The sequence below is a fragment of the Paenibacillus barengoltzii NBRC 101215 genome (genome assembly GCF_004000745.1).
GTDB lineage: Bacteria > Bacillota > Bacilli > Paenibacillales > Paenibacillaceae > Fontibacillus > Fontibacillus barengoltzii.
The window spans coordinates 1-47,839 of the sequence record NZ_BILV01000036.1 but is presented as its reverse complement, the minus strand read 5'-3'; the positions used below and the strand labels follow the sequence as shown (position 1 = coordinate 47,839).

The window sequence follows — 47,839 nt, the reverse complement described above, 5'->3', positions numbered from 1 at the left end:
TGCCGCTGCTGGCGCCTGCGCCGCCGGCGCTACGCTGGTCGCTGCTGCTGCAGGCGCTGGGCGCCCCGGGCGAGGCGGCTTCCCCGCTGCTCAAAAGCTGGACGTTCCCGAACCGGACCGCCCAAGAGGCGGCTGGGATCGTCCGCTTTGATGAAGCGTGGGAAGCCATCCTGGCCGAGGCGCCAGGCGAGCGCGAGCAGCGGCGCGGCTGGATCGGCCTGCAGGTCGCGTTTGGCCGCGAGACCGCCGCGTGGTGGCTGCACCGCCAGCAGGCGGTGGTGCAAGCGGCCATAGGCGACGATGCGAAGCGGCAGGCCGACCAGGCGATATTGGCACGGGCGGCGGCATGGCACCGCGAGGTGCAAGTACATACGCTGAAGGAGCTCGCCATCAGCGGCGGCGACGTGCTGCAAGCGGCCGGCCGCAAAGGCGGCCCTTGGCTTAGCGAACGGCTAAAGCAACTGTTGATCGCGGTTGCCGCAGGTGAGCTGCCCAACGACCGGGCAACGCTCCTGAAACATGTGGAAACGGTGGTGAAGAATGATGGAAGCAAACCGATTGCTTGACATGCTGCTGGAGCATCCGGGGCAATATATATCTGGCGAGGAGCTGAGCCGCCGGCTGTCGATCAGCCGGACGGCAGTATGGAAGCAAATCGCCAAGCTGCGTGAAGAAGGTTACGAATTTGAATCCGCTCCTCGCAGGGGGTACCGGTTGACTCGGCAGCCTGACAAGCTAAGCCATGCCGGCTTGCTGCATGCCCTCCAGGGGGCGCAGATGTTTGGCAAACGGCTGAAGCTGCTGGACAGCACGCCCTCCACGCAGGAAGAAGTCCGCAGGTTGGCGGAGGAAGGCGCGCCTCATGGTACGCTTGTGCTTGCCGAAGAGCAGACGGCAGGGCGCGGGCGCCAAGGGCGCCGCTGGTATTCACCGCCGGGCAAAGGCGTATGGATGAGCCTGCTGCTGCGTCCCGATCGCCAACCGCTGTCGATTGCACCGCAGTTGACTTTGCTGACCGCTGTAGCGGTTTGCCGCGCGATACGGAAAGTCACGGGTGTGGATGTCGGCATCAAATGGCCAAACGATATTTTAGCCCGCGGCCGGAAGCTGTGCGGCATTATCGTGGAGTCTGCGGCCGAGGATGAGCTGATCCGGTACGCCGTCGCCGGGATTGGCATTGATGTCAATCTGGCAGCCTCCGACATTCCGCCGGAGCTGGAAGCCATCGCGACCTCGTTATTGATCGAAAGCGGGCAGCGGATTGATCGGACAAGCTTGATCGGCGCAGTAGTCAAGGAGCTGGAGCAGCTTTATGCGCTATATATCCAGGAAGGGTTTGCGCCCATCGGCCACTTGTGGGAGGCGCTGTCTGTCACGTTGGGGCGGGAGATCATCGTGCATACGCCAAACGGGGTACTCCAAGGCACGGCAACCGGATTGGATTCGAGCGGCGCATTGCTCTTAATGGATCAGAATGGCCAACATTTCACGATTTTCTCTGGAGAAGTACAACTTGGCGGATGAAAAAATTAACGTAATTTGTTATACTGAGCACAGGAGGCGGTATCGGCATCGTCCTGAACTGCACTCCGGGTGCTTGTCGGAGGTATGAATGTGGTGAAAGTTCAAACCGTCGGCCGACGTTTTGAATGACCACAAATCAAGTTGCGTTGGATTCTGCTCTGAGCCGAAAGAGGACCGAGACAGAAGAACGAGGATGATAACTCACTCTTCTTTGGACTTCGGACCTTTTTAGTGCCAAACTAAAAGGTTTTTTTGTTGTGCGCGTTTTTGGAGGACTCGCACAAAGCCAAACCGAAGGAGATGGATCACATGGCAGGGAAACAAGCTTTAAACATTGTCAAAATGAAAAAAATGAAGCAAGACGGCATTCCGCTCGCGATGATTACCGCCTACGACTATCCGTCGGCTCAACTGGCTGAGGAAGCGGGGGCGGATTTGCTGCTGGTCGGTGACTCGCTGGGCAACGTTGTTCTGGGGTACGATTCGACGATCCCGGTCACATTGGACGATATGGTATATCATAGTCGTTCCGTTGCGCGCGGGGCGCAGCACACCTTCATCGTGGTGGATATGCCGTTTATGACATATCACGGAAGTATTGACGAAACGTTGCGGAACGTTCGCCGTTTAATGCAAGAGGGGCATGCCCACGCCGTCAAAATGGAAGGCGGCGCGGAGATCGCTCCTGCTGTTCAAGCCATCGTGCAAGCCGGGGTACCGGTGCTGGGACACATCGGATTGACGCCTCAATCCGTGAACCAGATTGGCGGTTACCGGGTGCAGGGCAAAGACGCGGCCGATGCCAAGCGGCTCATGGAGGATGCCAAGGCGTTGGAATGCGCCGGTGCCTTCGGGGTTGTGCTGGAGTTGGTCACGGAGGAAGTGGCAACGGCCATCTCCCGCGAATTGAGTATTCCGACCATCGGCATTGGCGCGGGACGCGGTTGTGACGGCCAAGTGCTCGTGTATCATGACGTGTTGAAATATACGGCAGATTACCGGGATAAACGGTTTGTCAAAACCTACGCCGATATCGGCGCACAGATCCGCCAGGGGATTCTAGAATATGTAACGGATGTCAAAAATCGCTCGTTCCCGGCAGAAGAGCATGTTTTCCGCGCGGACCAAGGCGTGCAGGAATCGCTGGGAACTTTGTATGGTAAAGGAAAGGTGGAAGTCCGGTCATGAAGACCTTTGAGAAGATTGTCCCGCTCCGTGAACAGTTGAAGGATGCGCGGTTCACAGCAGCGAAAGAAGGAAAGCAAATCAAAGTTGCGCTCGTGCCAACGATGGGATATTTGCACGAGGGGCATGCCAGCTTGCTGCGCAAAGCACGGGCGGAGAACGATCTGGTGGTGCTGAGCATCTTCGTGAACCCGATCCAGTTCGGGCCGAACGAGGATTTTGAGCGCTACCCCCGCGATCCGGAGAAAGACCTGGCCTTAGCCGAGCGTGAAGGTGTGGATTTCGTCTTTTTGCCCACTGTAGAAGAAATGTATCCTGAGCCAACCCGTACTCACATTAAGGTCGACGGTTTGACTGACGTGCTGTGCGGTGCTTCCCGGCCGGGCCATTTCGACGGGGTCACTACCGTTGTAGGCAAGTTGTTTCATATCGTGCAGCCGGACCGTGCTTATTTCGGGCAAAAAGATGCCCAACAGGTGGCGGTCATTACGCGGATGGTAGAGGATTTGAACTTTGATATCGAAGTGATTCCTTGTCCAATCGTGCGGGAAGCTGATGGATTGGCACTTAGCTCCCGAAATGTATACTTGAGTCCGGAAGAACGGCAGGCAGCGCTTGTTTTATCCCGCAGTCTTGAGGATGCAAGGGCTAAGGCAGAGGGGCAAACTCCTGTTACCGCAGGGGAGCTGCGGGAGGAAATCCGCGAGAAGATCAGCGCTGAACCGCTGGCGAATATCGATTATGTGGAAGTTTCGGATTTTCCGGAATTGTCGCCTTTGGCAGAGGATGAACGTGTTGATGCAGCCGGCCGCCAAAAAGGGGTGTTGATCGCCGTTGCCGTCAAATTTGGAACAACGCGGTTGATCGACAACGTAATTTTAACGAAAAGGGTGAACCCGTAATGTATAGAACGATGATGAAATCGAAAATTCACCGTGCCACCGTGACGGAAGCGAACCTGAACTACGTGGGCAGCATTACTATAGATGAGGATCTGATGGAGGCTGTCGATCTGTTGGAGAACGAGCAGGTTCAAATCGTCAACAACAATAACGGCGCCCGCCTGGAAACGTACGTGATTCCTGGACCTCGCGGCAGCGGCGTGATTTGCTTGAATGGTGCAGCAGCGCGACTGGTGCAACCTGGTGATAATGTCATCATTATTTCTTATGCTCTAATGTCACCGGAAGAAGTCCGCAGCCACAAGCCAACCGTCGTGTTCGTTGACGAAAACAACAAGCCGGTGGAAAAGGCGCATCAAGAACTCCACGCCATGATCCGCTAAATCGGTTGTTTAATAAGGCACCTTCGGCGTAACGAAGGAGCCATAGAAGGAGGGCTCGGCATTTTTGCCGGGCCCTTGGTGTGTTTAAATATGGTGTGTCCGCGTTACACTATACTGATGTCACCGAAATGTATATGATTTTTCGAGTACATTGGGCTGTGAGCAACAACAACCACCGCAATGTACTTGATTTTTCGCACATAATCTGACTGTAGTTCGCAATCCCTCGCCAATATACATGATTTTTCATATAGAATTAGGCGAAATGCCCGGGAAACGCCTAAATGTACATGAAATTTCGAGTACATTCCGCCCCAAGAGGGCAAAAACACCGCATTGTACATGAAATTTCGAGTACATTGGGGTGTAAGCCGCAACAACCGCTGAAATGTACTTGATTTTTCACATACAATTCCACATACAATTCCACATGACCCCCAGAGATCCATCCATCAAAAAGTGTAATTCCTCCCTGCCGGAATGAAATCGTCCCGCGAAACAAAAAATGTACGTAAGGCTCGGACTGATTTCATTTTCGTTAGGGGGGATGCGAATGATGTTTCAGCATGTGTTTGCGGAAATGAATGAGATGTTGGACGAAATCACGAGGAAATACCCCTTGGCTGGCCAAGCCCAGAAGCAGGAACTTGCGAAAAAGTGGAACCTGCTTCAGCATATGAGTGACGGCATTATCGAGGAATGGTTGAGCTTTGAGGAGAAAATGGGATATTTACGCCATGCGTTCCGAAGTCTGGAGTCCAGAGAAATTCCCGATCTTCCTGAATTGGATGACCCCGCCTTTGTGAAAGGTCAAGGATATTACAAGCTGCTGATGTTTCCCCAGGCTTCTGCCCAATTCGAGCAGGTGGTGAAGCAATTTACGGACAGCATGTTAGCCCGGACCTATCTGGGGATGTGCCATCTGCACCTCGAGCAATATGACAAAGCCGCCAAGCATTTCTGGATCGTGCTGGAAAAGGCTGCAAATAAGCGGCTGCGTTCTATTATCTACAACGCGCTGGGGTGTATTGAGGCGCACAAGGGCGTATTTGACAAGGCAAAAGAGTACTTCAAGTTGGCTCACCACCATGATCCGTCCTTACCCGAGCCGTTGGCCAATTTGGAGGCCTGTGCGAACAGTACAGGGAAACTCCATTACGGTCCCGAGTTGACGTCGTTATTGTAGGATTTATCGCTCATTGACTTGGAAATTCACGCACTTATTACGGCATGTTTTGGAAGCGATGCGAACCCCCGCTTACGGCGGCGCATCGCTTGTTTTATTTTGTGATTTTTATTACAGATATGGTTTGTATTAATTTTCAAATTGGCTATCTTCTGTTATGCTGTAAAGAGACTGGAATGAAGGGACATCTAATTGCAATGAAATATGCTGTGCTTGATTTTGAAACGACGGGTAACCAGTCCTCTGATGAAATCATTCAAGTGGGACTTGCCATTATAGAGCCGGATCGATCAATTTCTCAGGTGTATCGTTCCTTCGTTAAGCCGGGCGTACCGATTCCTCCGCTTATTACGGGGTTAACGGGCATTACCGAAGAGGATGTGAAGGATGCGCCAGAGCTGGACGAAGTGATGGTGGAGATGGTTCCACTACTTAACGACGTCGTGTTGGTTGGGCACAATGTAGCGTTTGATTTTAACTACCTGCAGAGCGCCTTGGACAAGACGGGGTATTTGCCGTTTACAGGACGGATTCTGGATACGATGGATTTCCTGAAAATTCTGTTCCCTTCACTGACTTCCTACCAGCTAGGGATGGTGGCGGCGGAGTTTGAGGTGGAGCATGAGCGTCCGCACCAGGCGGACAGTGACGCATTGGCGACAGCGCTGATTTTCCTCAAATGCTTGGAGGAATGTGACCGATTGCCGCTATTGACTTTACAGCGTTTGGCAGATCTGTTTGCCGGTGAGGACAGCGATCTCGGGTGGTTTTTTGATGCCATGGTGCAGGAAAAAGAGCGGGAAGCTTTGCCAAGCGAAGACGGCTATGTCTACTACCGCCAATTCGCCTTGCAGGTGGAAGATTGGCTCGACATCGAAGCGCCAAGGGACAGCACGGAACGTAATCCGCTGGAGAACGTGACCTTCGAGCAGTTTATGGAGCAGGTCCGAGAACGGCTGCGGGAACGATTGCCGCAGTACGAGGAACGGGAAGCTCAGAACATGATGCTACACGAGGTCATGCGAGCTTTTGAGGAAGATAAGCACCTGCTCGTTGAGGCTGGAACTGGGACGGGCAAATCCTTGGGATATCTGCTGCCGGCCATTTACCACAGCGTCAAGAATGAAGAGAAGGTCATGGTGAGCACGCACACGATCAACCTGCAGGAACAGCTTAGAGAGCGCGATGTGCCGTTGTTGACGGAGGTCGTGCCTTTTCCGTTTCGTGCAGCCGTTTTTAAAGGTAGGCAGCATTATTTGTGCTTGCGCAAATTTGAACATAAAATAAATAGAAAAGACTTCTCTACACCTAAAGAAGAGGTGATGACGGCCGCGCAAATGGTCGTATGGCTGACCCAAACAGAAAGCGGCGATGACGAAGAGCTGAATCTCGGCAATCGCGGCGGTGATTTTTGGGAGACAGTGGCCAGTGAGTCGGAATCCTGCTTGGGCCGCTCCTGTCCTTGGTTCCGCAAATGCTTCTATCATCGCGCAAAACACGAAGCCGGTGTCGCGGACGTGGTGATTACGAACCACTCCAAGCTGTTTACAGACATCCAGGCGGGGCATCAGCTGCTGCCGGGCTACGAGCGATTAGTAATCGATGAAGCGCATCATTTAGAGGATGTGGCCGGCAAGCATTTGGGGATTCATATGAAGTATTTTACGGTTGTGCATACGCTGACCCGGCTGTATAAAGACAGCAAGACGGGGCAATTGGCCAACCTCCGCAGCACGCTCGAAGCGTCAGCCGCAGAGAAATCCTCGGATTGGTGTTCGGTCATCGACGGAATCTTCCCTACGCTGGTGGATGTGAAGGAGAGCTGGGACAAGCTCAGCGAGTTGCTGTTCAGCTTAATGCCTGACCGCAGTGACGCCGCCCCTGGTGATCCTGGACAGTTCGTGTACCGGTTGCTGCCGAATCGCAAGCCCAAGGATTGGGAGACGTTGACCGCGCTAGAGAATCAAATTTATGTAGGTCTCGGCGACGTGCTTCGGAAAGGGGAGCGCCTTCTGTCCGAAATCCGAGAAGAGCAGGACGATTATGCAGCGGAGAGCTTGATCACCGATATTAGCGGGTTGTTTAAAGATTTAGCCGGAGAACGGGAAGCGCTTCGCTTCTTCATGAAGCTAGAGAGCGAGGATACCGTCTATTGGATGGAAGCGAACGGGAACTTCCGCAGCCGGTCGCTGCAAATGTATGCGGTGCCGATTGACGTCAGCGCTCAGTTGAAGCAATTTTTCTTCGATCGGAAGAAGAGCGTCGTCATGACGTCTGCGACTTTATCTGTAGATAAATCGTTCCAATATATGATTGAGCAGCTTGGCTTGACGGAGGCAGCGGAAGAGGATCGGCTGATCACCGCGATGCTGCCATCGCCGTTTAATTACCGTGATCAGGCGTTGCTGGTGATTCCGCGCGATTTTCCAAGTGTGAAAGGCAGCGTGGGGGATGATCATTTCATTAACACGCTGGTACAATCGCTGGCGGATGCCGCGGTGGCGACACAGGGGCGCATGCTAGTGCTGTTTACATCGTACAAGATGCTCAGGCAGGTGTATGACCCGCTGAAAGAACGGCTTGCAGCGGAAGGCATCACGGTGATCGGGCAAGGGATGGACAGCGGCAGCCGCACCAAGCTGACCCGGCGCTTCCAAGGGAACAGCGCATCGGTGCTGCTCGGGACAAGCAGCTTCTGGGAAGGGGTGGATATCCCTGGCGAGGCGCTGACCAGTTTAGCAATTGTACGCTTGCCGTTCCAGCCGCCAAACCATCCGCTGGTGGAAGCGAAGAGCGAACGTCTGCAGCGGGAGAAGAAGAATCCATTCATGAAGCTGTCTGTCCCGCAGGCGGTCATTCGCTTTAAGCAAGGGTTCGGACGACTTGTCCGTTCGTCGCAGGATCGCGGCATCGTGATCGTTTATGATACCCGGATCCTGGAATCATATTATGGAAAATATTTCTTATACTCATTGCCAGGACCGAAGATGGAGCATATGCCATTAACTCAAATGGTGCCGCGTATCTCGGAATGGTTAAATCCCGAAGCCTAAGCCGCTTCATAGATCGTAATGGAGAATAGGGGGAACAATGCATGAAGTCAGATAAAATTTCGGACGCTGTCGTCCGCAGACTGCCGGTTTACCTGCGTTTTTTAAATGAACTCAGCCGCCGTGAGGTGCCAACGGTGTCCTCCCAGGAGCTTGGACAGAAGCTGGATCTTAATCCGGCGCAAATCCGTAAGGATTTAGCTTATTTCGGCGATTTTGGCCGGAAGGGGATCGGCTACGATGTCGCTTATTTGATTGAGAAAATTCAACAAATTTTAAATCTGGACCAACAGATTAACGTCGCGCTGGTGGGCGCCGGGAATCTGGGCCAAGCCCTTTCGAATTATAATGCGTATTTGAAGGATAATATGAAGATTGTTGCGGTGTTCGACGCTTCGCCGGCGAAAATTGGTAAGCAGATCAACAACATTACGATTCAGCCGATCGAAGAGCTGGCGGAAACTGTTCGGGCGAAAAATATCCGCATTGGCATCATCACCGTACCGGATACAGAAGCCCAACGGGTGGCGGACGAGCTGGTGGCCGCCGGAATCGGTGCGATTCTGAACTTCGCGCCAACGATTCTGAAGGTTCCGCCGGAAGTTCGGATTCATGCGGCTGATTTCACCACAGATTTGCTGAGCTTGGCTTACTACTTGGAAAACGGAAAGGAAACAAGCAACGTATGAGTCGGAAATGGTTAATTAAGAACGGGACGTTTGCCGTTTTAGATGCGGATCGTCCTGTGGTTCACGGATATATGCTCGTTGAGGGCGATACGATCAGCTATATTGGGGAAGAGCGCCCGGAAGGCGTGGAAGGCGCCGAGACTTTGGACGGCAAAGGGTTGTTATTCTTGCCGGGCCTGATCAATACCCATGGCCATGCGGCGATGTCGCTGCTGCGCGGTTACGGAGATGACATGGTGCTGCAAACCTGGCTGCAGGAGAAAATGTGGCCAATGGAAGCCAAATTTACGGCAGCGGATGTGTATGCCGGTACGGCATTGTCCGTGTTGGAAATGCTCAAGGGCGGCACGACGACGTTCCTGGATATGTACGATCATATGGACGAAGTGGCCAAAGTCGTGGAGGAATCAGGCATTCGCGCCGTGCTGATGCGCGGGGCCATCGGTTTGTGCTCCCCGGAAGAGCAAGATCAGAAGCTCAAGGAAGCGATCGCGTTTGCGCAGAACTGGCACGGCAAGGCAGAAGGACGCATCACCACGATGATGTCACCGCATGCACCGTACACCTGCCCGCCGGCTTTCATCGAGAAATTTGTGCAAGCTGCCCATGATCTCGATTTGCCAATGCATACGCATATGTCGGAGACGCGCGCCGAGGTAGAGCAGAACGTGAACGATTACGGCGTCCGTCCGGTAGAGCATTTGTTGAAGCTGGGGATGTTCTCCCGCCCAACCCTGCTTGCCCATGCGGTGCATTTGACCGACGAGGAAATCGATATCTTGGCAGCCCACGGAGTTACAATTTCGCATAACCCGGGCAGTAACTTGAAGCTGGCTAGCGGTGTCGCCCGCGTACCTGAACTCTTGAAGAAAGGCGTAGTGGTATCGCTGGGGACCGACGGTCCGGCGAGCAACAATAACCTGGATATGCTGGAGGAGATTCGTTTGGCTGCGCTGATCCATAAAGGCGTATCCGGCGATCCAACGGCGGTTCCGGCACTGGAAGCCTTGAAGATGGGAACGGAATACGGTGCAAAATCAGTCTTCTTGCAAAATACAGGCAAGCTGGCTGCAGGCATGAAGGCAGATATTATCGCCTTGAACACGGAGCAAGCCCATTTCCTGCCGAGAACAGATTATATCTCCCATACCGTTTACTCCGCTGGGGCCAAGGACGTGGAGCATGTCTGGGTGAACGGCAAGCAGGTTGTCAAACACGGGGCTTGCTTGACGCTGGATGAGGAACGTATCCGCTACGAGGCGCAGGCGGCGTTTGAGGGACTGCTGGCACGATAATGAGCGGCGCGCGGTTTCCAGAAGGAGGCTGCTTGCATAGGAAGGGAAAGGAAGAGAAGCTTGAGGAAGCGAACGAAATGGATCCTGCTGTCCCTTGTGATCCTGTTGATCGTGCTCCTGGGTCTCCACCGGTTTTATCTATACATTCATGAGGATACGTGGGAAGCCGAAAGAGCCGCCATTCAGCAGGCAAAGCAAGAGACAGATCTCGTCCGGGGCGACAAAGTTTGGAAGTCGGTATGGGATGAAGTCATCTGGGTCGTACAAGGTGAAGATGCCTCCGGTCGTCAGATGATGGTCTGGCTGCGGGAAGGACATGATCCGGAGATACGCCTGCTGGCTGATGGTAAGTCCGAGAACCAAATGCGAGCGATCATCAAACAATCATTGCCAGGGATCCGAGTGGTTCGGCTGCTTCCAGGCATTTACAATAATCAACTGGTGTGGCAGCTGTTCTATAAGGAGAAGGACCACCATTACTACCGGTTTTTCAGTTTCACGACCGGCGAAGCTTTGCCGGAAGTGTTCACCCTGCCGAATCGTTGACGGGGAGTCTACGAATGAATCATATCTAACGGTTTCGTTGTTTAGGCGAAGAGCCTGAATGGCGGAACCGTTTTTTATGTTTGGCTTGAGAAATTGTAGCATTTCGGGTTAGAACTACTAGACTTTATTTTTAAATATATTCACACATTCCTTCGAATTTATATATACGATGTGATATACTGTTACTTGTAGTTTTGATATACGTGAATATATACAATATAGTAGATTATTTATATAGATAAGGGGGACATCTCGTGAAACTGCGTATTGGACCAATTGCTGCAAGCATTGCTATTTCCGCCCTTGTTTTATTTGGTGGATGGTTCTTATATCGGCAGTGGGCGATTGAGCGTCCGCTGGAGAATATTGTGAAGAGTGTAGATGGGGTTAATCATGTCGATATGAATGTGAAGGCGGATGAGCTGGAACTGAAGCTGAATTTGAAGCCCGGGACGGATTTGGGTGAATTGGTTCGGCACATCGAAAAGAACGGGGAGAAGCAAATCGGCAGCCGTACATTGAAGCTGAATATCGAGGATCATTCCTCGCCGGAGCTTGACCAGTTGTGGGAAAATGCGATGTTTACTGTCGCTCAGGCCATGGAAAATAAGCAATATACCCAAATTACGGCTGCGCTGAAACAGATGGAGCAGGAGAACAGCAAGCTGCAGGCTACGGCGGAAATGGATGAGAAAAACGTGTACATCACCTTAACAGACGGACAATACAGCAAATTTATTATTTTGCCGCGTACGCCGGAACGGATGGGGGTGTGGCCAAATGCGTAAATGGATCATTGAAGCTGCGCTTGGCTTTATACTTGTACTCATTGTCTTTTTGGCGGTCATTGGCGTGAACATCATTCCACTCGTTACAGCTATCGTGTTATTCGGTGCGGTATTTGCCATGCTCAAAATGCGCGGCGGCATTACGATTGGAGCCGCCCAGGAACGGAAACGCAAGAAGCGCGGACCCGCGAAGCTGACCTTCGAGCAGATTGGCGGTCAGGAGAGCGCCAAGCAGGAGCTTTGCGAAGCGCTGGATTTCATGGTGCGCCATGAGGAAATCAGCAAGTTTGGCATCCGGCCGATTAAAGGGATATTGCTGACCGGTCCTCCTGGAACCGGCAAAACTTTGCTTGCTAAAGCAGCGGCGCATTATACAAACGCGGTGTTTGTGGCCGCTTCCGGCAGTGAGTTTGTAGAAATGTATGTTGGCGTGGGGGCTAGCCGGATTCGTGATCTGTTTAAAGAAGCGAGAACCCGCGCGGCCAAGGAAAACAAGGAAAACGCGATTATTTTCATTGATGAAATCGAGGTCATCGGCGGTAAACGTGAAGGCGGACAGCAGCGGGAATACGATCAAACGCTCAACCAGTTGCTTACGGAAATGGACGGCATTTATACGTCCGACTCGCCGCGGATTTTGCTGATTGCTGCAACCAACCGCAAGGAGATGCTGGACAGTGCGCTGCTGCGGCCGGGCCGTTTTGACCGACATATACAAGTGGATTTGCCGGACAAGAAGGGACGCCGCCATATCCTCGAACTGCATGCCGCGAATAAACCGCTGCGGGAGGACGTCGACTTGGACAAAATCGCCGAGGAATCGTTCGGCTTCTCCGGCGCTCAGCTGGAAAGCGTAATGAATGAAGCGGCAATCTATGCGATGCGGGATGGCGTGGATCAAATCACCCAGGAACATCTGTCAGTCGCGATCGATAAAGTGCTGATGGGTGAGCAGACCGATCGTCAGGCAGCAGAGGAAGAGAAACGTCGCGTTGCTATCCACGAATTGGGCCATGCGATTGCTGCAGAGGTTGTTGCTCCGGGTAGCGTCAGTCAGGTTGCTCTAAGTCCGCGCGGAAGAGCGCTGGGTTATGTCCGGCACAATCCGCAGGACGAGAAGTACTTGTATACGAAATCGTACCTGGAAGGTCAAATCATGATCGCCTTGGCAGGGGCTGCCGCAGAAGAAATTTATTATGGCGGTCGCAGCACCGGATCAAGTAACGATTTCGAGCAGGCGTTAAAAATCGTGCATACGATGATGACGTCGGGGTTAACTGAGCTGGGGATCGTGAATATGGATATGGTGACAACTGAGGTGCTGATGAACGAAAATACTCGAATTTTGGAGGGTCTTGCGGCCAGAACGAAGCAGTTATTGGAACAGCATTCGGCAGTATTTGACAAATCCCTAGAAATTTTGTTAAAAGAAGAACGCCTTTCCGGCGAGCAATTTCGTTGTCAATTTCGTGACAGCGTCCATTTACCGGCATAAATCATGGTGCCGGTTATTTTTTTTTACTTTTTCTTCGTGCTAAGATATTATTATATGTTGGGTGTTAAAAGATGTATGTTTCGACATCTGGAAAACCATATTATGTACAGATGATGAAAGGATGGAGCGAGAGGACCATGAATTACAAACGAATTGGTGTCATCGGCGGCGGCACAATGGGTCAAGGCATCAGTGAAATGCTGGCTGCTAAAGGACTGGACGTGTTGCTCGTGGAGGAGACAGCCGATAAATTGGATCATGCCTATAACATGATCGAGACGAGTCTGGATAAACAACTTGAGAAATGGGCAATTACAAAAGCGGAGAAGAAACTGATCTTATCCCGTATTCATAAAGTTACACACTTTGCCGAACTCGGTACCTGCGATATGGTGATCGAGACCATTTCGGAAGATTTGGATGCAAAAAAAGAGGTATTTAAGCAACTGGACCAAGTTTGTCCAAGCAACATTATTTTAGCAAGTAATACCTCCACGCTGAGTTTGACCGAGATTGCCGGCGGAACGAAATATCCGGAGCGCGTCATCGGCATGCACTTTATTTATCCTGTTGCTAAAATCAACCTGGTAGAAATCATTCGCGGTCTGAAAACTTCGGATACGACGTTTGAAGAAACGAAGCGGTTTGTTGAAGAAGTCGTTGAGAAACGCGGCATCATGGTATATGAATCTCCGGGCTTTGTCACATCCCGGATTATTTGCGTTATGATCAATGAAGCGTTGCATGTATTGGGTGAAGGCGTTGCTTCTGCGGAAGAAATCGATGAAGCGATGCGCATGGGTTACCAATTCCAATACGGACCGCTGGAGATGGCCGACCGCTTTGGTCTGGATTCGGTGCTGGCCGCTTTGGAACGGATGTTCCGTGAATTTGGCGAGTTGAAATACCGTCCTTCTTTCGTGCTCAAGAAAATGGTCCGCGCCGGCAATTTGGGTGTTAAAACGGGCGAAGGATTCTTTAAATACGATAAGGACGGTGACCGGCTGTGAAAGTGTTAGTAATTAATGCAGGAAGCTCCTCTTTGAAATATCAGCTGTACGATATGACCGATGAAACCGTATTGGCTAAAGGTCTGGTTGAACGGATTGGCATGGATTCCTCGATCCTGACTCACAAACCGACGGGCAAAGAAGAAGTGACGGAAGTCAGCGAAATTCTGGAGCATACGACGGCGATCCGTAAAGTGCTTGAGAAATTGACCGACAAAGAGCATGGCGTTCTGTCCTCGGTTGACGAGATTCAAGCGGTAGGTCACCGCGTCGTGCATGGCGGCGAAACATTTAAAGGCTCCGCCCTCGTTACGCCGGAAGTGAAAGCTGAAATCCGCCGCTTGTTTGATCTGGCGCCGCTTCACAACCCGCCGGCAATCATGGGGATTAATGCGGCTGAAGCGAACATGCCAGGCGTTCCTAACGTAGTGGCTTTTGATACAGCCTTCCATCAAACAATGGAAGAGAAAGTGTATTTGTACCCGATTCCGAAGGTGCTGTATAAGAAGCATCGCATCCGCCGTTATGGCGCACACGGTACCTCGCACCAATATGTCAGCCGTGTAGCTGCGGAATTTTTGAACCGTCCGATTGAAGAACTGAAGATTATCACTTGCCACATCGGTAACGGGGCTAGCTTGACTGCGGTGAAAGGCGGAGTATCGGTGGATACTTCCATGGGTCTGACGCCTTTGGAAGGCTTGATGATGGGTACGCGCAGCGGTGACTTGGATCCAACGGTCGTTACCTTTGTCATGAATAAGGAAGAGCTGTCCATCAGCGAAGTGAACTCGATGCTGAACAAGCACAGCGGTCTGCTGGCGATTTCCGGAAGCAGCAGCGACATGCGGGATATTACCGATGGTTGGGAAGCTGGTAAACCGAATGAAACGCTCGCTTTTGAAATGTATGAATATCGCCTGCGTAAATACATCGGTGCATATGCTGCGGCCATGAACGGGGTTGACGTCATCGTCTTTACGGCTGGCGTGGGCGAGAACTCGGCGATCGTCCGTGAGAAAACCTGTGAAAACCTCAGCTACTTGGGCGTCGAACTGGACAAGGAACTGAACAAAGTTCGTTCTGGGGAACCGCGCCGGATCTCGACTCCGAACTCTAAGGTCGAAGTTTTGGTGATCCCGACCAACGAAGAGCTGATGATTGCTCGCGATACGTTGCAGATCGTGCAGGAATCGAAGTAAAATACGGCGAATTTAAACCTGTGGGTTTTTAAATATCGTTTTCGTTAGAGGAGAGATATAAGCATGGCGGTCAAAACTGTGATTCGTCAAGTGAATGAGCATGTCGGGGAACAGGTCGTCATCGGCAGTTGGCTCAATAACAAACGTTCCAGCGGTAAAATTCAATTTTTACAGCTTCGGGACGGGACCGGCTACATCCAAGCAGTTGTAGTGAAGAACGAGGTATCTGAGGAAACCTGGAACAAAGCCAAAAGCTTGACCCAAGAATCCTCGATGTACGTGACGGGCGTTATTCGCGAGGAGCCGCGAAGCAAGTCCGGTTATGAAATGACGGTTACCGACATCGAAATCATCCAATTGACCGAAAACTATCCGATTACGCCCAAAGAACACGGGGTTGATTTCTTGATGGACCATCGTCACCTGTGGCTTCGTTCCTCGAAGCAGCGGGCGATTATGGTCATTCGGGCTGAAATTATTCGCGCCGTGCAAGAGTTTTTCGATCAAAACGGGTTTACACTGGTGGATCCGCCAATCCTGACGCCAACCTCGGCGGAAGGAACGACGAACCTGTTCCATACGAAATATTTTGAGGAAGACGCTTATCTGACACAAAGCGGCCAGCTTTATATGGAAGCTGCTGCGATGGCGTTGGGGAAAGTGTACTCCTTCGGACCAACGTTCCGTGCTGAGAAATCCAAGACGCGCCGCCATTTGATCGAGTTCTGGATGATCGAGCCGGAAATGGCTTTCACCGATCATGAGGAAAGCTTGAAGGTGCAAGAGAATTTCATCACGCATGTGGTGCAATCGGTATTGAAAAATTGCCGAGCCGAGCTGGAAGCTGTAGGCCGCGACGTGTCCAAGCTGGAAGGCATCCAAGCGCCGTTCCCGCGGATCACGTATGATGAGGCGATTGAATACCTGCATACGCAAGGTTTTGATATTCCTTGGGGCGAAGACTTCGGAGCACCGCACGAAACGGCGATTGCCGAACGTTACGACAAGCCGGTGTTTATCACCCATTATCCAGCGGGAATCAAGGCGTTCTATATGAAGCCGGATCCGAATCGTCCAGAGGTCGTACTCTGCGCCGATATGATTGCTCCGGAAGGCTACGGGGAAATTATCGGCGGTTCGCAACGGATTGACGATCCGGAACTGATGGAGGAACGCTTCAAGGAGCATAACCTGTCGCCGGAAACGTACCAATGGTACCTGGATCTGCGAAAATACGGCTCGGTTCCTCACTCCGGCTTCGGCCTCGGATTGGAACGGACTGTTGCTTGGATTTGCGGTCTGGATCACGTACGCGAGACGATTCCGTTCCCGCGGATGCTGTACCGGTTGTATCCATAAGGCTACTGAAAGGTGAGCTTAATCTATGGCCATGAATGAAGGCAACAACGCTTGGGCGAAGGGCATGGCTCTCGGGATGGAGGCGGGGATGGTGAACATCCCTTACCCGCTGCTTGCCCATTACCGGAAGCTCCGTTTAAGCGATACAGAAGCGATGTTGCTGATCCAGTTACTGGCTTTCCAGCAAATCGAGCGTAACGATTTCCCGTCGATTGAGCAGCTGGAATCACGGATGGACATGGCACCCGGAACGCTTGCCCCGGTCATTCGCGGTTTATTGAAGGAAGGCTGGATCAGCATCGACGAGACGGTTGATGAAGCAACCGGCATCCATTCGGAGCATTATAATTTGCATGGTATGTACAAGCGGCTGGGCGAGTGGCTGGCTGCGCAGCCATCGGCCGCGTTCGGCCGCAAACCGGAAGATTCTGCTCCTGAAGTTCGTGAGGAGCCGGAACGGAACTTATTTGTTATCTTTGAAAAAGAATTTGCCCGTCCGCTTTCGCCGATGGAATGCGAGACGATCTCCAGCTGGGTGGACCAAGACCGTTATCCAGAAGAGCTGATCCGATTGGCGCTGAAGGAAGCGGTATTTGCCGGAAAGGTCCATTTCCGGTACATTGACCGGATCTTGCTGGAATGGAGCCGCAACCGCGTGCGTACAGCGGAGGACGTCAAAGCTTATACGCAACGCTTCCGCAGCGGGATGCGATAAGTCAATAAAATAAAAAGAGTGCCTCTCAATGGAAGAGGCACTCTTTTTTGTGTAAGATCGTACTTAGCCTTGGATCACCGCAATCACAAAGATCACCCAACCCGCGAGGAAACTGACGCCGCCTAACGGCGTAATGGCGCCTAGTTTGCGGATGCCGGTCAAGCTCAAGGCATACAGGCTGCCGGAGAATAGAATGATACCGGCAAGCAGGAACCAGCCGGCGAGGACGATGAGCGATTCGCTCTCGAGTTGTGCTGAGGTAAGACCCAGCAGAAGGAGTCCGATTCCGTGGGCAATATGGTATTGGATGCCCGTTTGATACGTTTTTTGCCGATCTTCGGTTAAGCGGTCTTTGAGGGCGTGCGCGCCGAAGGCGCCGAGCCCAACCGCAAGAAACATCAGAATTCCACCCAAAGTAAGCAGTAAGGTCATGCTAGATGAACACCTCCCTCCAAATCTTACCGATTCCCCATGGGCTCGTCAATCCAAGTAAAAAAAGCAGCGCGTTCGTTAAGAACCGCGCTGCCAAATATTTGAATGGGGAGGTAGAGTTATTCAATTTCCTTACTTTGCCGGGAGCTCAATTTGGCCATACCCGACGGTCGTAAACCAGTTCTTCACGGTATCGAAGTCCTTCGAGAAGGACAAGCAGAGCAGCAAGAGAATGCGAGCATGGGCGGCGTTCAGGTTGTCACCGGCGATAATCCCTTCACCGCTGGAATAGTTGCTGCCTGATCCGGTCCGGGTCGTTGTGACGAACACAACGCCTTTCTCGATGGCGGCTTTACGCTCTTCGGTCATTGCCTTGGAGATCCCGCCTGCTCCGGTGCCAGCCGTAACGATGCCTTTGGCTCCGTTGGCGACAAATCCGCTGATTGCACCAGCACCGGCATCTTGATAGGAGTAGGCGATTTCGACCTTCGCCAAGTCCTTTTTGCTGATTTTGCTCAGATCAAACGGTGTTGCCCAATCTGCAGCCGATTTTAGAGCACGGAACGGTGCGCGGTAAACGCGGATCGTTTTTTCGTCGATATAACCAAGTGCTCCAATTTCCGGCGTTACGAACGTATCGGTCCGATAGGAGTTCGTTTTCGTAACCTCACGGGCGGCATGGAACTCGTCGTTCAGCATGACGACGGTGCCGAAATATTTCGTCTTTCCGCTCGCCGCCAACTTAATAGCGTTATAAAGGTTAGCTGGCGCATCCGTCCCGATGACCGTCCAAGGTCGCATGGAACCTGTAACAACGACCGGTTTGGGGCTGCGCACGGTCAAATCCAGGAAGTAGGCGATTTCTTCCATCGTATCCGTACCGGTTGTTACCACAACCCCGTCTTGGGTTTTGAGGGCTTCGTCAACTTTCAAGGAAAGATCGTATAATTGCTCAATCGTATAGGCGCTGGAGCCAGAGTTGCCGAATTGATATGTAGAGACATCGGCGATTTGGTCTTTATTGGGGAGGGAGGCTACGAGATCGGCAATTGGCAGCGAGCCGGCTCGATAGGTTTGGAAGCTCGTTTCATCCGTGGATTGCCCGGCAAGTGTGCCGCCGGTGGCGATGACCTGCACTTTCGGCAGTTTCTTGACAACTTCGGTCGCGGTAACGGTACCTGTCACCGTTTCGGCTGCAGAAGCTGGCGCGAGATATAAATTGGGGAGCAGTGCAGTCACGGCGAGGCCGGTAACTAATAAGGTCTTTAAACTTCGGGATGTCCACTTCTTCATTCCATCAACCTCCAAGATGTTATTAAGTTAACGTTATGTAATAAAAACTGCCACAACGGTTGTTAACTTGAGAGAAATTATAGTTTGATGTCATGTATATTGACAAACAGGTTAAATGGCGAATAAAGCGCTTAAACCTTTAGTTATCAAGCTATAACGATTTGTAGAACGATTTTTAAGTCAGTTTTAAAATATTTAAATAGTTGAATTTAATGTAAACATTTATGACATAAACAATTTTTTGGGTAGTTTTGTAGCACTTTTGCGGGTTCAAACGTTTTTTCAATTAGTATGCAGGGGCAGGGCGGACAACCGTCGTCAATATGATGGGAGGAGGGGAGAGTTATTGATGAAAGATCGTTTGTTCTAAGATTTCAGAAGGGAGATCACAGCGTCTTTCCTTGGTTGATCCAGGAATATGGGACCTATGTGTATCGAGTAGCCTACTCGGTGCTGCATGATGCCAAGGAAGCGGAGGATGCTGCCCAGGAAACCTTCCTGCAAATCTATAAATCTCTCCCGGAGTATCGCTCACAAGGTCTTAAAACCTGGTTGACCCGGATCGCCGTTAACAAGTCGATTGACATCAAGCGGAAGCGGGACCGGCGCAAGGAAGAGCATTGGGACCCGGCGGATCTGGACCTGCACGCAACGGATTCGGATGAAGGTAATCTGTTTGGTTTACTCCATGCTGAGCGGACTGTGGAGGTCCGTCGAAGAATTGCCGCGCTTCCGGCGGGGCATCGTCAGATCGTTACGAAATTTTATCTGGAAGGCAAAAGTCATGATCAAATCGCCGCAGAGTTAGGTGTAGCGGTGAAAACAATAGAATCGAAGCTATACCGGGCGAGGGCTTATATTCGTGAGCACTGGTCAAGGGAGGAATGGGGATGAGCCAACATAAGCCAGAGGATTTAGCGCTATGGCGCAGTTATATTAGCGGCGAACTGGATGCGAACACGGAGTCACGCTTGGAAGCCTTACTGCAAGGGGATGAGGCGGCCTTTGCTGGTTATGCGGCTGTACTATCCTCCGTGGAACGCGAGCTTCCGGGACCGATAGATGAGGCAGCCTATCGGCAATCGATCATAGAGAAGCTTCCGCGTGCTAGGGAGACGAAGGCGCGAACCGGCAGCCGCAGAGCCTGGAGTCGTCATCCGCTGCTGCACTATGTAATCGCGGCAACTTTGACCGCATTGCTGCTGGGAAGCGGTGTTTTTGATCATATCGCGTTAAAAAGCAATCAACTGATCCAACGTCCGAACTCATCCTCTCTGAGCGAGCGGATGATGAAGGCAACAACCAGCTGGCTTGACAGCTGGCAACGATAACAAATTCATTTTCTATAGGAATGGTATGAAGCGATGATAGAGGAAAGGAAGAAAGCATATGCCGTATGAGCGAAATCGACTGTTAGCTTTACTGTTAAATTTTATCCCTGGTCTGGGACATCTCTATTGGGGCAAAAAAGGAAGAGGGATCACCTATCCGATCCTGTTTTTTGGCGGAATTTTGTTTGGATTGGTTGTAGCAATGGCTGCGGACAGCGGGGAGATGGCCATGTTCACCTTGGTCGCGTCCATTATTCTCTGGTTGATCTCGATGTTTGACCTGTTGATCACGATGCTTCGCGAATCGCCGGAGGAACGGGCTTACCGGGAGCATGTTCGTCAGATGACCGGCGAAGGAAGAGAGTCGGAGAAATTCTTTACCATCTTGCTGTCGTTTGTACCCGGTCTGGGTCATTTTCAACTTGGACTTATGCAGCGCGGGCTTTCGTTTTTGATCGCCTTTTTTGGCTTGATCACGATGATGTTTTTTGTATCTGGCCTTACACATGATTCCGTGTTTCTGCTGTTCCTTGGTCTGCTGCCGATCATTTGGCTGTACAGCATGTTCGATGCGGTGCAGCTCGTGCACCGGAAATTAGCGGGCGAGCCGTTGGTTGACCGAACCCCCTTTGACGACTGGGAAGCCGGAAGAATAGAAGGTCGGCGCAGCAAAGTGCTGGCGACATTGTTATCCGCATTTCCCGGGGCAGGTCAAATGTACCTCGGGTTGCAGAAACGCGGCCTGCAAATGATGGTCCTGTTCCTGGGCAGCTTCTATATCATTGATGTGTTTCGGTTATCGGTGTTTTTGTTCATCCTCCCGATCATCTGGTTTTATTGTTTCTTCGACGGCCTGCAGCAGACGAGCCGCTACGGAATTTTACCTATGGAGGATCAACCGCTGCTGGAAACCCGCGGTGAATACCAGCATTGGCTGGGCATTGCGTTGATTCTGCTAGGAATTTATTTCGTGGGGATGGAACTGATCATTCCAGTACTAGATGCTAATTTCCCCGAGCTTCATATCTACTATCGAATTGAAAAATACCTCCGTCCGACGATCGTCGCCGTCTTGCTGATCGGCGGGGGAATCAAGCTGCTTGCCCGGCCGAAACGGCGGGATGTGTTCTGGAGCGACGAGGAAATCTAACACATTGATGCGGTTAAGAGAGGTGACAGCTTCACGGCTAAGCCTCTCTATTTTATTTCTGGGGGGATTATTTGCTACAATGCAGGGAGTGGGATTGCTAGAAAAGGAGAAACACGATGTTCAAAATCTTTATTGTGGAAGATGACAAGCCGCTTGTGGAGCTGCTGGAGCAATATTTACAACGGTTTGGCTACGAAACGTTGGCGGCCTCGGACTTCAGTGAAGTGAAAACCGAGTTTGAGCGCTACGCTCCGCATCTTGTGCTGCTGGACGTCAACCTGCCGAAATACGACGGCTACTATTGGTGTCGCCAGATCCGCAACTTATCGACCTGTCCAATCGTGTTCTTGTCGGCGCGTGAAGGAAAGATGGATCAGGTGATGGCCTTGGAAAATGGAGCTGACGATTATATCACCAAACCGTTTGATTACGATATCGTGATTGCCAAAATCAAAAGCCAGCTGCGCCGCGCCTATGGAACTTATGCCGGGAGTGGAGATGACCGTACGGTAACGGTCGCCGGGCTGCGGTTGGACCGGGACCGCCTGTCCCTCAGCTTGCGGGATCAACGAATTGAGCTGAGCTTAACCGAGGTTAAAATTTTGGACGAGTTGATGAGTAAAATCGAGCAGGTGGTCAGCCGGGACCGACTGCTGGAGAAGATTTGGGATGACCAGGCGTTTGTCGACGATAATACGCTTAACGTTTACGTGACTCGGGTGCGAAAGAAGCTGTCCGCTCTCGGGATTGATAATGCGCTGCAAACTGTTCGAGGTCAAGGTTATCGGCTCGTGCCTCTTTGGGGGGAGTGAGCCCATGCGTTTATTTTGGCGGGATCAACGTCCGTATATTATCGTGTATTTGCTGCAACTCGCTGTATTGACTTTGGTGTACTGGCTTGACGGTTACCGCCATGCGGCGATCAGTGTATACGGGGCGCTCCTGAGCACGTGCATCTTGGCTATCTTTCTCATCGTCCGTTATTGGACCAACCGCTCGTTCTACCGCTTGCTGGAGCAGATGCCCGATTCGCTGCGCTCCTTTGCCGAAATGAAGCCGGGCTCGCCGCTGGCCGACTCCCTGCAGCGCTTCTTGAAGGCGCAATATCGTCTGTACTTGCAGGAAATCGGCGAGCAGCAGAGCAAGATCGAGGGGCATCGCCATTTTATCAATCAATGGGTGCATCAAATGAAAACGCCGTTGTCCGTCATCCATCTGATGGTGCAGCATGAAGATGACACTCAGTCTGTGGCAATTGCCGATGAGCTGGATCGGTTGCGCAAAGGATTGGAAATGGTGCTTTATACAGCTCGGTTGGATACGTTTGAGCATGATTTTGTGGCCGAAACACTCGATTTGGCGGTCTTGGTACGTTCCGTGACGTCAGCCCAGAAAAGATTGTTCATCCGGCGTAAGGTTTATCCCATGATCGAAATTCCTGAGGGACTTCAGGTTACTACGGATGAGAAATGGCTGTCATTCGTGCTGACGCAGCTGATCACTAATGCTGTGAAATATACCGTGAAGGAACGGGCGAATCTGTATTTCCACGGCTTTGTACGCGGACGTGAGACGGTGCTGGAGATTGAGGATGAAGGCATAGGGATTCCAGCCAGTGATCTGCCGCGGGTATTCGACGCTTATTTTACGGGAGACAACGGTCGGAGCTTTCCGGAATCCACCGGGATGGGGTTGTACTTAGCGAAGGAAATCTGTACGAAGCTAGGGCATCGTCTGGAGCTGGAATCGCAGTACGGTGCAGGGACGACCGTGCGGATTATCTTTCAACCGAACCCGTAAAGCTTACAAGGGAGTAAGGTAACTGTAAGGTTAAGCGATGGAGCGCAGGCTGACAGCTTTCCTATAATCGAGATAGATGGACTGAATAAGAAGGAGCGCTAGATCAGCATGGCGGTATTGGAAGTATCGGCGTTAACGAAAATCTATGAAGGGAAAATTGCGACCAAAGCCTTGGATGGTGTAAGTTTCCGAATCCAGGAAGGAGAGTTCGTTGGCATCATGGGGCCGTCCGGCAGCGGCAAAACAACGCTGCTTAATGTTATCGCCACCATCGACGAACCCACTTCGGGGACGGTTACTTTGCAGGGGCAGGACCCGCAACGGATGAATCGGGAGCAGACGGCGTTGTTCCGGAGGCGGGAGCTGGGGTTTATTTTTCAGCATTTCAACCTGCTGGACACGCTGACGGTGGAGGAGAACATCGTATTGCCCTTAACGTTGGATGGGGTTTCTGTCCCGGTCATGAAAGCCAAGGCGCTAGAGATGGCGCGGCGACTTGGGATCGAGGGAATCCTGTCCAAATATGCTTATGAACTGTCGGGCGGGCAAATGCAGCGGACAGCGATTGCCCGCGCGATGATCCATCAGCCTTCGCTGATCTTGGCCGATGAGCCGACAGGCAACCTGGACTCGAAGGCTTCCCGAGATGTGATGGAGGCGTTCGCTGCCATGAATGAATCGCATCGGGCGACGATTCTGATGGTCACACATGATGCGCTGGCGGCGAGTTATTGCCATCGGGTCATTTTCATCAAAGATGGGAAGCTGTACAACGAAATGTATCGCGGGGACAATCGGCAGGCCTTCTTCCAGAAAATCATCGACATGATGTCGCTGCTGGGAGGGGACAGTCATGACCTTTCGTCAATTCGCCTATAACAATGTCCTGCGGAACAAACGAACGTACGCTGCTTATTTTCTGAGTAGCGCGTTTTCGGTAATGATCTTTTTCGTCTGCGCTTTGTTTCTGTTTCATCCCGGCCTTCAGCAAGAAGTGATGTATCGTTCAGCTGTGTTAGTGCTCTGGTCCGCCGAAGTGATCATGTACGTGTTTGTATTCTTCTTCGTGATTTACTCCGTGGGGTCATTTCTACGCTCGCGCAAGCGCGAGTTTGGGATCTTGCTGCTGCACGGCATGACCGAGAAGCAATTGCGCAACCTCGTCTTCCTGGAGCATCTATTGATTGGTGCAGGGGCGCTGGTGTGTGGAATTGGCGGGGGACTTCTGCTGGCCAAGCTGTTTCTGATGGCAGGCTCCAATCTGCTCGGTGTTCCACAGCTATCCTTTCATGTGCCTTGGCAAGGTTTGTTGCTGACATTAGGGGCGTTCTCGCTGTTGTTTCTGATCATTTCGCTTTGTACGACCATGCTGCTGGGTTCGCACCGGTTGATTGAGTTGTTCCAGGCCGAGATGAAGCCCGCCTCTCCGCCGCAGGCTTCCCTGATTTTATCGTTGCTGGGGGCAGGGTTGCTTGGTATCAGCTATGGGCTGGCGGCTACAGCTACGGCGTCCAACGTGCTGACCCGTATGCTGCCGGTGACAGCGATGACGATAGCGGGTACGTATTTCTTCTACACGCAGCTAAGTGTGTTTCTGATTCAACGGATCAAACGGCAACTCGATTATTATTGGAATAAAACAAACTTGATTACCGTATCCAGTCTCGCTTACCGAATGAAAGAGAATGCCCGGATGTTCTTTCTTGTGACGATCATTTCGACAGTCACGTTCTGTGCGGTAGGCGCCTTCGCCTCGGTCAATCGGCTCGCGGATCAATTTGAACAGGATTATCCGGTGGACATCGCCTATGTGGCCAAAGGAGATAGCGAAGCAGAGGATGAGCATCTGGAGGCGATTCGAAGTGAGCTTGGGTCACGCGGAATTGCGTACCGTACACTAAGCCTGCCTATCATTCTCGCGGAAGTGGTATCTTCAAGCTCTTCCAACACGCTGGATCGGCTGCCGCTGATCTCGTTCACGGATTATAAACGGTTGCTGGAGGCGGCGGGGATCGCAGTGTCCGAGAGTTCGCCGAAAGACGGAGAGGCGCTACTGCTGCTTGGTTCGGAGCGGGAGAGACCGCAACTCCTGCAGCGCAAGCCGGTCTCCTACACCTTTGCGGGTGCACCGGAGCTTACGGTCCACGAGATCGGCATTAGTCAGCATGTCGCCCTGCCCGAGAATCTAACACCTACGACTGGCGATGATCGGGAGGGTTCGTTTTCCGGGCTGGTGGTCAGCGATCCCTTGCTGGAGCGGCTTAAGGCGGCTTCGGCAGAGGAGGGCGAAGGGTTGGGGATGGACCGGTTTACCGGGTTTTACGTGGATGCTCTGGAATCTACCCGCGGCCTGGCGGCGGAGCTGACCGACAACGGGAGAGTCAGCTACGAGTCGGACCGGCCTTACGCCATGACCGTCAGCGGCACCTTGGCGGAAGTGCAGCGCACAACGTACCGAGCCTTGCTGTTTTTCGCTTTACTGGTGGGCACTGTCTTTTTTATCGCAGCGGGGAGCTTTCTGTATTTTCGGTTGTACAGTGATTTGGCATATGATCGGCGGCAGTATGGGGCGTTGTCGAAGCTGGGCCTCACGGATAAAGAACTTGCGCGAATCATTACTCGCCAGGTTGGGGTGTTGTTCTTCGTGCCGATCGCGCTGGCCATCGTCCATAGCCTGTTTGCGTTTAAGGCCATGCAAAGCTTGTTTAACTTTTCGGTCGCTTGGCAAACCGTGTTGATCTTGGCTAGCTTTTTGCTGGTGCAAGTCGTTTACTTCTTCTTTATTCAGGCCCGTTACTTACGCAACGTCAAAAAAGCGATTCGCTAAATACGGGAGGTACAACGTGGAGAACTGGATTACAGACTTTATGGAGAGGTTTGGCTATTTTGGCGTCTTCCTGCTGATTGCCTTGGAAAACGTATTTCCCCCGATTCCGTCGGAAGTAATCTTAACCTTTGGTGGCTTTATGACCACCTATACGAGCTTAACACCGTCAGGGGTGATCGTCTTCTCGACGCTTGGTTCGGTGTTTGGCGCCGTGATCTTGTATGGGATCGGGTATTTGGTGAACGTTGACCGATTGGAAGGGTGGATCGATCGTTACGGTCGGTTCCTGCGCCTGAAAAAAGAAGATGTCCGCCGCGCGGATGCCTGGTTTGATCGATATGGCTATTGGACGGTACTGTTCTGCCGGATGGTTCCGCTGATTCGCAGCTTGATCTCGATTCCGGCCGGCATGTCGAAAATGAAATTTGGCCTGTTCCTGCTGTTTACCACGATCGGGACGCTGATTTGGAACGTGGCGCTCGTCTTGCTTGGAGCGGCGGTAGGAGGTTCCTGGGCAGAGATCGTCGCCTTTATGGACGTGTATTCTAACATCGCCTATGCTATGATCGCTTTAGGAGTATTGTTGGTGGGCTTCCTCTGGCTGCGTCGGAGAAAGAAGGAGCTTCGCGACAACATCAAAACAGAGAGATAAGGAGAAACCTACGAAATGAACTTGTTGGAACTCATGAAAGCTATTATTCTTGGCCTGGTGGAGGGACTTACGGAGTTTGCGCCGGTGTCCTCCACGGGACATATGATCATTGTGGATGATATGTGGCTGAAAACCGAGGAGCTGCTCGGTTCAAAGTATGTGGCGAACACGTTTAAAGTCGTGATCCAACTCGGCTCGATTTTGGCGGTCTTGGTCGTGTTCCGCAACCGATTTATCGATTTGCTGGGGCTGTCGCGCTGGATGCCGAAGGCCAAAGGGGAAGCGGCCAGACAGAGCGGACCGCGGTTGAAGCTGATGCAGGTGATCGTAGGGTTGATTCCTGCCGGGATTCTTGGTGTGTTATTTGAGGATTTTATTGATGAGCATCTATTCTCCACCGCAACCGTGTTAATTGGCCTGGTGATCGGAGCGCTGCTGATGATCGCTGCCGACCGGTTTGCGCCCAAGCGCGCAAGTGTGGATACTGTTGACCAAATTACGTACAAGCAGGCGCTCGGCATTGGGTTGTTCCAATGTCTGTCGATCTGGCCGGGCTTCTCCCGTTCGGGTTCGACGATTTCCGGCGGGGTGCTGCTAGGTTTGAGCCACCGGGCCGCGGCTGACTTCACCTTTATCATGGCCGTTCCGATCATGGCTGGGGCCAGCTTGATCTCCCTGATGAAGAACCTGGAATATTTCACGATCGATGCACTGCCGTTCTTTATTGTTGGATTTATCAGTGCTTTCGTGTTTGCATTGTTGGCGATCCGATTCTTCTTGAAGCTAATCGACCGCATCAAGCTGGTGCCGTTTGCGGTATATCGCATTTTGCTGGCGCTTGTGATCTGGGTGGTTTATTTCTAAATCATTGATGGAACAAAGAAGAGATGCTGCTATTCAAGCAGCATCTCTTTTTGCTTGCATGATCTTAGCCGCAAGCGCAGTTCAATACTGGCTTCCGGGCGGCGCCAGTTTCGTCCAGACGCGTCACCGGAGTGGTGTACGGAGCGTTCCGTAACATTTCCGGATTCGTTTCGGCTTCCTTGGCGATGGCGATCATGACGTCAATAAAGCCGTCCAGCGTTTCCTTACTTTCGGTTTCCGTCGGTTCAATCATGATACATTCCTCTACGTTCAGCGGGAAGTAGATGGTTGGCGGATGATAGCCGAAATCGAGCAGCCGCTTGGCGACGTCCAGCGTGCGGATGCCGTACTTCGCCAGCCCGCTGCCGGACATGACGAATTCGTGCTTGCATGGTTGATCCGGGTACGGCAACTCGTAATAAGGCGCCAAGCGTTTCATCATATAGTTGGCGTTTAACACGGCATTTTCCGAGACTTGGCGGAGTCCATCAGGGCCTAAGCTGCGGATATAAGCATATGCGCGAACCAGGATGCCAAAGTTACCGTAAAAAGCTTTCACTCGGCCGATCGAGCTGGCCGATCCACTCTCAGCGCCGCCAGCGGCCTCTTCGGAGCGAGCACCGCGGATGGCGTACCGCCCGGATTCGTCCTTTACGATTCGGGGTTCAGGCAGAAACGGTATGAGCCGCTCCTTGACGCCAACTGGACCGGCGCCCGGACCACCGCCGCCATGCGGGGTGCTCATCGTTTTGTGCAGGTTGAGATGCACGACGTCAAAGCCCATATCGCCAGGGCGGGCGATCCCCATGATGGCGTTGGAGTTCGCGCCGTCATAATACAGCAATCCGCCGGCTCCGTGCACGATGTCGGCGATCTCCAGGATCTGTTCCTCGAACAAGCCCAGCGTGTTCGGGTTGGTGAGCATCAGCGCCGCCGTGTCCTCGCCAACGGCGGCGCGCAGCGCGTCCAGGTCCACCATGCCGCGCTTGGTGGACGGAATGGTCACCGTCTCGAAGCCGGCGACCGAGGCGCTGGCTGGGTTCGTGCCGTGCGAAGAGTCCGGCACGATCACCTTGGTGCGTTTCTCGCCGCGGCTTTCGTGGTAAGCGCGGATCATCATCAGGCCGGTCCATTCCCCGTGGGCTCCGGCCGCCGGTTGCAGTGTCACGGCATCCATGCCGGTGAGTCCGGCTAAATCCTGCTGCAGACGGTACATCAGTTCAAGTGCCCCTTGCACACTTTCCTCCGGTTGATAAGGATGGATTTTTGCCAGGCCAGGGTAACGTGCAACATCTTCATTCACCTTCGGGTTGTACTTCATCGTACAGGAGCCCAGCGGATAGAAACCGTTGTCTACCCCGAAATTCCGGCGGGACAACGCGGTATAATGCCGAATCACGTCCACTTCATAAACTTCGGGAAAAGCGAGGCCTTCGCTCCGCAGCATGCCCTGGGGGACGAGCTCTTCCTTCGGGGTGGTTGGAACGTCGCATTCCGGTAGAGAATAGCCGATCCGCCCAGGGCGGCTGCGCTCAAATATCAACAATTCATCAGATTTCGTCGTCTCTTTTATTTCGAGCATATTGATTCCTCCAGTACGCGGGCGAATTGGTCAATTTCCGCTTTGCTGCGCTTCTCCGTCACGGCGACCAGCAGATGGCCGGCGAGTTCAGGATAGCTGCGTCCCAGATCGTACCCGCCGATAAATCCGGCGGCAAGCAGATCCCGCTGCAGTTTGGTCAGATCAGTCCCCTCCGGCAACTGAAGCACAAACTCGTTGAAGAACGGTGACTCAAAAGCGGCGCTTACGCCAGGGATAGCAGTGAACACCTGTTTGGCATAATGGCTTTTCTGCAAATTCAGCTCTGCCACTTCAGCCATGCCTTGCTTACCCATCACGGATAAGTAAACGGAGGCAGCCAAAGCAAGCAACGCTTGGTTGGAGCAGATGTTCGAGGTCGCTTTCTCGCGGCGAATATGCTGCTCACGGGCTTGCAAGGTCAGGACGAACCCGCGCTTGCCGTTGCGATCGGTGGTCTGCCCAACGATCCGGCCAGGGATCCTGCGCATATACGTTTTCGATACGGCGAAGAAGCCGCAGGTTGGACCGCCAAAGGAGGGAGCCAGCCCCAAAGGCTGGGCGTCACCAACGACGATATCGGCACCAAGCTTCCCTGGCGCTTCCAGCAGGCCCAGAGCGAGCGGATTACTGCTGACGATCAGCAAGCTCCCTTGGGCATGAGCTAGTTCGCCAATGGCTCGAAGATCTTCCAGGGAGCCAAAGAAATTCGGGTTTTGGATCAAGACAGCTGCGGTGTCCTTAGTGATGGCCGCAGTAAGTGCCTCGCGATCGGTCACACCTTGTTCCCAACCAACCTCAACGATCTCCAGATTCAAGCCGTGGGCGTAAGTGGCGAGCACCTCGCGTGCTTCCGGATGGACGGTGCGGGAGACGACCAGCTGTTTGCGTCTGGTAGCCGCTGCGGCTAGGTTGCCAGCTTCCGCTAAAGCGGTGGCTCCGTCGTACATGCTCGCATTAGCGACCTTAAGGCCAGTCAGTTCGCAGATGTACGATTGGAATTCAAATATCGCCTGCAGTTCGCCTTGACTGATTTCCGGTTGATACGGTGTGTACGCGGTATAAAATTCCGATCGGGATACGACGTGCTGAATGACGGAAGGGATGTGATGATCATAAATTCCGGCACCTAGAAAGCTGGTATACCGATCGGTGTCGGCGTTGCGCCCGGCCAGTTCGGATAAGTGTCGGGTCAGCGCGTATTCGTCAAGGCGGGGAGATACCGGGAGTTCCCCTTGATAGCGAAGGTTCTCCGGGATGTCCTTGAACAGTTCCTGGACGGAGCTTACGCCGATCGTTTGCAGCATCTCCGCTTGATCTTGTTCGGTTAATGGTAAATAGCGATGTTTAAGCATCTGATTTCCTGTTCTCCTTTCACTGCTTGGCGGCAGGGTTTCGGCGATAGAACGGCAACGGGACGACCTTGGCCTGCAGCCGCTTGCCACGGATGTCGACCTCTACGATCGTGTCGGGGGCGGCATAACGGGTGGCGAGGATCGCCATTCCGAGGTTTCTTTTCAGCGTTGGCGACTGCGTACCTGTCGTCACTTCTCCGATCGGTTCCTCTGAGCCTTCGGCAAATACCGGGTAATGGGTGCGCGGAATCCCGCGGTCGATCATCTCCAGGCCAACGAGCCGGCGAGGAAGGCCTTGATCCCGCTGCTTGATCAACGCATCGCGGCCGATGAAGTCGTCATTTTCCAGCTTCACGAATCGGTTTAAGCCGGCTTCGAGCGGGGTAATCTCAGGGCCCAGCTCCTGACCATACAGCGGCAGGCAAGCTTCAAAGCGCAACGTATCTCTGGCGCCCAGCCCAGCGGGGAGAAGGCCCTGGCTCTCCCCGGCTTTCATCACAACGTCCCAAAGCGCTTGGGCCTGCTTGGCCGCGACATACAACTCGAACCCATCCTCACCGGTATACCCGGTTCTGGACAGCAAGACGGGGATCCCGGCAATCCGAGCTTCCCGAATAAACGTGAACGGACGCAACGCTTCAGGATCCTCCCCTTCGCAAAGCGGGGAGAGGAGGGAGGCGGCGAGCGGCCCCTGAACGGCAAGCAACGCAGTCTCGTCAGAGGCATTCCGCATGGTTACCCCTTCAGCGGGAAGGTGCTGCTGCAGCCAGTCCCAGTCTTTGTCAATATTCGAGGCGTTGACCACCAGCATGTACTTGCCTTCTTCCAGATGATAGATCAACAGATCGTCCACCACACCGCCATTGGGATAACAGAGCAAGGTGTATTGGGCTTTTCCTGGTTGAAGCAGGGTCACGTCGTTAGTGGTCATGTGTTGCAGGAAGCGTTCCGCCTCAGGGCCCTCCACGTAAAATTCACCCATATGCGATACGTCAAACAGACCAGCGCGCTCGCGCACGGCTTCGTGCTCTTTCTGGATGCCGCTGAACTGCACCGGCAGCTCCCAACCGCCGAAATCGATACAGCGGACTCCTTCATAACGCGCATATCCGGGATAGAGCGGCGTACGCCGCAAAGCGGATTCGGACATTACCATCACCTCGTAAGGGCCGGATCGGCCAATTTTTGAGAACAGCAAAAAAAGGACAGGCCAAAGAAAACCCGCTAACCTGCATAGAGGTCTAACGGTTCTTCCAGGCTCTGTCCTTTGTACCTGAGAGTTACCCTGTGCGGAGGCTCGAAGCTCGCGCAGGTTTCCCCTTGGGTGATTCACGTAAAAGATACCTCCACGTGAATGCTCTCCAGAGTTGCGTCCGGCAGAGGTCCTTTTGCCTGAGAGATTCACCGCTTCGCGGCTTGCTCCTTCGGCGTTACAATCCCGTAATTGTAATCTCTCCCCCTGCCATCAACCGCAGCTTACACATCTCATTAATACTCAAAATCTGTCTAGATGTCAATAAAGTTATCATAATAATTTTAATTAATTTCGTTTACTGGAAAAGGCTACGCTTACATTTTACTAGACTCTATCAAATGTGTTAATAATATTGACATGATAGCTAGGTTTGGAATAATCTGAACGAGGGAAATACAAAGATGAATCTTCCACAGAATTTAAGGTACACTAGATCATCCGAAAGAGGAGGAGCAAGCTTTGGCTAGTGAGATCAGGGAAAACGTGTTGTACAGCGATGAGCATGAATGGGTACTTGATATGGGAGATGGAACGGTGAAGATCGGCATCTCCGATGTCGCCCAACATCGGCTGGGCGACATTGTATTCGTGGAGCTGCCCGAGCCAGGGCAGGAATTCGAAGCGCAGGAAGGCATCGGAACGATCGAATCCGTGAAGACGGTGGCCGATTTGTTTACGCCGGTCAGTGGGACAGTGCTGGCAGTGAACCGGGAGCTGGATACCGCGCCGGAGCTCGTCAATGAAGAGCCGTATGATGGGGGCTGGATGGTCCATATTCGATTGAAGGAGGACGCTAACGTCGCGTTGGCGAACTTGATGGACGCGAAGGCGTATGCGGAATTTATCGAGAGATAAAGCAAGATCTTAGGCAAATGTAAAAAAACTCGCGGTTAGCGTAATTGCGGGAGCTGCTGATGGTAGTTTAATCACTCCGCTTATCGCTTGTCGCGAGTTGTTTTTTAGGCATGATACTCCTTGGGAGGCAACAGCAGGGAACGGTACAGCACTTCAAACATAAACTCCAGCGCTTCCAGATGGCGCTTCGCCTCAGCAATGTTGGTTCCCCAGACATAGACCCCGTGATTTTGCAGCAGCAACGCCGGCACACGGGTATCTAGACTGCCTGGGATTTGCTTGAGGATGGCTGGGAGCTCAGCGGCGTTCGGCAGAATTGGCACTCGAACCTCCGCCTGCGTCTCCCAGATCTCTAAGCTTTTGAGCAACTCGTTCCCCTTGAGTGGAACGCCGCCATCCGCAGCAAAATAGTCACTGAGCACGTTGTTGAACGTCGTATGTACGTGTACGATCGCGCCGCAGCCGGTCATCCGGTAGATTCTCGCGTGAATCGGTGCATCGGAACAAGGTTTAAGCCGCGTTGGCTCGCAGGGGGCGCTGGCGGCATCGACGAACAGCGCGCCAACCGAAGGGGAAGGGATCGCTGACAGCTCCGACCAATACGTCTCGTCGGCCGTTATGGCAAACACAAACCGGTCCGGCTTATACCGCCCGACCCGCATCGACAAGCTTCCGCTGGAAGCGGGAAACCAACCGCGGGCGGCGAACTCCTCCCGCAGGCGTTGGATGGCGTCCAGCGCCGCTTGTTTTTCTTCCCATGGGATATCGACGTAGTTCATGCTGCCGTCCCCCTTTCCTATTGGCCTTACGCGCAGTGCCGACCATCGCTGCACCATACGGCTGCAGCTTCTTACAACAGCGCTTGTTTGACGGCTTCGCCCATTTCTTTCGAGCGTTCGGCGGCCCGGTGAACCGCAGCTTTTACGTTTGGCTGAAAGCTGCCGGCTTCCAGCACACCGATCGCCGCTTGCGTCGAACCGTTGGGCGAGGTGATGTCTGCACGCAGCTTGGTAGGCGCTTCGCCGGTTTCTGACATCATGAGGGCAGCGCCAAGTACCGTCTGTACGGTAAGATCACGAGATTGCTCAGGCGTTAATCCGCCTTCGATGCCCGCTTCAATCATCGCTTCCATCAGATAATAAACATATGCAGGTCCGCTCCCAGATACGCCCGTCAATATTTCCATTTGATCCTCTGGGATCACGCTAACCATCCCTACCGCTTCAAACATCGACAAGACTTGGGCGCGCTGTTCCTCGGTGGTCTCCGGAGAGAAGGAGATTCCCGTCGCACCTTGTCCGATGGAGCAGGAGGTGTTGGGCATCGTGCGGGCGACAGCGACCGGGCTGCCAAGCAGCGCTTGAATCGTCGAAATGGATAAACCGGCAATCAGGGAGACGATCAACTGACCCTCGCGCAGAAGTGGGCCCAATCCAGCCAGAGCTTCACCGGCATCCTTCGGCTTCATCGCCAGGACGATAATCGATGCGTCCCGCAAATAGATCTGCTTTGCGTCCGCTTCAGATGCTGTTTGGACCTGGTAGGTTTGGGCTAAATAGTCGAGCCGTTCCCGGTTCGAGCGATTCAGCATCACAATTTGATCCGCGCTGGCAACTTGCTTATGGAGCAAGCCGCGTACGATCGCTTCAGCCATCGAACCTGCTCCATAGAAACAGATGGTGGAGGCGGACAGAGAAGGTATTGTTTTCATAGGATATGACCTCCGGTTATTATTTTGGTTGAAAAAAAGGGGGGACGCCCCGTTACTGCCGGATTTGTCCATTCCCCTGGATGATATATTTACTTGAGGTGAGCGCAGTCAGCCCCATCGGACCGCGGGCATGCAGCTTCTGGGTGCTGATGCCGATCTCCGCGCCGAACCCGAACTCGAATCCGTCGGTGAAGCGAGTGGAAGCGTTATGGTACACCGCCGCAGCATCAACTTCTTGCTGGAACCGTTCAGCATTCGCGCTGTCTTGGGTCACGATACACTCGGAGTGCTTCGTGCCGAAGCGGGCGATATGCGCCATCGCTTCGTCCAGATTGCGAACGATTTTCACGTTGAGAATATAGTCGTTATACTCCGTGGCATAATCCTCATCCGTCGCGGGTACTGCCCAAGAGATAAGCTGTCTTGCGGCCTCATCGCCCCGCAGTTCAACCCCGGCTTCCTTGAAACGATTCGCCAGCTCAAGCAAATGTTGTGCGGCAAACGCCTCATGCACCAGCAGCGTTTCCATCGAATTGCAGACCGAAGGACGCTGAACTTTGGCATTCATCGCGATCTCTGTCGCCATCACAGGATCGGCTGAGGCATCCAAATACGTATGACAGATCCCCGCACCCGTCTCGATGACTGGAACTGTGGCATTTTGCACGACCGTCTGGATCAGCGAGCTGCCGCCGCGTGGAATCACGACGTCCAGCAATCCGTTGAGCTTCAGCATTTCGTCAACAGAGGCGCGGTTTGGATCCTCGATCAGTTGAACAGCATCAACCGGAACTTGCGTTCCCGCAAGCGCTTCGTGGATAATCTTTAAGATTTGTCGGTTGGAGGACAAGGCGGAGGAGCCGCCGCGAAGCACAACGGCATTGCCTGTCTTCAGGCATAAGCCCATGGCATCTACCGTTACGTTCGGCCGCGCTTCATAGACGATCCCAATGACGCCAAGCGGGACGCGGCGTTTGATGATATGCAGCCCGTTCGGACGGTTGATCGTTTCCAGCACATCGCCTACCGGGTCAGGCAACTCGACGATTTGCCGCAGTCCTTCAGCGATCCCTTCAATGCGCGCATGGGTTAATGCCAGGCGATCCAATAAGGAAGAAGATGTCCCGTTATCCCGTCCCCGCTGCAGATCCTCTTCATTGGCCGCGAGGATCGCATCGCTGTTGCGAACAAGCGCATCGGCGACTGCCAGCAGAGCGTCGTTTTTTTGCGCCGTTGTCAGACGATTCAGAACTGACACGGCCGTTCCGGCCAGCTTCGCTTTTTCTCTTACTTCACTCATAGGTATACCTCCTTAAAAATCCTGTGAAAACGGATGGATGAATTATGCTTTTAATGAGATCCATTCGTCCCGGTGGATGACTTCCAAACGATGGACGCTGTCCAACTTCTTGAATACTTCGGTGCTGGGGAGCCCGAGAATGCTGTGGAGCTGTTCCGCATCATAGTTAACGATGCCGCGTCCCAATACCTCGCCGCCTGCGCTGATAACCTCTACGACATCGCCGGTATGGAACTGTCCGCTGGCCTCTTTGACGCCAACTGGAAGCAAGCTTCGTCCGCCGCGGATCAGCGCCTCCTCAGCACCGGCATCTACCGTCAGCGTCCCGATTGGGGTGGAGAAGAAGCCCAGCCACTGCTTCTTTCGCGGCAGCGAGGCACCGTGGGCTTCGAAATAGGTGCCATGCCCATCGCCGTGCAAAGCGGCCAGCAGATCGCCGGGGGAGGCGACCTTTCCGACGAAGACCGGAACGCCTCCGAGCGAAGCGATTTTCGCGGCGTCAATTTTCGACCTCATACCGCCCGTACCGACGGAGGAGCCGGCACCGCCGGCGATCGCATAGATCTGGCCGGTGATTTCCGTGACCCGGCTGATCCGCTGGGCCTGTGGATCCAGACGCGGATCCTTGGTGTACAGACCGTCCATATCGGTCAGGATCAGCAGGTGATCGGCGTGAATCAGGTTAGCGACAAGGGCGGACAACGTATCGTTGTCGCCGAACTTCAATTCATCCAGCGAAACGGTATCGTTCTCGTTAATAATCGGCAGCACGTTTCGCTTCAACAGCTCTTCGATCGCCATGCTGGCGTTGCCCGTTCGCTTACGGTTTTGGAAATCGGACCGGGTCAGCAGCACCTGGGCCGCAGTCACTCCGTGTCGAGCCAATTCTTCGCGATAAGCCTGCATCAGCAGCGCTTGACCAACGGCAGCCGAAGCCTGCTTCTCATGCAGCAGCTTAGGCCGTTCGGAGTAGCCGATTTCACGAAACCCGGCGGCCACAGCGCCGGAGGTGACCAGCAATGGCTGGTATCCGGCCTCAATCAACCCGGCCAATTCGGATGCGTAATACGCCACGGCCTCCCGGTTTAAACCTCCTTCTGACGATGTCAGCGAACTGCTGCCAATTTTGACGACGATGCGTCGCAGCATGGGGATCACTCCTCGAACGATAGATATAAATAAAAAAACTTTCGCCTTTGCATGCAAAGGACGAAAGTTTCGACTTCCGCGGTACCACCTTTATTGATGAGACAAGCTCATCCAACTTCAATGCCCGGTAACAGGGGCGCTGTCCGGCTTGTTCGGCCGGCCGCTCAGGGATAGGATTCGGAAAGGGCTAGCATGTAAATTCTTTCAGCCGGTGGAATTTACTCTCTGTCTTGCCGCGTACTTTCGTACTGGTCCCGTCAATGCGTTTTATCAAAATGTCCGTTTATGGTTCTCATGTAATGTAAGCATACCACGCGTCCCCTGGCATTGCAAAGGGAAAAGCGCCGAAATGGCGCAACCATCGCTTCTTTTGGTTTCATTCACGTTCGGCTTGCGATTCAACCCAGGCACCATTATGATGAGATTTAAGCAAAGTGAAGCCTACGAAAAGGCGGTGTGCAAAGAAAGTGAGTCTACAGTCCAGTCATTGGCGGATCGCCATGATTCAATGCGATGTCGCCTTAGGGGAACCCGAAGTGAACCGGACCAAGTTCGAGGAGGCAATGGAACGAGCAGTTCACGCTGCAGAGAAACCAGACGTCATCCTGCTGCCGGAGCTGTGGAATACGGGATACGCCTTGACGGAAATTGGCCGGTTGGCTGATCCGGAGGGACAGCACAACCGGGCATGGCTGTCTGCCTTCGCCCGGCGTCATGGGATCCATATCATTGGCGGCTCGATTGCCGAAAATCGCAGCGGTCAAGTCTACAATACGATGCTGGTCTTTGACCGCAACGGGGATGAGGCGGCCGCATACTCTAAAATTCATCTGTTTCGACTGATGGAAGAGGAGAAGTATCTGCAACCGGGAGAACGGAGCGCGACGTTTGAGCTGGATGGCGTGACGGCCGGGGCAGCCATCTGTTACGATATCCGCTTCCCAGAGCTGACCCGCAGCTTGGCGTTACGCGGGGCGAAGCTGCTGTTTGTGGCGGCGGAATGGCCGATCCCGCGGCTTAACCACTGGCGTACGCTGCTCATTGCGCGGGCGATCGAAAATCAAATGTACGTCATCGCCTGCAACCGGACGGGGAAAAGTGGCGGCGATGAGTTTTTCGGCCATTCGATGATCATCGACCCCTGGGGGGAGATCGTGGCTGAGGGCGGCGAAGCAGAGGAAGTGGTCATCGCCAGCATTGACCTGACGTTGGTTGATCAAGTCCGCCGCCGGATTCCCGTCTTCGACGACCGCCGTCCGCAAGCTTATGATTGATGTGACGTTTGGCGTTCCTTCATCGTCTTTTTAAACGTCTCGATAAAAGCCTCCGCAGCTTTGGATAGATAACGTCCTTTGCGGTAGGCGATCACTAGCGTCCGGCTTGGGGCTGGAGCGGCAAGAGGTAAATACGCCGGGATCAACTCGCTGCGTTTCGCTCGGGCGATAAACCGCGGCACCAGTGTAATGCCCATCCCGGCGGCTACCAGCGATTGTACGGTTTCGATATTGTTGCTCTCAAAGACGACATTCGGCTCGAACCCGGCCTCCCGGCATAGGTCGGCAGTCATTTTACGGAAGCCCTGGCCTTTTTTGAGCACGATAAACGGTTCGTTTTCCAGTTGCTTCATCTGAACACCCTGCTCTAATACCCCGGGCAATTTCGTCAGCGGATGGTCCGGAGGAACTGCCAAATCGATGATCTCTTCACCAACCGGTTCGTAAGAGAGCGTGGGCTCCTGCAACGGCAGGGACAGCAGACTGAGGTCAGTACCGCCTTCGGCCGTCAGTTTCTCCAGGTTCAGGGACGTATCTTCCAACAGGGTCACTTGAATATTGGGGTAGCTCGCTTTAAACGCAGGAAGCACGTAAGGGAGCAGGTGAGAGCCGGTAATCGGCATACTGCCGACCACAACGCGGCCTGCTCTGAGCTGGGAAATGTCGTCCATTTCCTGACGGAGCTGGGCGACGGCGTCCATGATTTTTTGGGCGTGCGCAATAAAGCTGGCACCGGCATAGGTTAGCTCAACCGTACTCGTATTGCGCTGGAACAGCTTCACCCCGAGCTCCTGTTCCAGCTTGGACAGCTGCTGGCTAAGTGATGGCTGAGCGATGTGGAGCTTGTCGGCGGCCCGGGAGAAGTTCTTTTCCTCGGCGATCTTTATAGTGTATAGAAGTTGACGAAGTTCCATAGCATTAACCCCTTTGGTTCATTAAGGAATAAACCTTCTTGATCTTATAAGTATAACCTATAAGTACACTATAACATATAGATATTTGTATTGGTATGTGACTTGCCTTTATAATAAGAGACAAACATCAAGAGTGTGGAGGTTTTTCGCTTGAAACGGAAAACATGGTGGAAAGAACTCGGCGGATGGGGCTTCTCCATCGTCCTAGGCTTTGTACTTAGCATGATTATCGGCATTTTTATCATTCAACCTTATAAAGTTGACGGTCATTCGATGGAACCAACCTTGACGGACAATCAACGCATTTACGCTTGGAAGTTTACGCATGTGTTGGAGAAGCTGCCGGCTTATGGCGACATCGTCATCATCGACAGCCGGGTAGACCGGAGCCGTACGTTCTGGGACGACGTGAAGGAGCATCCGATCATCACTTGGCTTTCCGGTAGGGAAGAGGACGATGTTTTCTATGTCAAACGCGTGATCGGCTTGCCAGGTGATACGATTGAAGTGAAGGATGGACATGTGTTCCGCAATGGGCAACAGCTGGAGGAACCTTACATCAAGGAGCAGATGGATCCCCGCGCGGCGCAGATATGGCATGTACCGGAGAACCACGTATTTGTGATGGGGGATAACCGGAACAACAGTAATGACAGCCGCAGCATCGGACCGGTACCGCTGGATCATGTGATGGGGATCGATTCGTTTTAAGCTTGGGTAGAAATGGAGCAAACCACGCTGGGAAGTTTCTCGGACGGGTTGCTCTTTTTTTGGTTGGAACAAGGGTATAGGTTTTGTCTATCAACCATATTGCTTACAAGTCTTGGACGATGGAAGGATCCGGCCGTTAAAATAGGAGGCAATTCTAAGAAGGGGGTGCTGTGATGCTCCATTCGGTTGTATCGACGCTCTTAGGCGTTCTGGTGCCGCTGGCGGTTCCGGTTGCCGCCGGGGCGATATTGGCCCGGTTTCGCGCCTGGGACACGAAGCCGCTGCTTACGTTGTATTTGTACGTGCTAAGTCCGGCTATAATCTTTGACACGCTGCGGGGTGCCCATATCTCCACGGATGAGCTGTACAGCACAATCGGCTTCGCCCTGGTGAATCTGCTGTTTATGTGGGGCATTGCCCAAGGGATCGGGAAGATCGCCCGTCTGGATCCGGCGGAGCAGGCCGGTTTGACACTGATCTCCACCTTAACGAACAGCGCCAATTACGGACTGCCGCTCGTGCTGCTGGCCTTTGGCCAACTGGGTCTAGATAAAGCTTCCGTGTACGTCATCACGCAAATGATCATTGTAAATACGGCAGGCGTTTATTTTGCGGCACGTTCCCAGTTTTCAGTTCAAAATGCAGTCAAATCGGTGTTTACCCTGCCAGCGGTGTATGCGGCGGCGCTGGCTGTATTTCTAAAATGCTTTGGGCTTCACCTGACAGCCGGGTTGGAGCAAGGGATAGGCATGGTCGCGGACGCTTATTCGCCGGTGGTGCTGACGATCTTAGGCGCGCAAATGATCAAGGTTGGCCGGGCGGAGGCGAAGCAGGTTAAGCCTGCCGGATTCTGGACGGGCACGGCCATTCGCTTGCTACTAGCACCGTTTGTGGCTCTTGTAACATTAAAGCTGCTGGGCATTTCGGGTCTGCTGTTTTCAGTCTTGTTCATTCAAGCCTGTATGCCGGTTGCGGTGAATGCCGTTGTGCTGGCCGAGCGATTTGATGCCGCCTCGGGTCTAGTGTCAAAATGTATCGTATGGACGACCCTCGCTTCCTTTTTGACGCTCCCCGCATTGATCGTGCTCGTCCAGTAAGGAACAGATCGAGCTCTGTACGCATCCGCTCTCGTTCGAGACTGTCTCGGGTTAGAATTGCCACCGTCAAATTTCTATCTCCAGATAGAGATAGGCTATGATAAGGTAAAGACATCCAACGTTTGGAGGTCACGTTTCGATGTCCATGGGAAAAAGCACAATTCTCCTTCGACCTGCTGTCATCAGCGTGGTTATTTTAATTTCCATGTTTTCGGCCGGGCTGTTTGACGGAACCCCGTCTCAAAGTGCCTTGAACGGGCTGATTTGGCTGAGTTATGCCTGCATCCTGTTCCTTCCGAAATCCCAATGGACTCCCAAGCATGCCTGGGCGGCATTGGGTCTGCTTGTTGTGATTACGGGGATGAATTTTGTCTGGTATCAGGATTGGGAGTTGGTCTACTTCCTCATTTTCGTCGTGTTTTATGCACTGTTCCGCTTGATTATGCCGAAGCCGCTGTGGCCTGCTATCCTGACGCTGTTGATTACGGCCGTTCTATTCATCCATTATGGCGCCTTAAATCTGCCTGAGATCATGAGCTATATCTCGCTTGCGATCTTTCTGTACTCTGTTATTCGCCGTCGGATGTTGCGTCAAGAAATGCATGAGCAAAATCTCCGTCATATTGCAGAGCTGCGGAAGGCGTATGATGAATTGCAGGAGGCTTCCGTAACCTCGATGCGGTTTGCGATCTTGGAGGAGCGTACGCGCATCGCCAGAGATATTCATGATTCCGTCGGCCACAGCCTCACGTCCTTGATCGTCCAACTCCAAGCGCTGCGGTTCATGGTCCGGCAGGATCCTGAACGATCGGAACAAACGATTGATGAGATGTTGGTCGTCGCACGTCAGGGTCTTCAAGATATCCGCAACTCCGTTCATGCGCTGGCGGATGACTCCTCGTTCTCCGGCAAATCTGCCCTAAAAGCCCTACTGTCACGTTTTGAAGCTTCATCCGGAATTCGCTGCGTGATGGATGACGAGCTGCCAGATGAGGATTTGGGAGACAAAGTCTACGGGATTCTGTTTAAAATATTACAAGAAGCCAGCACCAATGTGGTACGCCATGCGGAAGCCACCGAGGTGGAAGTTCGTCTATGGAAGGAGATGGATCAGGTCGTGATGCGCATTCGGGATAACGGCAAGCTGCCAGTCGGGCAGCCCATCACCGAAGGGTTTGGGATAAAAACGATGCGAACTCGGGTGGAGGAGATCGGCGGAAGTTTGCAGGTTGCGGCACATGAACCAAGCGGCTTGGAGATTGTGGCCAAACTCCCGGTGAAGAGCGAGCCAAACCAACAGGATACGGAAGGAAAGGAGGAGGCTCATGACGGAAGCAAACCGGATTAAAGTGATGCTCGTTGACGATCAGAACATGATTCGCCAAGGCTTTGGCTATATTCTCAGCTTGCAGCCTGATCTGCAGATCGTTGGTGAAGCGGGAAACGGAAACGATGCGGTCAAAATGGCGGAGGAGCTGCATCCGGATGTCATTCTGATGGATGTACAGATGCCGTTCATGGACGGAATTGAAGCGACAAAGCGAATCATGGCGCAGCAAACAGGGGTTAAAATCGTGATTTTGACGACGTTTGATGATCAGGACTATGTGCTAGAAGGGATTCGTGCCGGCGCTGTCGGCTACCTATTAAAAGATGCGGAAGCAAGCGACATGATTGAAGCGATCCGGGCAGCTTATCGGGGAGAAGCCATCTATAAGACGAAACTTGCCTCCGGCGCCTTGCAGGAAGCGATAGCCTCTGCATCACTGTCCGCTCCTGATAATGTACTGCAAGTGAAGTTGCTGGAGCCGTTGACTGAGCGCGAACAGGAGATTCTCCAGGAGATGGCCTATGGACTTCGTAATGAGCAAATAGCGGCCAAGTTGTTTATTACCGAAGGGACGGTAAAATCCCATGTCCACCGGATCTTGCAGAAGTTTGGCTGCGAGGATCGGACGCAGGTGGTTGTGATGGCGCTGCGGGGCGGGTTGGTGAAGTAGCCAGCCGCCTTTTGTGCCACTTATAAGCTAAACCTATTGCGTTTATAGATATTATATCTTGGAACAATTAACACGATCATGTTATATTGGATTCAACATTCAAGGCCGGAGGGCGCAGCAAACCGCCCTTTCGCCTTGATCACGTGTACGAATCCTTCTGTGGGGTGATTAATCATGAGCAGCAAAAAGACAATGTACGAGAAAATCTGGGATAACCATGTTATTTATCAAGAGGAAGGCAAACCGAGCATTCTCTATATCGATTTGCACCTCGTTCACGAGGTGACTTCACCGCAGGCATTTGAGGGTCTTCGCCTTAGCGGACGCAAAGTGCGCCGTCCTGAATTGACCTTCGCTACGATGGACCATAACGTCCCAACCAAAGACCGTTATAACATTACCGACCCGATTTCGAAGCAGCAGATTGATACGCTGGCCAAGAACTGCCGCGATTTTGGCATCACCTTGTATGACCTCGATACGATTGACCAAGGCGTCGTGCACGTTATGGGGCCGGAGCTGGGCCTGACGCATCCGGGCAAAACGATCGTTTGCGGCGACAGCCATACGTCCACACACGGTGCGTTTGGTGCACTTGCTTTCGGGATTGGGACGAGTGAAGTTGAACACGTACTGGCAACCCAATGCTTGCAGCAGGCAAAAGCGAAAACGCTGGAAGTTCGTTTTGTGGGCAAACGCAAACCAGGGGTAACGGCAAAGGATATGATCCTCGGTGTCATCGCCAAGTACGGCACGGACTTCGCCACCGGCTATGTTATTGAGTATACAGGTGAAGCGATTCGTGAGCTGTCCATGGAAGAGCGGATGACGATTTGTAATATGTCGATTGAAGCCGGAGCAAGAGCAGGCTTGATTGCACCGGACGAGACGACGTTTAATTACCTGCGGGGCCGTGAGCATGTGCCACAAGGAGCGGCATTCGACCAAGCCGTGGAAGAGTGGAAGAAGCTGGCTACCGATGAAGGTGCAACTTATGATCGCGTCGTCGAATTCGATGTGGATTCGCTGATTCCGCAAGTTACCTGGGGAACGAGCCCGGGGATGGGGACGGGGATCAACGGTGTGGTGCCGAATCCAGCTGATTTCGAGAATGAGAATGAACGCAAAGCCGCTGAGAAAGCGCTGGAATACATGGGCTTGACCCCAGGGACGCCGATGACGGATATCGCAATTGATTACGTCTTTATCGGTTCCTGTACAAACGGCCGGATCGAAGACCTGCGTGCAGCAGCGGAAATCGCGAAAGGCTACAAGGTTTCCGACAAAGTTACGGCGATCGTCGTTCCAGGTTCGGGCCGCGTGAAGCTGCAAGCCGAGAAAGAAGGTCTGGACAAAATCTTCAAAGAAGCTGGCTTCGAATGGCGTGATGCAGGTTGCAGTATGTGTCTGGCCATGAACCCTGACGTCTTGCAGCCGGGGCAACGTTGTGCTTCGACCTCCAACCGTAACTTTGAAGGACGGCAAGGGCGCGGCGGCAGAACCCATCTGGTTTCTCCAGCGATGGCGGCAGCAGCGGCGATCAAAGGTCATTTCGTCGACGTGCGCGAATGGGAAATCAAGAGTGAAGTCCTGAGCTAATCAAGGGAAAAGGGGAGAATCGACGATGGAAGCATTTGTAAAACATACTGGGATCGTAGGTCCAGTGGACCGTGTCAACGTAGATACCGATGCAATTATACCTAAACAATTTCTGAAACGGATTGAGCGTTCTGGATTTGGTCAGTTTCTGTTCTATGAATGGCGGTTTGACACGGAAGGGAACCCGAATCCTGAGTTCGAATTGAACAAACCGCGCTACGCTGGTGCGTCCATTCTGATTTCACGCGTGAACTTCGGGTGCGGTTCTTCGCGGGAGCATGCACCATGGGCCATTTTGGATTACGGATTCCGTTGTGTAATTGCACCGTCCTTTGCGGATATTTTCTATAACAACTGCTTTAAGAACGGCATCCTGCCGATCAAGCTGTCGGAAGAACAAGTGGAGGAACTGTTCCAGCGCACAGCTGCCCATGAGGGATACAAACTGACGGTGGATCTGGAGCAAAAAACGATCACCGACGAGTATGGTTTGAACATCAGCTTTGATTTGGATGAGCACCGCCGTCAGTTTTTGCTGCAAGGCTTGGACGATATCGGTTTGACGCTCCAGCACGAAGATTTGATTGCGGCATACGAGAAGAAGAAATTTGCGCATTTGGCTTAAACCGTCTGAACTTGGCGGGAAGTCCCGGCTGCGAGATGCAGCTGGGGCTTTTTTTTGTCAATCTATGAAAATATAAGTCTATCAGCCCAGAGTATTTTCTGATATTATGGAAGTAATTAGCAACGTTTTAGGAATGTTGGCGTTTACAATGCTCACTGGATCCTCGTCTGGTGGCGTATCCGGCAACAAGATTCTTGATTCGGCAAAATACGAGGGTGGGGTAGGGATTTACGGATGAAGAAACTCGGCTTAATGATGTTTATGTTGGTTGGTTTGCTCGTGTTTCCGGGATTGGCGAACAACGCCTACGCTGCCTCGGCGGAGGCAGCCGGAACCCATATTGTGCTGGACGGCCAGGAGCTCGAACAGCCTGCCGGTGCCCAAGCGGGGATCGTGGGAGGCAACGTAATGGTGCCGCTGCGCGTCGTTGCCGAAGGTTTGGGTTACCAAGTTGGCTGGGAGAAGCAGAGCGGCACGATTACGATCTCCCAAGAGGGAACCGAACTGAAGCTTACGCTGGGCCAAGACACCGCTTATGTTGACGGTCAGCTGGTGAAGCTGAGTTCTGCTCCATTTTTGCAGGGAGATTCAACGCTGGTTCCGCTGCGTTTTGTAGGGGAACAGATGGGGATGAAGGTGAGCTGGGACAATCTTACGAAGTCCGCTTACTTAACGAGTCCTGCAGGAGGTACTGCCTCCGGTGTTGTTCCGGGGACGGCGAGTCAAGCTCCAGGGTCGGAGACTCCAAACTCCGTTCCGGGAGGGCAGCCTGCGGCAGGGGATAACTATACATACGACCCGGGAGCTTCAACGGGGAACCAAGCCGAGAGCCCAATCGCGTTGATCCAAGGTATCAGCTTTAGCGAAAACCGTTTAATGTTTGCCGTTTCCGGTAGCGTGACCCCAAACGTATTTAAAATGAGCGGTCCTGAGCGGCTCGTCATTGATGTTCCCAACGCCGACTTTGCTCCAACTTTTGGGGATGTTCATCCTTTGGACGCAGGTCGGAACGGTCAATTTGCCGTCAGCGATTATCCGGACGTCTCCCAGATCCGCTATTCGCTGTTTAGCCAATCGCCGTCAACGGTTCGGATTGTCATCGATTTGAACCGGAGCGTAGATTTTAAGGTCACGAACCTTGATGATGGGCTTGTAACCGTTGATTTGACAGTGGCTGCAGACGTACCTAGCACCAATACGGTGGCAGGCGGCCGGCCGCTGGTTGTGATCGATGCAGGTCATGGCGGCAGCCAGCCTGGGGCGATCAGTGTCACGAAGAAACAGGAGAAGGAGTTTACACTGGCTGTAGCGCTGAAAGTCGAAGCGTTGCTCCGACAGGAAGCGGGTTTAGAGGTCATCCTGACCCGTATGACGGACGTCACCATGACGCTCCAGGATCGGGTGAAGGTAGCCAATGATCAAGGGGCTGCGGTGTTCGTATCGATTCATGGTAACAGTATCGATCCGCCAAGCAACCCTAGCGGTACAGAAACGTATTACACTCGAGACGAGAGCATTCCGCTTGCGAATGTCATGCACCAGCATTTGGTGAAGGCAACGGGCTTAAAAGATCGCGGCGTTAGAAAGAGTAGCCTGCATGTCACACGGGAAACGAAGATGCCAGCTGTGCTGCTTGAGGTCGGTTATCTGAGTAATAAGACCGATGCCGAATTAATGTACACGGAGGAGTTTCAACAACGTGTGGCAGAAGGGATTGTCGCGGGTATTAAAGAATATCTGGGCTTATGATCGATAAGATATGACAAGGAGGGAAGCGGCATGAAGAGAAAAGTGGCTGTATTGCTGGCTTTGGTGGCCATGCTGGGGGTTGCTGCAGGATGCGGTAACAAGCCGACGGCTTCACCTCCGGAGAATGAGCATCAGAGGGAAGCTGCGCTAAGCAGCGGTGCGCAGCAAGGTGAAACTCAGATGCAAGAGGTGCAGGGGCCGGTGAACGGTACTGATGATTCGGGGGATCCCCAAACCGATGCACAAGCGGGGGCGGAGAAGCTGACTATCCAGGTTTATTTGACAGATGATGATATGTTGGAGCTGAAGCAGACGCCGCGTGAGATTGAATTTACAGCGGATCAGAGCAAATATGAAAGCGCCTTTGAGGCGCTGCAAACTGCAGAAGACGGTCTGCTCTCCCTTTGGGAGAAGGTGGTTCTAAATACGGTGAAGTTCGACTCGGAGAGCGGGCAGTTAGCGATCGATATTCACTTGCCGGACGAAGCACGTCTTGGTGCGGGCGGGGAGTCGCTGGCGATCGAAGCGCTGAAGAACACAATGTTTCAGTTTGAGGAAGTCCAGCAAATCGAGTTGACGGTGGATGGTCAGCAAGTCGAATCACTGATGGGTCACGTGGACCTGGAGCATCCGATGAACCGCTAAGTACATCATCTACGAAGTGCAGATAAAGATGACGGGCAGCAGCAGACTATACCAGCCCAGCAAATCCGAATGCGGATTTGCTGGGCTGTTTTTTGCTTCAAGCTTATAGGTCCTAGCCGCAAATGAGATAACTTACCTCTCATAAAGCGTTAGAATCGAGAAGCATCCGTTTTGACGCTTGCCAGCGAGCTTATTTGCGCCAAATGGCTCCATTTGGAGGAGGAAACCGGCAAATAAGCTTTCACATAAGTGTTAGAATCGCAACGCCTCCGTTTTGGGCCTAATAGCGTTGCTGGCAAGCGTTAGAGCGCAGGTTGGCTATTGCGCCTAACTGCGCCAACTT

The 47,839-nt window shown here is 52.9% G+C and carries 45 protein-coding genes and 2 riboswitches; of the genes, 35 read left to right on the top strand and 10 right to left on the bottom strand.

Annotation, left to right across the window (positions count from 1 at the left end; all coding sequences use genetic code 11):
• Positions 1-278 precede the first annotated feature (278 nt).
• The 16 genes from PBA01S_RS23330 (at position 279) to PBA01S_RS11730 (ending at position 17,329) form a co-directional block, all read left to right on the top strand.
• Positions 279-566: an HD domain-containing protein gene (locus PBA01S_RS23330; RefSeq protein WP_371859527.1), complete on the top strand. Its 288-nt coding sequence runs from the start codon at positions 279-281 to the stop codon at positions 564-566.
• Positions 541-1,524 carry a biotin--[acetyl-CoA-carboxylase] ligase gene (locus PBA01S_RS11800; RefSeq protein WP_085169235.1) on the top strand — a complete coding sequence of 328 codons (984 nt, stop codon included), beginning with the start codon at positions 541-543 and terminating at the stop codon, positions 1,522-1,524. The genes PBA01S_RS23330 and PBA01S_RS11800 overlap by 26 nt, the downstream gene beginning before the upstream one ends.
• A gap of 309 nt (positions 1,525-1,833) precedes the next feature.
• Positions 1,834-2,712 carry a 3-methyl-2-oxobutanoate hydroxymethyltransferase gene (gene panB, locus PBA01S_RS11795; RefSeq protein ID WP_127576039.1) on the top strand — a complete coding sequence of 293 codons (879 nt, stop codon included), beginning with the start codon at positions 1,834-1,836 and terminating at the stop codon, positions 2,710-2,712.
• On the top strand, positions 2,709-3,611 hold the full coding sequence (gene panC / locus PBA01S_RS11790) for a pantoate--beta-alanine ligase (RefSeq protein WP_085169233.1): 903 nt from the start codon (positions 2,709-2,711) through the stop codon (positions 3,609-3,611). The genes panB and panC overlap by 4 nt, the downstream gene beginning before the upstream one ends.
• A complete protein-coding gene (gene panD / locus PBA01S_RS11785; protein ID WP_127576038.1) occupies positions 3,611-3,994 on the top strand; it encodes an aspartate 1-decarboxylase in 384 nt (127 codons plus the stop codon). The genes panC and panD overlap by 1 nt, the downstream gene beginning before the upstream one ends.
• Before the next feature lie 553 nt (positions 3,995-4,547).
• Positions 4,548-5,180: a tetratricopeptide repeat protein gene (locus PBA01S_RS11780; protein WP_307719247.1), complete on the top strand. Its 633-nt coding sequence runs from the start codon at positions 4,548-4,550 to the stop codon at positions 5,178-5,180.
• A gap of 197 nt (positions 5,181-5,377) precedes the next feature.
• Entirely contained in the window at positions 5,378-8,233 is a 2,856-nt protein-coding gene (dinG, locus tag PBA01S_RS11775) for an ATP-dependent DNA helicase DinG (protein WP_127576041.1), read from the top strand.
• Positions 8,234-8,274: 41 nt separating this feature from the next.
• Positions 8,275-8,919, top strand: coding sequence for a redox-sensing transcriptional repressor Rex (locus PBA01S_RS11770; RefSeq protein ID WP_016311843.1), 645 nt, complete (start codon positions 8,275-8,277; stop codon positions 8,917-8,919).
• Entirely contained in the window at positions 8,916-10,214 is a 1,299-nt protein-coding gene (locus tag PBA01S_RS11765; RefSeq protein WP_085169231.1) for an amidohydrolase, read from the top strand. The genes PBA01S_RS11770 and PBA01S_RS11765 overlap by 4 nt, the downstream gene beginning before the upstream one ends.
• A gap of 60 nt (positions 10,215-10,274) precedes the next feature.
• Complete coding sequence (locus PBA01S_RS11760; protein ID WP_127576037.1) at positions 10,275-10,760, top strand: cell wall elongation regulator TseB-like domain-containing protein; 486 nt, start codon at positions 10,275-10,277, stop codon at positions 10,758-10,760.
• Between the two features lie 254 nt (positions 10,761-11,014).
• Positions 11,015-11,548: a hypothetical protein gene (locus PBA01S_RS11755; RefSeq protein WP_016311846.1), complete on the top strand. Its 534-nt coding sequence runs from the start codon at positions 11,015-11,017 to the stop codon at positions 11,546-11,548.
• Positions 11,541-13,043: an AAA family ATPase gene (locus tag PBA01S_RS11750; protein ID WP_127576036.1), complete on the top strand. Its 1,503-nt coding sequence runs from the start codon at positions 11,541-11,543 to the stop codon at positions 13,041-13,043. Before PBA01S_RS11755 ends, PBA01S_RS11750 begins: the two co-directional genes overlap by 8 nt.
• Positions 13,044-13,180: 137 nt before the next feature.
• Complete coding sequence (locus PBA01S_RS11745; protein ID WP_016311848.1) at positions 13,181-14,053, top strand: 3-hydroxyacyl-CoA dehydrogenase family protein; 873 nt, start codon at positions 13,181-13,183, stop codon at positions 14,051-14,053.
• Positions 14,050-15,255: an acetate/propionate family kinase gene (locus tag PBA01S_RS11740; RefSeq protein WP_028539154.1), complete on the top strand. Its 1,206-nt coding sequence runs from the start codon at positions 14,050-14,052 to the stop codon at positions 15,253-15,255. The genes PBA01S_RS11745 and PBA01S_RS11740 overlap by 4 nt, the downstream gene beginning before the upstream one ends.
• A 63-nt stretch (positions 15,256-15,318) precedes the next feature.
• Positions 15,319-16,614, top strand: a complete 1,296-nt coding sequence (gene asnS / locus PBA01S_RS11735) for an asparagine--tRNA ligase (protein ID WP_016311850.1) — start codon at positions 15,319-15,321, stop codon at positions 16,612-16,614.
• Positions 16,615-16,639: 25 nt separating this feature from the next.
• Positions 16,640-17,329 (top strand): DnaD domain-containing protein, encoded by a 690-nt coding sequence (locus PBA01S_RS11730; RefSeq protein WP_127576035.1) that lies wholly within the window; start codon positions 16,640-16,642, stop codon positions 17,327-17,329.
• A 63-nt stretch (positions 17,330-17,392) separates the two neighbouring features.
• Here the strand turns inward: PBA01S_RS11730 and PBA01S_RS11725 are convergent, their stop codons facing one another.
• Positions 17,393-17,761, bottom strand: a complete 369-nt coding sequence (locus tag PBA01S_RS11725) for a DUF423 domain-containing protein (RefSeq protein ID WP_028539153.1) — start codon at positions 17,759-17,761, stop codon at positions 17,393-17,395.
• Between the two features lie 132 nt (positions 17,762-17,893).
• Entirely contained in the window at positions 17,894-19,054 is a 1,161-nt protein-coding gene (locus tag PBA01S_RS11720; protein ID WP_028539152.1) for an asparaginase, read from the bottom strand.
• A 429-nt stretch (positions 19,055-19,483) separates the two neighbouring features.
• On the opposite strand from PBA01S_RS11720, the gene PBA01S_RS11715 reads away from it, so the two are divergent.
• From PBA01S_RS11715 to PBA01S_RS11675, 9 genes are all read left to right on the top strand, one after another.
• Positions 19,484-19,948 carry an RNA polymerase sigma factor gene (locus tag PBA01S_RS11715; protein WP_232228340.1) on the top strand — a complete coding sequence of 155 codons (465 nt, stop codon included), beginning with the start codon at positions 19,484-19,486 and terminating at the stop codon, positions 19,946-19,948.
• Complete coding sequence (locus PBA01S_RS11710; RefSeq protein WP_127576034.1) at positions 19,945-20,385, top strand: hypothetical protein; 441 nt, start codon at positions 19,945-19,947, stop codon at positions 20,383-20,385. Before PBA01S_RS11715 ends, PBA01S_RS11710 begins: the two co-directional genes overlap by 4 nt.
• Before the next feature lie 58 nt (positions 20,386-20,443).
• Positions 20,444-21,535, top strand: a complete 1,092-nt coding sequence (locus PBA01S_RS11705) for a hypothetical protein (RefSeq protein WP_028539150.1) — start codon at positions 20,444-20,446, stop codon at positions 21,533-21,535.
• Positions 21,536-21,651: 116 nt separating this feature from the next.
• Positions 21,652-22,347 (top strand): response regulator transcription factor, encoded by a 696-nt coding sequence (locus PBA01S_RS11700; protein ID WP_028539149.1) that lies wholly within the window; start codon positions 21,652-21,654, stop codon positions 22,345-22,347.
• A 4-nt stretch (positions 22,348-22,351) separates the two neighbouring features.
• Positions 22,352-23,335: a sensor histidine kinase gene (locus PBA01S_RS11695; protein WP_085279321.1), complete on the top strand. Its 984-nt coding sequence runs from the start codon at positions 22,352-22,354 to the stop codon at positions 23,333-23,335.
• 108 nt (positions 23,336-23,443) lie between these two features.
• A complete protein-coding gene (locus tag PBA01S_RS11690) occupies positions 23,444-24,214 on the top strand; it encodes an ABC transporter ATP-binding protein (RefSeq protein WP_085169216.1) in 771 nt (256 codons plus the stop codon).
• A complete protein-coding gene (locus PBA01S_RS11685) occupies positions 24,189-26,162 on the top strand; it encodes an ABC transporter permease (protein WP_028539146.1) in 1,974 nt (657 codons plus the stop codon). Before PBA01S_RS11690 ends, PBA01S_RS11685 begins: the two co-directional genes overlap by 26 nt.
• Positions 26,163-26,178: 16 nt before the next feature.
• Positions 26,179-26,814, top strand: coding sequence for a DedA family protein (locus tag PBA01S_RS11680; protein WP_028539145.1), 636 nt, complete (start codon positions 26,179-26,181; stop codon positions 26,812-26,814).
• A gap of 15 nt (positions 26,815-26,829) precedes the next feature.
• On the top strand, positions 26,830-27,678 hold the full coding sequence (locus PBA01S_RS11675) for an undecaprenyl-diphosphate phosphatase (RefSeq protein ID WP_028539144.1): 849 nt from the start codon (positions 26,830-26,832) through the stop codon (positions 27,676-27,678).
• Between the two features lie 64 nt (positions 27,679-27,742).
• Here PBA01S_RS11675 and gcvPB read toward each other — a convergent pair whose 3' ends face one another.
• The 3 genes from gcvPB to gcvT are packed head-to-tail and all read right to left on the bottom strand — an operon-like array spanning position 27,743 to position 31,762.
• Positions 27,743-29,260, bottom strand: a complete 1,518-nt coding sequence (gcvPB, locus tag PBA01S_RS11670) for an aminomethyl-transferring glycine dehydrogenase subunit GcvPB (protein WP_085169214.1) — start codon at positions 29,258-29,260, stop codon at positions 27,743-27,745.
• Positions 29,248-30,612, bottom strand: a complete 1,365-nt coding sequence (gene gcvPA, locus PBA01S_RS11665) for an aminomethyl-transferring glycine dehydrogenase subunit GcvPA (protein ID WP_127576033.1) — start codon at positions 30,610-30,612, stop codon at positions 29,248-29,250. Before gcvPA ends, gcvPB begins: the two co-directional genes overlap by 13 nt.
• Positions 30,613-30,631: 19 nt before the next feature.
• A complete protein-coding gene (gene gcvT, locus PBA01S_RS11660) occupies positions 30,632-31,762 on the bottom strand; it encodes a glycine cleavage system aminomethyltransferase GcvT (RefSeq protein WP_127576032.1) in 1,131 nt (376 codons plus the stop codon).
• Positions 31,763-31,870: 108 nt separating this feature from the next.
• Positions 31,871-31,979, bottom strand: a riboswitch (glycine riboswitch).
• 3 nt (positions 31,980-31,982) lie between these two features.
• Positions 31,983-32,081: riboswitch (glycine riboswitch) on the bottom strand.
• A gap of 245 nt (positions 32,082-32,326) precedes the next feature.
• Here gcvT and gcvH point away from each other — a divergent pair.
• Positions 32,327-32,722, top strand: a complete 396-nt coding sequence (gene gcvH, locus PBA01S_RS11655) for a glycine cleavage system protein GcvH (RefSeq protein WP_085169209.1) — start codon at positions 32,327-32,329, stop codon at positions 32,720-32,722.
• Positions 32,723-32,826: 104 nt separating this feature from the next.
• Here the strand turns inward: gcvH and mtnB are convergent, their stop codons facing one another.
• The 4 genes from mtnB to proB form a co-directional block, all read right to left on the bottom strand.
• Positions 32,827-33,501 (bottom strand): methylthioribulose 1-phosphate dehydratase, encoded by a 675-nt coding sequence (mtnB, locus tag PBA01S_RS11650; RefSeq protein WP_127576031.1) that lies wholly within the window; start codon positions 33,499-33,501, stop codon positions 32,827-32,829.
• A 71-nt stretch (positions 33,502-33,572) separates the two neighbouring features.
• Entirely contained in the window at positions 33,573-34,433 is an 861-nt protein-coding gene (proC, locus tag PBA01S_RS11645; RefSeq protein WP_127576030.1) for a pyrroline-5-carboxylate reductase, read from the bottom strand.
• A gap of 52 nt (positions 34,434-34,485) precedes the next feature.
• Entirely contained in the window at positions 34,486-35,733 is a 1,248-nt protein-coding gene (locus tag PBA01S_RS11640) for a glutamate-5-semialdehyde dehydrogenase (RefSeq protein WP_085169203.1), read from the bottom strand.
• A gap of 42 nt (positions 35,734-35,775) precedes the next feature.
• Positions 35,776-36,882, bottom strand: coding sequence for a glutamate 5-kinase (proB, locus tag PBA01S_RS11635; RefSeq protein WP_028540194.1), 1,107 nt, complete (start codon positions 36,880-36,882; stop codon positions 35,776-35,778).
• 500 nt (positions 36,883-37,382) lie between these two features.
• On the opposite strand from proB, the gene PBA01S_RS11630 reads away from it, so the two are divergent.
• Positions 37,383-38,156, top strand: coding sequence for a carbon-nitrogen family hydrolase (locus PBA01S_RS11630; RefSeq protein WP_127576040.1), 774 nt, complete (start codon positions 37,383-37,385; stop codon positions 38,154-38,156).
• On the opposite strand, the gene PBA01S_RS11625 is transcribed toward PBA01S_RS11630, so the two are convergent.
• Positions 38,147-39,070 (bottom strand): LysR family transcriptional regulator, encoded by a 924-nt coding sequence (locus tag PBA01S_RS11625; RefSeq protein ID WP_028540196.1) that lies wholly within the window; start codon positions 39,068-39,070, stop codon positions 38,147-38,149. The genes PBA01S_RS11630 and PBA01S_RS11625 overlap by 10 nt on opposite strands.
• 150 nt (positions 39,071-39,220) lie before the next feature.
• Here PBA01S_RS11625 and lepB point away from each other — a divergent pair, with 150 nt between their 5' ends.
• The 8 genes from lepB to PBA01S_RS11585 all read left to right on the top strand — a co-directional run bounded on the left by lepB (position 39,221) and on the right by PBA01S_RS11585 (position 47,496).
• On the top strand, positions 39,221-39,781 hold the full coding sequence (gene lepB / locus PBA01S_RS11620) for a signal peptidase I (protein ID WP_085169199.1): 561 nt from the start codon (positions 39,221-39,223) through the stop codon (positions 39,779-39,781).
• Between the two features lie 173 nt (positions 39,782-39,954).
• The gene (locus PBA01S_RS11615) at positions 39,955-40,878 is read left to right on the top strand and encodes an AEC family transporter (RefSeq protein WP_127576029.1); all 924 of its coding nucleotides are present in this window, start codon (positions 39,955-39,957) and stop codon (positions 40,876-40,878) included.
• A gap of 139 nt (positions 40,879-41,017) precedes the next feature.
• Positions 41,018-42,226, top strand: coding sequence for a sensor histidine kinase (locus PBA01S_RS11610; RefSeq protein WP_085169195.1), 1,209 nt, complete (start codon positions 41,018-41,020; stop codon positions 42,224-42,226).
• Complete coding sequence (locus PBA01S_RS11605) at positions 42,204-42,878, top strand: response regulator (protein WP_085169193.1); 675 nt, start codon at positions 42,204-42,206, stop codon at positions 42,876-42,878. The genes PBA01S_RS11610 and PBA01S_RS11605 overlap by 23 nt, the downstream gene beginning before the upstream one ends.
• Before the next feature lie 174 nt (positions 42,879-43,052).
• Complete coding sequence (leuC, locus tag PBA01S_RS11600) at positions 43,053-44,477, top strand: 3-isopropylmalate dehydratase large subunit (protein WP_028540199.1); 1,425 nt, start codon at positions 43,053-43,055, stop codon at positions 44,475-44,477.
• Positions 44,478-44,502: 25 nt separating this feature from the next.
• Positions 44,503-45,102 (top strand): 3-isopropylmalate dehydratase small subunit, encoded by a 600-nt coding sequence (leuD, locus tag PBA01S_RS11595; RefSeq protein WP_009225922.1) that lies wholly within the window; start codon positions 44,503-44,505, stop codon positions 45,100-45,102.
• A gap of 234 nt (positions 45,103-45,336) precedes the next feature.
• Complete coding sequence (locus PBA01S_RS11590) at positions 45,337-46,851, top strand: N-acetylmuramoyl-L-alanine amidase family protein (RefSeq protein WP_127576028.1); 1,515 nt, start codon at positions 45,337-45,339, stop codon at positions 46,849-46,851.
• 30 nt (positions 46,852-46,881) lie between these two features.
• Positions 46,882-47,496 (top strand): GerMN domain-containing protein, encoded by a 615-nt coding sequence (locus tag PBA01S_RS11585; protein WP_127576027.1) that lies wholly within the window; start codon positions 46,882-46,884, stop codon positions 47,494-47,496.
• Positions 47,497-47,839: the final 343 nt, after the last annotated feature.

Excerpts from the sequence above, each read along its gene's own strand:
- mtnB (WP_127576031.1), bottom strand. The coding sequence starts at position 33,501 with ATGAACTACGTCGATATCCCATGGGAAGAAAAACAAGCGGCGCTGGAC.
- panB (WP_127576039.1), top strand. The coding sequence starts at position 1,834 with ATGGCAGGGAAACAAGCTTTAAACATTGTCAAAATGAAAAAAATGAAG.
- PBA01S_RS11615 (WP_127576029.1), top strand. The coding sequence starts at position 39,955 with ATGCTCCATTCGGTTGTATCGACGCTCTTAGGCGTTCTGGTGCCGCTG.
- panD (WP_127576038.1), top strand. The coding sequence starts at position 3,611 with ATGTATAGAACGATGATGAAATCGAAAATTCACCGTGCCACCGTGACG.
- leuD (WP_009225922.1), top strand. The coding sequence starts at position 44,503 with ATGGAAGCATTTGTAAAACATACTGGGATCGTAGGTCCAGTGGACCGT.
- gcvPB (WP_085169214.1), bottom strand. The coding sequence starts at position 29,260 with ATGCTCGAAATAAAAGAGACGACGAAATCTGATGAATTGTTGATATTT.
- PBA01S_RS11585 (WP_127576027.1), top strand. The coding sequence starts at position 46,882 with ATGAAGAGAAAAGTGGCTGTATTGCTGGCTTTGGTGGCCATGCTGGGG.
- PBA01S_RS11630 (WP_127576040.1), top strand. The coding sequence starts at position 37,383 with ATGATTCAATGCGATGTCGCCTTAGGGGAACCCGAAGTGAACCGGACC.
- gcvPA (WP_127576033.1), bottom strand. The coding sequence starts at position 30,612 with ATGCTTAAACATCGCTATTTACCATTAACCGAACAAGATCAAGCGGAG.
- leuC (WP_028540199.1), top strand. The coding sequence starts at position 43,053 with ATGAGCAGCAAAAAGACAATGTACGAGAAAATCTGGGATAACCATGTT.
- PBA01S_RS11725 (WP_028539153.1), bottom strand. The coding sequence starts at position 17,761 with ATGACCTTACTGCTTACTTTGGGTGGAATTCTGATGTTTCTTGCGGTT.
- PBA01S_RS11610 (WP_085169195.1), top strand. The coding sequence starts at position 41,018 with ATGTCCATGGGAAAAAGCACAATTCTCCTTCGACCTGCTGTCATCAGC.
- PBA01S_RS11770 (WP_016311843.1), top strand. The coding sequence starts at position 8,275 with ATGAAGTCAGATAAAATTTCGGACGCTGTCGTCCGCAGACTGCCGGTT.
- PBA01S_RS11695 (WP_085279321.1), top strand. The coding sequence starts at position 22,352 with ATGCGTTTATTTTGGCGGGATCAACGTCCGTATATTATCGTGTATTTG.
- PBA01S_RS11720 (WP_028539152.1), bottom strand. The coding sequence starts at position 19,054 with ATGAAGAAGTGGACATCCCGAAGTTTAAAGACCTTATTAGTTACCGGC.
- dinG (WP_127576041.1), top strand. The coding sequence starts at position 5,378 with ATGAAATATGCTGTGCTTGATTTTGAAACGACGGGTAACCAGTCCTCT.
- PBA01S_RS11685 (WP_028539146.1), top strand. The coding sequence starts at position 24,189 with ATGACCTTTCGTCAATTCGCCTATAACAATGTCCTGCGGAACAAACGA.
- PBA01S_RS11675 (WP_028539144.1), top strand. The coding sequence starts at position 26,830 with ATGAACTTGTTGGAACTCATGAAAGCTATTATTCTTGGCCTGGTGGAG.
- asnS (WP_016311850.1), top strand. The coding sequence starts at position 15,319 with ATGGCGGTCAAAACTGTGATTCGTCAAGTGAATGAGCATGTCGGGGAA.
- PBA01S_RS11590 (WP_127576028.1), top strand. The coding sequence starts at position 45,337 with ATGAAGAAACTCGGCTTAATGATGTTTATGTTGGTTGGTTTGCTCGTG.
- PBA01S_RS11700 (WP_028539149.1), top strand. The coding sequence starts at position 21,652 with ATGTTCAAAATCTTTATTGTGGAAGATGACAAGCCGCTTGTGGAGCTG.
- PBA01S_RS11800 (WP_085169235.1), top strand. The coding sequence starts at position 541 with ATGATGGAAGCAAACCGATTGCTTGACATGCTGCTGGAGCATCCGGGG.
- proB (WP_028540194.1), bottom strand. The coding sequence starts at position 36,882 with ATGCTGCGACGCATCGTCGTCAAAATTGGCAGCAGTTCGCTGACATCG.
- PBA01S_RS11605 (WP_085169193.1), top strand. The coding sequence starts at position 42,204 with ATGACGGAAGCAAACCGGATTAAAGTGATGCTCGTTGACGATCAGAAC.
- gcvT (WP_127576032.1), bottom strand. The coding sequence starts at position 31,762 with ATGTCCGAATCCGCTTTGCGGCGTACGCCGCTCTATCCCGGATATGCG.
- PBA01S_RS11710 (WP_127576034.1), top strand. The coding sequence starts at position 19,945 with ATGAGCCAACATAAGCCAGAGGATTTAGCGCTATGGCGCAGTTATATT.
- PBA01S_RS11780 (WP_307719247.1), top strand. The coding sequence starts at position 4,548 with ATGATGTTTCAGCATGTGTTTGCGGAAATGAATGAGATGTTGGACGAA.
- PBA01S_RS11730 (WP_127576035.1), top strand. The coding sequence starts at position 16,640 with ATGGCCATGAATGAAGGCAACAACGCTTGGGCGAAGGGCATGGCTCTC.
- PBA01S_RS11705 (WP_028539150.1), top strand. The coding sequence starts at position 20,444 with ATGCCGTATGAGCGAAATCGACTGTTAGCTTTACTGTTAAATTTTATC.
- proC (WP_127576030.1), bottom strand. The coding sequence starts at position 34,433 with ATGAAAACAATACCTTCTCTGTCCGCCTCCACCATCTGTTTCTATGGA.
- PBA01S_RS11640 (WP_085169203.1), bottom strand. The coding sequence starts at position 35,733 with ATGAGTGAAGTAAGAGAAAAAGCGAAGCTGGCCGGAACGGCCGTGTCA.
- PBA01S_RS11690 (WP_085169216.1), top strand. The coding sequence starts at position 23,444 with ATGGCGGTATTGGAAGTATCGGCGTTAACGAAAATCTATGAAGGGAAA.
- PBA01S_RS11750 (WP_127576036.1), top strand. The coding sequence starts at position 11,541 with ATGCGTAAATGGATCATTGAAGCTGCGCTTGGCTTTATACTTGTACTC.
- panC (WP_085169233.1), top strand. The coding sequence starts at position 2,709 with ATGAAGACCTTTGAGAAGATTGTCCCGCTCCGTGAACAGTTGAAGGAT.
- PBA01S_RS11745 (WP_016311848.1), top strand. The coding sequence starts at position 13,181 with ATGAATTACAAACGAATTGGTGTCATCGGCGGCGGCACAATGGGTCAA.
- PBA01S_RS11625 (WP_028540196.1), bottom strand. The coding sequence starts at position 39,070 with ATGGAACTTCGTCAACTTCTATACACTATAAAGATCGCCGAGGAAAAG.
- PBA01S_RS11765 (WP_085169231.1), top strand. The coding sequence starts at position 8,916 with ATGAGTCGGAAATGGTTAATTAAGAACGGGACGTTTGCCGTTTTAGAT.